This is a genomic window from Epibacterium ulvae (genome assembly GCF_018678075.1).
Lineage (GTDB): Bacteria > Pseudomonadota > Alphaproteobacteria > Rhodobacterales > Rhodobacteraceae > Epibacterium > Epibacterium ulvae_A.
Window position 1 is genome coordinate 1 of record NZ_JAHHIR010000095.1, and the last position, 41,464, is coordinate 41,464.

The 41,464-nt window shown below is 57.9% G+C and carries 41 protein-coding genes and 1 pseudogene; 9 read left to right on the forward strand and 33 right to left on the reverse strand.

Going from position 1 to position 41,464, the window contains the following annotated elements; translation table 11 throughout:
• A partial coding sequence (locus KMP13_RS18505) for a hypothetical protein (RefSeq protein ID WP_215267454.1) occupies window positions 1–181 on the forward strand: 181 nt, incomplete at its 5' end.
• Between the two features lie 173 nt (window positions 182–354).
• On the opposite strand, the gene KMP13_RS18510 is transcribed toward KMP13_RS18505, so the two are convergent.
• Window positions 355–921, reverse strand: coding sequence for a cbb3-type cytochrome c oxidase subunit I (locus KMP13_RS18510; RefSeq protein WP_215267455.1), 567 nt, complete (start codon window positions 919–921; stop codon window positions 355–357).
• Window positions 922–1,210: 289 nt separating this feature from the next.
• Between KMP13_RS18510 and KMP13_RS18515 the strand changes: the two genes are divergently transcribed.
• Window positions 1,211–1,882, forward strand: a complete 672-nt coding sequence (locus KMP13_RS18515) for a helix-turn-helix transcriptional regulator (protein ID WP_215267456.1) — start codon at window positions 1,211–1,213, stop codon at window positions 1,880–1,882.
• Between the two features lie 81 nt (window positions 1,883–1,963).
• Here the strand turns inward: KMP13_RS18515 and KMP13_RS18520 are convergent, their stop codons facing one another.
• From KMP13_RS18520 to KMP13_RS18530, 3 genes are all read right to left on the reverse strand, one after another.
• Window positions 1,964–3,067, reverse strand: a complete 1,104-nt coding sequence (locus tag KMP13_RS18520) for an ABC transporter ATP-binding protein (protein WP_215267457.1) — start codon at window positions 3,065–3,067, stop codon at window positions 1,964–1,966.
• A gap of 168 nt (window positions 3,068–3,235) precedes the next feature.
• A complete protein-coding gene (locus KMP13_RS18525; RefSeq protein ID WP_215267458.1) occupies window positions 3,236–4,354 on the reverse strand; it encodes a hypothetical protein in 1,119 nt (372 codons plus the stop codon).
• Between the two features lie 3 nt (window positions 4,355–4,357).
• The gene (locus tag KMP13_RS18530; protein WP_215267459.1) at window positions 4,358–5,137 is read right to left on the reverse strand and encodes an SDR family oxidoreductase; all 780 of its coding nucleotides are present in this window, start codon (window positions 5,135–5,137) and stop codon (window positions 4,358–4,360) included.
• Between the two features lie 156 nt (window positions 5,138–5,293).
• Here KMP13_RS18530 and KMP13_RS18535 point away from each other — a divergent pair, with 156 nt between their 5' ends.
• From KMP13_RS18535 to KMP13_RS18560, 6 genes are all read left to right on the forward strand, one after another.
• Window positions 5,294–6,346, forward strand: a complete 1,053-nt coding sequence (locus tag KMP13_RS18535) for a Hint domain-containing protein (RefSeq protein WP_251363949.1) — start codon at window positions 5,294–5,296, stop codon at window positions 6,344–6,346.
• A 138-nt stretch (window positions 6,347–6,484) separates the two neighbouring features.
• Window positions 6,485–7,540 (forward strand): extracellular catalytic domain type 2 short-chain-length polyhydroxyalkanoate depolymerase, encoded by a 1,056-nt coding sequence (locus tag KMP13_RS18540; protein WP_215267460.1) that lies wholly within the window; start codon window positions 6,485–6,487, stop codon window positions 7,538–7,540.
• A gap of 20 nt (window positions 7,541–7,560) precedes the next feature.
• Window positions 7,561–7,965 carry a hypothetical protein gene (locus tag KMP13_RS18545; RefSeq protein WP_215267461.1) on the forward strand — a complete coding sequence of 135 codons (405 nt, stop codon included), beginning with the start codon at window positions 7,561–7,563 and terminating at the stop codon, window positions 7,963–7,965.
• Window positions 7,966–8,067: 102 nt separating this feature from the next.
• Window positions 8,068–9,675: a peptide chain release factor 3 gene (locus tag KMP13_RS18550; protein ID WP_215267462.1), complete on the forward strand. Its 1,608-nt coding sequence runs from the start codon at window positions 8,068–8,070 to the stop codon at window positions 9,673–9,675.
• 114 nt (window positions 9,676–9,789) lie between these two features.
• Window positions 9,790–10,740 (forward strand): glycosyltransferase family 2 protein, encoded by a 951-nt coding sequence (locus KMP13_RS18555; RefSeq protein WP_215267463.1) that lies wholly within the window; start codon window positions 9,790–9,792, stop codon window positions 10,738–10,740.
• Between the two features lie 175 nt (window positions 10,741–10,915).
• Entirely contained in the window at window positions 10,916–12,313 is a 1,398-nt protein-coding gene (locus KMP13_RS18560; protein ID WP_215267464.1) for a DEAD/DEAH box helicase, read from the forward strand.
• Between the two features lie 630 nt (window positions 12,314–12,943).
• On the opposite strand, the gene KMP13_RS18565 is transcribed toward KMP13_RS18560, so the two are convergent.
• From KMP13_RS18565 to KMP13_RS18690, 26 genes are all read right to left on the reverse strand, one after another.
• Window positions 12,944–14,611 (reverse strand): ribonuclease J, encoded by a 1,668-nt coding sequence (locus tag KMP13_RS18565; RefSeq protein ID WP_215267465.1) that lies wholly within the window; start codon window positions 14,609–14,611, stop codon window positions 12,944–12,946.
• A complete protein-coding gene (locus tag KMP13_RS18570; protein ID WP_215267466.1) occupies window positions 14,608–15,390 on the reverse strand; it encodes a type III pantothenate kinase in 783 nt (260 codons plus the stop codon). The genes KMP13_RS18565 and KMP13_RS18570 overlap by 4 nt, the downstream gene beginning before the upstream one ends.
• Before the next feature lie 14 nt (window positions 15,391–15,404).
• On the reverse strand, window positions 15,405–16,151 hold the full coding sequence (locus KMP13_RS18575; protein ID WP_215267467.1) for a biotin--[acetyl-CoA-carboxylase] ligase: 747 nt from the start codon (window positions 16,149–16,151) through the stop codon (window positions 15,405–15,407).
• A gap of 66 nt (window positions 16,152–16,217) precedes the next feature.
• A complete protein-coding gene (nuoN, locus tag KMP13_RS18580) occupies window positions 16,218–17,657 on the reverse strand; it encodes an NADH-quinone oxidoreductase subunit NuoN (RefSeq protein ID WP_215267468.1) in 1,440 nt (479 codons plus the stop codon).
• A 15-nt stretch (window positions 17,658–17,672) separates the two neighbouring features.
• Complete coding sequence (locus KMP13_RS18585; RefSeq protein ID WP_215267469.1) at window positions 17,673–19,223, reverse strand: NADH-quinone oxidoreductase subunit M; 1,551 nt, start codon at window positions 19,221–19,223, stop codon at window positions 17,673–17,675.
• Window positions 19,223–21,361: an NADH-quinone oxidoreductase subunit L gene (nuoL, locus tag KMP13_RS18590; protein ID WP_215267470.1), complete on the reverse strand. Its 2,139-nt coding sequence runs from the start codon at window positions 21,359–21,361 to the stop codon at window positions 19,223–19,225. The genes KMP13_RS18585 and nuoL overlap by 1 nt, the downstream gene beginning before the upstream one ends.
• Before the next feature lie 6 nt (window positions 21,362–21,367).
• Window positions 21,368–21,673 (reverse strand): NADH-quinone oxidoreductase subunit NuoK, encoded by a 306-nt coding sequence (gene nuoK / locus KMP13_RS18595; RefSeq protein WP_005624625.1) that lies wholly within the window; start codon window positions 21,671–21,673, stop codon window positions 21,368–21,370.
• A 4-nt stretch (window positions 21,674–21,677) separates the two neighbouring features.
• A complete protein-coding gene (locus tag KMP13_RS18600) occupies window positions 21,678–22,280 on the reverse strand; it encodes an NADH-quinone oxidoreductase subunit J (protein ID WP_215267471.1) in 603 nt (200 codons plus the stop codon).
• A complete protein-coding gene (locus tag KMP13_RS18605) occupies window positions 22,277–22,684 on the reverse strand; it encodes a carboxymuconolactone decarboxylase family protein (RefSeq protein WP_215267472.1) in 408 nt (135 codons plus the stop codon). The genes KMP13_RS18600 and KMP13_RS18605 overlap by 4 nt, the downstream gene beginning before the upstream one ends.
• Complete coding sequence (gene nuoI / locus KMP13_RS18610) at window positions 22,681–23,175, reverse strand: NADH-quinone oxidoreductase subunit NuoI (RefSeq protein ID WP_215267473.1); 495 nt, start codon at window positions 23,173–23,175, stop codon at window positions 22,681–22,683. Before nuoI ends, KMP13_RS18605 begins: the two co-directional genes overlap by 4 nt.
• Window position 23,176: 1 nt before the next feature.
• Entirely contained in the window at window positions 23,177–24,214 is a 1,038-nt protein-coding gene (gene nuoH, locus KMP13_RS18615) for an NADH-quinone oxidoreductase subunit NuoH (protein WP_215267474.1), read from the reverse strand.
• 6 nt (window positions 24,215–24,220) lie between these two features.
• Window positions 24,221–24,601: a hypothetical protein gene (locus KMP13_RS18620; RefSeq protein ID WP_215267475.1), complete on the reverse strand. Its 381-nt coding sequence runs from the start codon at window positions 24,599–24,601 to the stop codon at window positions 24,221–24,223.
• On the reverse strand, window positions 24,598–26,583 hold the full coding sequence (nuoG, locus tag KMP13_RS18625; protein WP_215267476.1) for an NADH-quinone oxidoreductase subunit NuoG: 1,986 nt from the start codon (window positions 26,581–26,583) through the stop codon (window positions 24,598–24,600). The genes KMP13_RS18620 and nuoG overlap by 4 nt, the downstream gene beginning before the upstream one ends.
• 3 nt (window positions 26,584–26,586) lie before the next feature.
• Window positions 26,587–26,994: a DUF5333 domain-containing protein gene (locus KMP13_RS18630; protein ID WP_215267477.1), complete on the reverse strand. Its 408-nt coding sequence runs from the start codon at window positions 26,992–26,994 to the stop codon at window positions 26,587–26,589.
• 98 nt (window positions 26,995–27,092) lie between these two features.
• Window positions 27,093–27,452 carry a hypothetical protein gene (locus KMP13_RS18635; RefSeq protein WP_251363950.1) on the reverse strand — a complete coding sequence of 120 codons (360 nt, stop codon included), beginning with the start codon at window positions 27,450–27,452 and terminating at the stop codon, window positions 27,093–27,095.
• A gap of 59 nt (window positions 27,453–27,511) precedes the next feature.
• The gene (nuoF, locus tag KMP13_RS18640) at window positions 27,512–28,810 is read right to left on the reverse strand and encodes an NADH-quinone oxidoreductase subunit NuoF (protein ID WP_215267478.1); all 1,299 of its coding nucleotides are present in this window, start codon (window positions 28,808–28,810) and stop codon (window positions 27,512–27,514) included.
• A 25-nt stretch (window positions 28,811–28,835) separates the two neighbouring features.
• Window positions 28,836–29,051 (reverse strand): DUF5337 domain-containing protein, encoded by a 216-nt coding sequence (locus tag KMP13_RS18645; protein ID WP_251363951.1) that lies wholly within the window; start codon window positions 29,049–29,051, stop codon window positions 28,836–28,838.
• Between the two features lie 52 nt (window positions 29,052–29,103).
• The gene (locus KMP13_RS18650; RefSeq protein ID WP_215267480.1) at window positions 29,104–30,246 is read right to left on the reverse strand and encodes an NADH-quinone oxidoreductase subunit E; all 1,143 of its coding nucleotides are present in this window, start codon (window positions 30,244–30,246) and stop codon (window positions 29,104–29,106) included.
• Window positions 30,246–31,469: an NADH-quinone oxidoreductase subunit D gene (locus KMP13_RS18655; RefSeq protein ID WP_215267493.1), complete on the reverse strand. Its 1,224-nt coding sequence runs from the start codon at window positions 31,467–31,469 to the stop codon at window positions 30,246–30,248. Before KMP13_RS18655 ends, KMP13_RS18650 begins: the two co-directional genes overlap by 1 nt.
• On the reverse strand, window positions 31,469–32,074 hold the full coding sequence (locus KMP13_RS18660) for an NADH-quinone oxidoreductase subunit C (RefSeq protein ID WP_215267481.1): 606 nt from the start codon (window positions 32,072–32,074) through the stop codon (window positions 31,469–31,471). The genes KMP13_RS18655 and KMP13_RS18660 overlap by 1 nt, the downstream gene beginning before the upstream one ends.
• A gap of 24 nt (window positions 32,075–32,098) precedes the next feature.
• Complete coding sequence (locus tag KMP13_RS18665; protein WP_215267482.1) at window positions 32,099–32,632, reverse strand: NuoB/complex I 20 kDa subunit family protein; 534 nt, start codon at window positions 32,630–32,632, stop codon at window positions 32,099–32,101.
• Entirely contained in the window at window positions 32,623–32,988 is a 366-nt protein-coding gene (locus KMP13_RS18670) for an NADH-quinone oxidoreductase subunit A (protein WP_215267483.1), read from the reverse strand. Before KMP13_RS18670 ends, KMP13_RS18665 begins: the two co-directional genes overlap by 10 nt.
• A 237-nt stretch (window positions 32,989–33,225) precedes the next feature.
• Window positions 33,226–34,008, reverse strand: coding sequence for a crotonase/enoyl-CoA hydratase family protein (locus KMP13_RS18675; protein ID WP_215267484.1), 783 nt, complete (start codon window positions 34,006–34,008; stop codon window positions 33,226–33,228).
• Window positions 34,009–34,023: 15 nt separating this feature from the next.
• Window positions 34,024–34,878 carry a hydroxymethylglutaryl-CoA lyase gene (locus tag KMP13_RS18680; RefSeq protein WP_215267485.1) on the reverse strand — a complete coding sequence of 285 codons (855 nt, stop codon included), beginning with the start codon at window positions 34,876–34,878 and terminating at the stop codon, window positions 34,024–34,026.
• A gap of 9 nt (window positions 34,879–34,887) precedes the next feature.
• Entirely contained in the window at window positions 34,888–36,831 is a 1,944-nt protein-coding gene (locus tag KMP13_RS18685) for an acetyl-CoA carboxylase biotin carboxylase subunit (protein WP_215267486.1), read from the reverse strand.
• A gap of 14 nt (window positions 36,832–36,845) precedes the next feature.
• A complete protein-coding gene (locus tag KMP13_RS18690) occupies window positions 36,846–38,450 on the reverse strand; it encodes a carboxyl transferase domain-containing protein (RefSeq protein ID WP_215267487.1) in 1,605 nt (534 codons plus the stop codon).
• Window positions 38,451–38,620: 170 nt separating this feature from the next.
• Here KMP13_RS18690 and KMP13_RS18695 point away from each other — a divergent pair, with 170 nt between their 5' ends.
• A complete protein-coding gene (locus tag KMP13_RS18695) occupies window positions 38,621–39,226 on the forward strand; it encodes an OmpW/AlkL family protein (RefSeq protein WP_215267488.1) in 606 nt (201 codons plus the stop codon).
• A 56-nt stretch (window positions 39,227–39,282) separates the two neighbouring features.
• Here the strand turns inward: KMP13_RS18695 and KMP13_RS18700 are convergent, their stop codons facing one another.
• The 3 genes and pseudogenes from KMP13_RS18700 to KMP13_RS20725 form a co-directional block, all read right to left on the reverse strand.
• Complete coding sequence (locus KMP13_RS18700; protein WP_215267489.1) at window positions 39,283–40,443, reverse strand: isovaleryl-CoA dehydrogenase; 1,161 nt, start codon at window positions 40,441–40,443, stop codon at window positions 39,283–39,285.
• Window positions 40,444–40,586: 143 nt separating this feature from the next.
• Window positions 40,587–40,871 (reverse strand): hypothetical protein, encoded by a 285-nt coding sequence (locus tag KMP13_RS18705; RefSeq protein ID WP_215267490.1) that lies wholly within the window; start codon window positions 40,869–40,871, stop codon window positions 40,587–40,589.
• Window positions 40,872–41,319: 448 nt separating this feature from the next.
• Window positions 41,320–41,464: pseudogene (locus KMP13_RS20725) on the reverse strand (IS481 family transposase); the annotation flags it as partial.

A 41,464-nucleotide genomic window follows, 5' to 3' on the forward strand; every position in this document is an offset into this window, starting at 1 on the left:
CCGCTGTCCAAACGGCATCGCGTTTTGGGCTGGTATCGGCTTGGGTGAAGGAAAATTGATGGCGTCCAACGCGCCCAAACTGATGCTAAGCCACTCCGGAAAAGACGATCAAGGGCACCAATCCATGAGAAATGAAGCCGAACAATCTCATCTCGCACTATCCTCGGCTGAATCTGACTAGCGCTTTCCCCAAAGCGCGCGCCCAGACCCCACGGCTTCCTCCTAGTCATGTTTCCCAACGCGGGCCACCGTCGCATCAAGCCGAAATGGAGCGCTCAGGCCCGCATCGAAAAACCTTAAACGTTGTTGCCTTTCGCTGCGGATGCTCCAAGGGCTGCTTTCGTCAGGCGAGTTCTATCTTGCCAGCCATCTTGCGATGATTGACCACAGCAGCAGGCCCAGAAGGCCCAGAAGGCCAAGCAAAGCCGTTTGTGATAGAAATCCAGACCACGAGCTGATCAGAATGTAGGTTTCCATAAGCTCAGGGTAGTCGATGTATCTGCGCGGCTTTGGCAGAATGAAAGCAAGCACTCCTTGAAATGAGGTGCTGCCGATCAGCGCGATATGCAGAATCCAAAATAAAAATTTGGTCAGGGCGGGGTTTCGCATCGCCCCAAATCGCGTTTGCACCCATGTTATTACGCCGAAGACCGCCATTGCGATGGCAATGTTCCACAGGAAGTGGCCATGGCTCACAACGTAGTAGGTGTCATGATATGCAGGTTCCGCTTCTCGGACTTGGCTTAGAGCAATTTGGATTTGCGCGAAACTGACAGCGCCGAAAACTGCGTAGACAACTGCAACTGCAAAGAAAAGTGCGGCGGGCTTCCAGCCGCGGAGATGAGCCAGAAGCGGAGCAAGGATCAAACCAAAAAGAAGCGTAACTGAATAGATCAAAATCAATTCCTCGGGAATTTTCATTCCATGTGCCACTGAAGCGGACGTTTATCAATGTCGCAGCATCAGGAACTCTGGGCTCAAAGCCCGAATTCGCCGCGTTCAGTTCGAACGGCTGCTGTTTGTCGCCAAGTTTTATGCGGACCTGCCGCGCCGATCTAACTACAACAAAACAAGTTCTGCATATCGGCGCGGCATAATCCGAACCTCGGCATTATGGCTATTTTGCCGACATCGGCATAATAGCCACTGAACGATGGAGGCCAGCTGATACCCTTGACGGGCGGCAGGTCCATGCGCCAAGGGTAGCCCCATGCGCCGCACCGACCGACTGTTTGAAATCATCCAAATCCTGCGCGCCGGTGGGCTGCATCGCGCGCAGGACATTGCCGATCGGCTGGAAGTTTCGGTGCGCACGGTCTACCGCGATATGGACACGCTCGTGGCCTCGGGCGTGCCGGTTGAGGGCGCGCGCGGCGTGGGCTATCTGGTGCGCGAACAGATCACCCTGCCACCACTGAACCTGACAGCAGCAGAACTGGAAGCGCTGAACCTCGGCATGGCGATTGTGGCCGAGGCCGCCGATCCAGACTTGAAAAACGCAGCCCTGTCACTGGCGGAAAAAATCGATGCGGTGCTGCCCACCCAAACAGTGGCCGAGGCGGACGCCTGGAAATTCGCCGTCTACCCGTTCGCCGATGCGGCGCGGGGATTTTCCCATATGGCGACCCTGCGCGCAGCCATCAAAGCGCGCCAGAAACTCTCGCTGCAGTATTGCCGCATTGATGGCACGCTGACCGAACGGGTTATCCGCCCGCTGCATATGGAATATTGGGGCCGAGTCTGGACGCTAACCGCCTGGTGTGAGACGCGCGCGGCCTTCCGGGTCTTCCGGGTGGATCTGATCGAAGAGGCAACCGCCCTGCCCGAACTGTTTGTGGATGAGCCGGGAAAAACCCTGGCCGAATATGACCCCGAACACTGAGCCACACGAATTTCATCTTTTTTAAAAATACTTCCGCCGGAGGCAGCCGGGCCATGCCCGGCTTCACTTGGCTCTCCCCGATCACTTGGGGAAGATAAAACACCGCCGCCGTGGCACCGTGAGCCACATGGCCCGCCCGGTTTCGGGCAAAAACACATTGGGCACTGTCGCCTTGAGGATGGAGCCGTCAAAATCCATTTTGAACTCCACCAGGCTTTCGTGCCCCAAAAACCGCGCGCGCGCAACCGTGCCACGGGCGGCGACACCATCAGTGGCGGTGGGCAACGGACCAGTGCCGTTGCGGTCAAAATCGATCCGGACATGTTGGGGGCGAAACACCAGCTCGACCTCGGTCCCATCGGGATGACCCGGTGCCAGGAACTGGCCAAACGGCGTGTCCACCAGAGCACCATTCACTGTGCCATCCAATGCGTTGAGATCGCTAAAGAATCCCACAGCCGCCTTATCCGCTGGTCGGGTGTAGACATTGTAGGGCGCGCCCTGTTGGACAATCTTTCCGCCGCGCATCAACGCGATTTCATCGGCCATGCGCATGGCTTCTTCGGGTTCATGGGTGACCAGCAGAACGGCGGTATCCTCTTCTTTCAACAGGCTCAGCGTCTCATCCCGGATGCCATCACGCAGCCGGTTGTCTAGGCCTGAAAACGGTTCATCCATCAACATGATACGCGGACGCGGTGCCAGCGCGCGGGCCAAGGCCACCCGTTGCTGTTCGCCACCCGACAGCTGATGGGGGAATTCGTCGATATATTGGCTGAGGGAGACTTTGGCCAACAGCTCCTCAACCCGGGCGCGTTTCTGATCTTTTGGCCCTTTCAGACCAAAGGCCACATTGTCCGCGACGCACAGATGAGGAAACAGGGCAAAGTCCTGGAACATCAACCCGATTTCGCGCCGCTCCGGGGGAACGCGAAACACCGTGTCGCAAATCAGGTTGCCATCCACATAGATCTCACCCGCGTCCTGCATCTCCACGCCGGCAATGATACGCAGGGTGGTGGATTTGCCGCAGCCGGATGGGCCCAGCAGACAGGTGACCTTGCCGGCTTGGATGGTCAGCGACACGCTATCCACAACGGGACGGCCGTCAAAGAAGCGGCGGATGTTGCGGATCTCAAGCCGTGGCGCGGGTGCGGTTTGCAGGGGCTGGGCAGAGGTGTTCATAGATGCATTGGCCTTTTGCATGTGTCGGGACTGTCACCGGGCACCTGCCGCAGATACCAATCCCGACTAAAACACGCAAGATCGCCCGACAGTGTGGCCTGCGTCACTTTTTTGGAAACAGCGCTCCATTGGGCCGAAACCCCGCAATCAGCCCCACAACCGCAGGCCTTACGCGTACAAATCAAACGCCGCCGTGGCGCGCACCACGCCGTTCACCATCACCTCGATCCGATGTGGTCCGGGATAAAGGGTAAAGGTGGAGGCATTGCCTTTGAGCGGGTGTTTTTTGGCGAGCGTCAATGTGCCATTTTTGAGCTTGGCCTGCTTCAGCTTGAACACCTTGCGCCGCTCGGCCCCGTTGGGTTTGGGAAAGTAGAGGCAGTAGTCCGCCAGCACTGGCAGGTCCTCGGCCGCGCTCAGCGTGCATTCGATTTGCAAGGCACTGCCGATTTGCAAGGTCTCTGCGCCAAGTTTCAAATCGACCTGCACATCGGCATCCGGGTGGTAGCCGAGCAGTTTCATCGCGCCTGGATGACCCTCTTTGACTAACCCGCGCAGGGCGTGGTTGGTCATCCAACGCAGCTCTTTTTCTGCCTGCGTGCCTTGATCGGCCCAGACTTGCAGACGGTCCAGAACCAGATCGGGCTGTTTCTTGGAGATATCGTTCAGGTGATTGGCCACCGAGCGGGTGACATAGCGGGTGGGATCCCGGTGCAGGATGTCGAGGATTGGCATCGGGTCGCCAAGCTCCAGCCCTACGGCCTCCCCCCAGGGAAGACGCGGTCGCGTGCCCTCGCTGGCCAGGCGACGCACGTGGTAATTGTCGTGGCGCGCCCAATCGGTCATCCGCGCCAGTGTCGTGTCGCGCCAGTGGTTCAAAAAGGGACGGATGGCCCACTCCATGGAGAACCGCTGGGTGATGTCCGCGATCAGATCAAGCGACAGATCAGGATGCGCTGCAAGCCCTTTGGCAACCACAAATTCCCCAAGCGGGGCAAAGATGAAATCGCCGAAATCATCATCACTGCGGGTCGGGTCCAGCGGCAGTGGCAGGGCCGCGCGCAACATCGGTGCGACCTCTGGCAGATCGGCGGGCAGATGCTGGCACAGAACATCCGCAATCCATTGGATGCGCTCTTTAAGCTCCAGCTCCAGCAAACGTTCCATGACGTCGCCCTCAAATCGGGTCGCGTCAAAGTCTGTGGAGGCGGAGGAAAAAAGCCCGGCGAGATACCGGACTTTTTCCTGATTAAACAGCTGATCTTTTAACGAAAAACCAGATGCCATGGTCTACAGCGTGGCGTTGGTGGAGCCGCCATCCAGCAGGATGTTCTGACCGACCATAAAGCCCGCGTGCTGGGAGCACATAAACGCGCAGGTCGCACCAAATTCCTGACGGGTGCCATAGCGGCGCGCCGGAATGGTGGCAGAGCGTTTGGCGTGGGCTTCATCCACCGTGATGCCTTCGCGATCCGCCACCGCCTGATCCAGCGAGGACGCGCGATCGGTTGCGTGAATACCGGGGAGCAAGTTGTTGATGTTCACCCCAAATTCCGCCACTTGCCGCGCGGTGCCACCAACATAACCGGTCAGACCAGCGCGGGCCGCATTCGACAGACCCAACTGCGGGATCGGCGCCTTGACCGATTGCGAGGTGATGTTGACCACCCGGCCCCAGCCGCGATCCATCATGCCCGGCAACAGCGCCTTCATCAGCGCGATTGGGGTCAGCATATTGGCGTCCAGCGCCTTGATGAAATCATCACGGTCCCAATCGCTCCACAGACCCGGAGGGGGACCGCCTGCGTTATTGACCAGAATGTCCAACTGACTGGCAGCTTCCAGCACTTTGGCGCGACCGTCCTCAGAGGTGATATCTGCTGCAATTGCAGTCACTTCCACGCCATATGTGTCGCGGATCGCTTGGGCAGAAGCGTCCAGAGCCTCGCTGCCGCGTGCGTTCATCACCAGGTTCACACCGGCTTCGGCAAGCGCCTCGGCGCAGCCCAGACCCAACCCTTTACTACTGGCGCAGACCAGCGCCGTTTTACCAGAAATCCCGAGATCCATGATCTTTCCCTTCTGAACATGTTCTTTGCGCGTGGACATTTGCACAGGCACATCCGAGTGACCAGCCCCGCCGCGCCACGAAATGTTCAGAGCCCGGACCGCAAATGGCCACAATCCTAAATTAATGACTTACTCACTGTCTTGTTTGAGAATTCAATGCGCCTTATCTCCATTCCTTCGCTTTCCCGGGTGACCAACCGCTCCATGTCCGAAACTTCAGCATCCATTCTGGCCATTCCTGCCTATCGCGCGGCGCAATTCCGTGTCGATGCCGGTGCCAATATGGGCGACAATCTGGGCGTGTTTGACGATCTGGTTCTGGATGATGTCTATGAGCTGCGCAATGCAAACGCGCCGCGCCGGTTGAGCGTTGCGGCCTTTCGCGATGGACGGCTGGCGGTGGCGCAGGACACGCAGATGGGCGCGGTAGATGCGGATCTGCATCTGGACTGCAGCCTGACCCTGATGCCGGCGCGTGGCGCAAATGTTGAAGCTTTGGTGGCGGTGGAAGTCGACGCTGAGGGCATGATTGCCGAGATTTACCTGCTGCCGCTGGCACCGCTGAAGGCTGATCAGGGCTATACGCTGGTCAAGGCCGAGCGCGCCGAGACTCGGCGCAAACTGGCGCAGATCGCCTGTGTGTCCTTTAGCCGGGGCACCCATATAACACTGGCCTCCGGGGCCCAACGCCAGATTGAGGATCTGATGGTGGGCGACCGGGTGCTAACGCGCGATGACGGGCCGCAAGCTATCCGCTGGATCGGGCAGACAACATCACGTGCGGTCGGGGCTTTGGCACCGATCCTGATCCGCAAAGGCGCGCTGAACAATGCCGAGGATCTGGTAGTCAGCCCGGATCACAAATTGATGGTCTATCAACGCACCGACGCCATCGGCACCGGCGTGCCGGAGGTTCTGGTGCGCGCCCGTGATCTGGTCAACGGCAGCTCGGTAGTGGTGCAGGACGGCGGCTATATCGACTATTTCCAGATCCTGTTTGACCGCCATCACATCATCTATGCCGAAGGGATCGCTGCCGAGACCCTGTTTCTTGACCCCTTTACCGAACCGGCCCTGCCGGCCGATCTGTTGTCGCAGATGCGCAAGCCGGATGACGCGCGCCAATCGCTGCCCTTTGTGGAAACCGTCAAGGGGCAATTGCCCAAGGGCGACGCGGCTGCAATCCTCAAGGAAGCATCCCGCCGGTAAATCCGGCACCTGCCGCAGTGCAGCGCGTTTTTACGCAGCTTTACCTGTCACGCGATTTACTCACTTGGGTGGCAAACCTATCGTCGATCTATGATTTCAGCTGCGCCGCGTGGCGCCATTTCTAGTTCGGGGATAACGATGTATTTGGAAACCTCTGCTCTTCCCAAGTTCAAGACTCAAGGCCAGCACTCGATTTCGGGCCTGTCGTCAGGCGCCTTTATGACGGTGCAGATGCATGTGGCCCATTCGGCGGATTTCATGGGGGCGGGTGTGATTGCGGGCGGCCCCTATCGCTGTGTCGAATCCTACCTGGGCAGCGTCCAGAAACCTGCGGACGCCTATGTGTTGAACGCGCTTTACATCGCGATGAACCCGCTGACCAAGGACACAGCCCCCAATGGTAAAGATCTGGCAGAGCTGGCGCGTTGCACCGGTGGCATCGACGACATCGCCAATCTGAAGGACGACAAGGTCTATGTGTTCACCGGCTCCAAGGACAAGGTCGTGCGCTCTGTCTCGGTCGCGGCGACGCGGGATTTTTATCTTAACCTTGGTGTCGCGGAAAAGAACATGATGTTTGAGGATGCCGTGCCTGCCGGTCATTCGATCATCACTTTGAACGAGACCGACTCGCCGCTCGGGGCTAATAAACCGCCTTATATTAACAAGGGCGACTTTGTTCAGTCGCATCAGATCCTCAAACACATCTATGGGAGTCTGAAACCCGCAGCCCATGCCACCACCGGGCGCTATGTGCGGTTTGAGCAAAAGCCGTTTGTGGGGGATGAGGACGCCAGGGCCAGCATGTCGCAATATGGCTATGCCTATATCCCATCCGAGGTCGACAAAGGCACCGCCGAGGCCAAGGGCGTCCATATCGTGATGCATGGCTGCAAACAGGGCTATTCCTATGTGAATTATGTCAACGGGCGCGCGGACAAGGAAAACCAGCCGCCCTTTGGCATGCGCTACGTGACCTCAACCGGTTATGTTGAGATGGCCGAAGCCAATAACATCATCATGCTGTTTCCCCAAGCAGTGGGGGCGGACACAAATGCAGCCCAAAACCCAGAAGGATGCTGGGATTGGTGGGGCTATAGCGATACCGAGTCCGACCAGCCGGATTATTACTCCAAAAACGCCATCCAAATTCGTGCCATCCATGGGATGTTGTCCCAGCTTGCCGACCTCTAACGCCCAAAAGGATCAAACAGATGTTCGAAGATCACCTTGTAAAGCCTTGCGAAGTGCAGGCCAGAAACGGCATGCGCGCCATGGGCACGTTGAAAGACACCGCGCAATTGGCGGCCAAGATGGACCGCCCCGGCACCTTGTTCGAAGCGATGGCGCTGTTTTATTCGGCCAGCCAACGCGGTCTGGATCTACAGAAACAATGGCGCGAGGATTGGCAGGCTTGGGCGGAATATGCCAGCAAATTGCCGGGCGCGGATACCACATCGAAACTGGTGGCGCGTCAGAGCAATATCATGTTGCAGGCGCAGGCCCAAATCAGCGAGCAGACCACCGAAGCGCTTGAACTGATGGACAATATCTTTGTGGGGTATTCATTCTGGGTCAGCCAGCAGCTGCAATCGGACAAGGACGACGACACAAGCTAAACGTCGGGTGCCAGATCCATTGCGCGCAAAAAGGATCAAGCCTCCCAGACATTGGGGGGCTTTTTCTTGCTCCGCCCCTGAAAACTCCATATATCCCCGCTCATGTTGGACACCGCTACAAATCGCCCCGAATTGCCGCCAGAAATTGCCCGTCGACGGACCTTTGCGATCATCTCGCACCCGGATGCTGGCAAGACCACTCTGACTGAAAAGTTCCTCCTTTATGGTGGTGCGATCCAGATGGCGGGTCAGGTGCGTGCCAAGGGCGAAGCGCGCCGCACTCGGTCTGACTTTATGCAGATGGAAAAAGACCGTGGCATCTCTGTCTCGGCCTCGGCGATGTCCTTTGATTTTGACAACTTCCGTTTCAACCTAGTGGACACGCCCGGTCACTCGGACTTTTCCGAGGACACTTATCGCACGCTGACAGCGGTGGATGCGGCGGTGATGGTGATCGACGGGGCGAAAGGGGTGGAAAGCCAGACGCAGAAACTGTTTGAGGTCTGCCGCCTGCGCGATCTGCCGATCCTGACGTTTTGTAACAAGATGGACCGCGAAAGCCGTGACACGTTTGAGATCATCGATGAGATCCAAGAAAACCTGGCGATTGATGTGACGCCGGCTTCGTGGCCGATTGGTGTGGGGCGCGAATTTGTCGGCTGTTACGACATGTTGCGCGACCGGTTGGAATTGATGGACCGCGCGGATCGCAACAAAGTGGCCGAAAGCATCCAGATCGACGGGTTGGATGATCCCAAACTGGCGGAGCATGTGCCCGCGCACCTTCTGGAAAAGCTCCTGGAAGAGGTCGAGATGGCCAAGGAGCTGTTGCCGAAACTGGACCCGCAAGCTGTGCTGGAAGGGCATATGACCCCGATCTGGTTTGGCTCCGCGATCAATTCCTTTGGCGTCAAAGAGCTTATGAACGGTATCAGCACCTATGGCCCCGAGCCGCAGGTGCAATCGGCCCTGCCCCGTTCTATCGCTCCGGAAGAGAAAAAAGTCGCAGGCTTTGTGTTCAAGGTGCAGGCCAATATGGACCCGAAACACCGGGACCGCGTGGCCTTTGTGCGGATGGCGTCAGGCCATTTCAAACGGGGTATGAAGCTGACCCATGTGCGCACCAAAAAACCGATGGCAGTGTCCAACCCGGTGCTGTTCTTGGCCTCGGACCGTGAATTGGCCGAAGAGGCCTGGGCCGGCGATATCATCGGTATTCCGAACCACGGCCAGCTGCGCATTGGCGACACGCTGACCGAAGGTGAGGCGCTGCGGGTTGCCGGCATCCCCTCCTTTGCGCCGGAATTGCTGCAAGGGGTACGCGCGGGCGATCCCATGAAGGCCAAGCATCTGGAAAAAGCCCTGATGCAATTTGCCGAAGAAGGTGCCGCCAAAGTGTTCAAACCGGCGATCGGCTCTGGCTTTATTGTCGGGGTTGTCGGCGCGCTGCAATTCGAAGTGCTCGCCAGCCGGATCGAGATGGAATATGGGCTGCCGGTGCGGTTTGAACAGTCCCAGTTCACCTCGGCCCGATGGGTGTCGGGTGACAAGGCGGATGTAGAGAAATTCGCCGACCGCAACAAGCAGCACATGGCTTTTGACCACGATGGCGACCAAGTCTATCTGACCCGTCTGCAGTGGGACATTGACCGGGTGGAACGTGACCATCCGGAGCTAAAGCTCACCTCAACCAAAGAGATGATGGTTTGATCTGACACCAGAAGGAGCCCGCGGGCTCCTTTTTTCGTCTCTCGTCTAGGTCTTGTCATAGAGCGCAACAGGCGACATTCTCAACCCGTTGAGTTCGCCCAAGGATCGTGGTTTATGGCCCCTTCGAATACGCCCCGCTGGGGCACCGTTTCCACCATCAAGGCGCCCGCGCGGGATATCCTGGCCTTTGCCGCCCATCATCTAGACCTTGGCGCGCATCGGGTCTGTATCTATCTGGATGCCCCTTGCCCCGAAGCCTTTGCCCATCTGAAAGCTCATCCCAAGGTGCGGGTGATCGACTGTGACGCCGCCTATTGGAAGCGTCAGCCCAAAGGCCGGCCACAGACCCACCAGGTGCGCCAGACCTATAACGCCAACCGCGCCTACCAAAAGCAGGGCGATGATCTAACATGGCTGACCCATATCGACGCGGATGAGTTCCTATGGTCGACGCGCCCCATCCACGACGTGCTGCGCGACCTGCCGGATGAAGCTCTCTGTGCGCGGCTAAGCCCGATTGAGGCCCTGGCCGATTCTGAAACCCATTTTCGCGCAGCCGTCCCCAAGGGTGAAGATACAGACAGCCTGCTGAAAAAGCTCTACCCGAATTATGGCCTCTACTCGCACCGCGGACTGCTGAGCAATGCGGCCGGTAAATTGTTCGTCCGCACCGGTATGCCGCAGCTCCGCATTCGCATTCACAACGCCTATGTTGAGGATCTGAAAAACCCTTGTCAGGTGCCTTGCGAGGATATCGATTTGTGCCATTTCCACGGGAGCAATTGGGACGGTTGGTTACGCAATTTCAAATACCGCCATACTCATGGTGCCTATCGTAGTTCATTAAAACCGCCGCGCGGCGACAATAACAGCGCCCCCAATATGCATCAGACCCTGTCACAGGTGCTGGAAAATCATGGTGAAGCCGGTCTGCGCGCCTACTACGATGAATTCTGCGCAGATTCGCCCCAACGGCGCGCCGAACTCCAAGAACAAGGCATTCTACGTGTGCGGCATCTGAACATTTCCCGCAGCTTGCAGAAGCATTTCCCCCAGTTTGGCTAAATTGTTGCGCAAATATCCTAAATCTTTTCAAGATTTTGGTTTCAGGCCGCTAAGTTTGACGCTGAGCTTCGTATTTGCTATGCGCTGCGGCAGTACGAGAGGGGTAGCTGCTCACCCGCTCCCTTAACGCGATGGAACGGCGGGCCGAGTGAGTGTCCGCAACAAACGGACACATATGACCAAATTTAGCGATCTAAACCTGAACCCCAAGGTTCTGAAGGCTGTTGACGAAGCCGGATATGAAACTCCCACCCCGATCCAGGCCGGTGCAATCCCGTCCGCGCTCGAAGGGAAGGATGTTCTTGGCATCGCCCAGACTGGCACCGGTAAGACTGCGTCTTTTACCCTGCCGATGATCACGCTTCTGGCGCGTGGCCGTGCCCGCGCCCGTATGCCGCGCAGCCTGGTTCTGTGCCCCACGCGTGAGCTGGCGGCCCAGGTGGCGGAAAACTTCGACACCTACACCAAACACCTGAAACTGACCAAAGCCCTGCTGATCGGCGGCGTCTCCTTTAAGGAGCAAGAAGCCCTGATCGATCGCGGCGTTGACGTTCTGATTGCGACGCCCGGCCGTCTGCTGGACCATTTCGAACGCGGCAAGCTATTGTTGACCGGCGTGCAGATCATGGTTGTCGACGAAGCGGACCGGATGCTGGATATGGGTTTCATCCCCGATATCGAACGCATCTTCTCGCTGACGCCGTTCACCCGTCAGACGCTGTTCTTCTCGGCCACTATGGCGCCAGAGATTGAGCGCATCACCAATACATTCCTGTCCGCCCCCGCACGGGTGGAAATCGCCCGTCAGGCGACCACCTCTGAGAATATCGAGCAGTTCGCTGTGATGTTCAAAGCGTCTCGTCGTGACCGCGAAGGCAGTGAAAAGCGCAAAGTGCTGCGCGCACTTTTGGACCAGGAAGGCGACGGCTGCACCAATGCGATCGTATTCTGCAACCGCAAGACTGATGTGGACATCGTGGCCAAGAGCCTCAAGAAATATGGCTATGACGCCGCCCCGATCCACGGTGATCTGGACCAGTCCCAGCGAATGAAGACGCTTGAGGGTTTCCGCGAAGGATCCCTGCGTATTCTGGTCGCCTCTGATGTGGCGGCGCGCGGCTTGGATGTGCCCAGCGTAAGCCATGTGTTCAACTATGATGTTCCGGGCCACCCCGAAGATTACGTGCACCGGATTGGTCGTACCGGTCGCGCCGGCCGCAAGGGCAAAGCCTTTACCATCTGCTCTCCCAAGGACGAAAAAGCCTTGGACGCGGTTGAGAACCTGGTGAAAAGGCAGATCGCCCGTCACGAAAACCCGGTCAAACCTGCGCCCAAGACAACCAAGGCAAAAACCAAGCCCGAGACCGAAGAGAAGCCTCTGCGCGAGAGCAAACCGCGTGTCTCTTCCAAGTCCAGCGAGACCAGCAAACCCCGCGAGAGCAACAAGCCACGCGAGAGCAGCAAATCGAGCAAACGCTCAAGCGGACGTCGCGATGACCGTAACGTTGTGGGCATGGGCGACCACCTGCCCAGCTTTATCGCGCTCAGCTTTGCGGAACGCCGCGCCGGCTGATTCGCCACCTCCCTAGAAATTCTTAAAAGCCGCCCCTGCTTCGGGCGGCTTTTTGCTACGCTGTAGCAATGTGAATGTGATTTTTGAAAACGCCCAGTAATTGGGCGTAATTTCGGGGTGACTGACTACTTCACGATACATTCATGTCCGCAACGCATAGGTAGATGTCCATTTCACGCAAGACGGGCCTTCCATCTTTGTCGCAGCGAACGGTTTTGCACTGCGCTATACAGATGTCACAGCAACTCGCTACAATGAAGATGGAACAAGACCACGATCAACGAAAACATCGCACCTCTCTCTGCTGCTGAAATCCGCGCGATCGAACTGCGTACGAACCAAATACGCGCCGACGCGCTTGCAGCTTCCCTCAAAGGTCTGGCCCAAGCTGTTTCCAACGCATTCAGCTCGGTCTTTACACGTACCACACAAGCGCACTAAGGGACGATACGTCCTCATTCTCGCCAAAGCGGTTGCCACATGTGCAACCGCGGCGGGTGCCCGACAGGGCAGACGGCGCTCGGCCCAACGGGGATAGTTGCATCTTTGATGCGACGTAGCCCGGGCGGGAGCACCACCCGAACTCTCTCTTTTTCGGACATCAGCGCCTTTGCTGACATCACGTTTTCCTCAGCGCATACGGCTGACGATCACGGTGACTTCTGGCTTTTTGCCAATCTCGGACATTGCCGTCTGACGGGCCACCCGACGCAGGTTTTCCTCCAGTTTATCATCGTCCCGCAATGTCTTGGCGCCCGCCCGCATCAGGAATTGGTTCAGATCCTCTTCCATCAGTTCGATCAGCGCAGCTTTGCTTTCACCGACCTCTGGCAGACCACGGACATCACACCAGGGTTCGCCCAGCGGTTCGTCGTCTTCGTCCAGAATGACAGTGATCACCACCAGACCATTCAACGCAATGCGAATCCGGTCGCGAATGATGCCGTCCATGGCGCCGATTTTGATCGAGCCATCCAGATACTTGCGCCCGGTTTCAACATATTCGACCACATTGGGAGCATCACCACCAAGGTCCAGCATCATGCCATTGACCGCAATGACCGAGGCGATGCCCTTGGCCTCTGCAAGCTTGGCATGGCGGCGCAGGTGGCGGTGTTCGCCGTGCATCGGCACCACGATCTTGGGTTTGATCAGCGTGTGAAACTGCTCCAGGTCCGGACCATTGGCGTGGCCTGACACGTGATAGAGCCCCGAGCTGTCGTCCACCACCTCAACCCCGCGTTCAGAGAACTGGTTGATAATGCGACTGACTTCTTTTTCATTGCCGGGAATGGTTTTGGAGGAGAAGAGGAAGGTGTCGCCCTCTTTCATCTCGATGCCGCGATATTTGCCGCGTGCGAGCTGCGCGGTGGCGGCACGGCGTTCGCCCTGGCTGCCGGTAGTGATCAGCATCACATTGTCACGCGGCATATTCTGCGCGTCTTCTACCGACACCACAGGCGGGAAGTCAGTCAACACACCGGTCTCGGTCGAGGCTTCGACCATGCGCAACATCGCACGTCCCAACAGAACAACCGAGCGCCCTGCCCGTTGACCGGCCTCGGCCAGTGTACGCACCCTCGCCACGTTAGAAGCAAAGGTGGTGGCCGCCACCATGCCGCTGGCGCCTGCGATCATTTTGGTGATCTCGCCTGGCAGCTCGGATTCCGAACGGCCCGGTTTGGGGGAAAAGACATTAGTGGAATCACAGACCAGCGCCTGCACGCCGTCTTTTGCAATCTCAGCCCACATTACGGGGTCAAAGGGTTCGCCCACCAACGGATTGGGGTCCAGTTTAAAATCACCGGTGTGCACCACGCGGCCAGCGGGCGTGTCGATGACCAATGCGCCGCTTTCCGGGATGGAGTGCGACATCGGCGCGACCGAGACCTTGAAGGGCCCGTGTTCCTGCACCTCGGGCCAAGGAGAGACGGTTTCCACCACATCGCCCGACAGCCCCAGATCATCCAGCTTGCGCCGTGCCAGGTTCGCGGTAAACGCGCGGGCATAGATCGGCGTGTCAAGGTCAGCGTAGAGATGCCCCACCGCGCCAATGTGGTCCTCGTGGCCGTGGGTGATGTAGATCGCGTCCAGCTGATCCTTGCGTTCGATCAGCCAGCTGATGTCAGCCATGATCAGGTTGACACCGGGTGTGGTGTCCATATCCGGGAAGGTCACGCCAAGATCGACCAGGATCAACCGTTCGCGTCCCGGTTTCCCATAGCCGTATACATAGGCGTTCATGCCTATTTCGCCTGCCCCACCAAGAGGCAGGTAAATCAATCGTTCTGTGCTCATACCTGTGCGCCAATTTCCTTGTTATAATTATGGATGATCTGCAGGCCATGCATCGTGAGGTCTTCCTCAAAGGCATCAAACAGATCTGCGGATTGCTGGAATAACGGCGCCAGCCCGCCTGTAGAGATAACTTTCATGGCAACGCCACGTTCGGCTTTGATCCGGTCGCAAATCTCGCGCACCAGACCGACATAGCCCCAAAACACGCCGGATTGCATACAGGCAACCGTATTGGTGCCAACAACCCGCTGGGGCTTTGAAATATCAACATGCGGCAGAGCCGCGGCCGCTTGGTGCAGCGCTTCGAGGGAGAGGTTCACCCCCGGCGCAATCACACCGCCCACATAAGCGCCGTCCACATCCACCACATCAAAGGTCGTCGCAGTACCGAAATCCACGATAACCAGATCGCCACCGTGTTTGTCGAAACCGGCAACCGTATTGACCAGACGATCCGGCCCCACGGTGGTTCCGGTATCCACCCGCACATCCACCGGCAACAAACATTCCGGTTTTCCCACCACAAGCGGGCGCGTGTTGAAGTAGCGATCCGACAGAACCCGCAGGTTAAACACGACCCTTGGTACCGTGGACGAGATAATCACATCCGAAATCTGCGCGTCGATGTCGTGAAACTTCATCAGCGTGTTCAGCCAGACATAATATTGGTCCGCCGTACGCTGCCATTCGGTTGAGGTCCGCCACATGCCAAGAAACGCTGTGCCATCCCACAGGGAAAACACAGTGTTGGTGTTGCCGCAATCAACCGCCAGAAGCATCTGTCGTCCTCAGTTCAAAAAAAGATGTCGGCCGCCGCAATCGTCACGCGACCTTTGGCGGTGTTTAGTACCAGATTGCCCTCGCCGTCCACCGTCTCAAACGTGCCTTCTTGTTCTTCTTGGCCGGTACGGGCGGTTATGACCTCTCCCAGACGGGCGGCGCGTTGCAACCAGGCTTGGCGAATGGGTTCAAAGCCAAAGGTCTGGAACTGCTGTTCATAGCGGGCATAAGCTTCGGCCAGGACGTCCATGAACTGTTCGGGCGTCACCTGCACCCCGGTTTCCCCGTGCACCGATACCGGCCAGACCGCCTGTGGCTCCAGCCATTCCTTCATCGGGGTTTCCATCAGGTTGACCCCGATGCCGATAAACAGATGCTCCACCGAAGTCCCCGCCCCACTGCTTTCGAGCAGGATGCCAGCCAGTTTACCACCATTCAGCAAGACGTCGTTGGGCCATTTCAGCGACAGCTTTTCCGACCTCCCCGTCACAGCCTCAACCGCGTCATATAACGCGAGCGCGACCACAAAGCTGCGCAACGCCGATTTCGCCGGATTGCCCTCAGGCCGCATGACCAATGTAGCGGCAAAGTTTCCCTTGGGGTCCTTCCAGTCCCGTCCGCGTCGGCCGCGCCCTTTGGTCTGTTTCAAAGCCAGGATCCACTCTGGCCCGGTCAGATCGCGGGCAATACGCGCCGCCTCATCCAGGGTGCTGTCGACTTCTACAAGAACGCGTTTTCCGTAACCAACCGGCCAAGTCATGTGCCACTCCTCATACAAAAGGCCCGGTCGCGTGACCGGGCCTTTTTAAGTTGCCTTAAGCTGTCATCAGTTGACAAGGGCTGTCGCCGCCGACAATGCCGCACCTTCGATGCCAAATTGGTATATCACGCCCACCACCATCAGAAGTGCCGAAGCAGAGAGCGCCACGCCCAAAATGGGGGAGCCTTTTGCTTCAACCTCGGCGCCTTCGGCCCCGAAGTACATGAAGTAGACGATACGCAGATAGTAGAAAGCACCGATCACGGACGCCACCGCAGAGGCAATCACAAGGCCTGTCAGACCCGCATCAACACCCGCGCGCCATACGCCGTATTTGGCAAAGAACCCAAGCATCGGCGGCACACCGGCCAGCGAGAAGAACAGCACCAGCAGCGCCAGCGCCTTGCCCGGCTCTTTCTTGGAGAAGAGGTTCAGCGCGTTGATGTCGGTGACGGGTTTGCCGTCTTTTTCCATCATCAAGATGAAGGCAAAGGTGCCAACGTTCATGGTGATATAGATCACCATATAGGTCAGCATCGCAGCGACACCAGCCTCGGTCCCGGAGGCCAGGCCGATCAGGGCATAGCCCATATGCGCGATCGAGGAATAAGCCATCAGACGTTTGATATTGCGCTGACCAATTGCGGCAACCGCGCCCAGGAACATCGACAGAACTGACAGCACTGCGATCACCTGCTGCCAGTCACCGATGGCGGCGCCAAAGGCGTCAAACATCAGGCGGGCAAACAGCGACATGGCGGCCACTTTTGGTGCAGTCGCAAAGAAGGCTGTGACCGGCGTGGGTGAGCCTTCGTAGACGTCCGGCGTCCACATGTGGAACGGCGCGGCGGAGACTTTGAATGCCAGACCCGAAATCAAGAACATCAGACCAAAGAGCAGCCCGATGGTAACCTCACCATGTTCGGCAACTTGGATGATGCCTGCGAATTTGGTGGTGCCCGCAAAGCCATAGACCAGCGATGCGCCATACAGCAGCAGACCGGACGACAGCGCGCCGAGCACAAAATACTTCAGACCAGCCTCGGTGGATTTGGCACTGTCACGACGCAGCGAGGCAACCACATAAAGCGCCAACGACTGCAGTTCCAGACCCATGTAGAGCGACATCAGATCGCCGGCCGAGACCATCATCATCATGCCGACAACCGACAGGGCCACCAGCAGCGGATACTCGAACCGCAGCATATCGCGGCGGGTCATATATTCCTGGCCGATCACCAGAACGATGGCCGCCACAATCAGGATCGCTGATTTCGAGAACCGCGCAAAGGCGTCGTCCACGAACATGCCGTTGAATGCAACATTGGTGCCTTCGGGCATGCTGGCGATCACGATGGCCAGAATAACCATCAGCGCGGCGGTGGCCCAGACCAGGACACCCGCCAGTTTGTCTTTGACCGTATAGACAGCGCCCAAAAGCGCGCCCATGGCAAAGAGCGCCAGAATAATCTCTGGCAGGATAACGGAGAGATCAGCTTGGATCATCTGCCTTGCGCTCCTTTAGTGCGAAGCAATCTGGGTCGCGACAGGAGACGTATCCGCAGCGGCCAGAGATTGGTTAACATTGTCGACCAGCGCCGCAGTGGACGGGCTGATGATATCGGTGATCAGCGCAGGATAGACACCCAGGATCAGGGTCATCGCCACCAGCGGTGCAAAGATGAACTTTTCGCGTGCGTTCATGTCGGTGATCGTCTTGAGGCTTTCCTTGATCAGATCGCCAAACACCACCCGGCGGTAAAGCCACAGCGCATAGCCTGCGGACAGGATCACGCCAGAGGTCGCAACAAAGGCCACCCAGGTGTTGGTCTGGAAGATCCCCATCAGGGTTAGGAATTCACCGATGAACCCCGAAGTGCCCGGCAAGCCCACATTGCCCATGGTGAAGAACATAAAGATCAGCGCGAATGCCGGCATCCGGATCACCAGACCGCCATAGGCGTCGATGTCGCGGGTGTGCATCCGGTCGTAGATCACGCCCACACAGAGGAACAGCGCCGCCGAGATGAAGCCGTGGCTCAGCATCTGGAAGATCGCGCCGTCAATGCCCTGCTGGTTCATCGCAAAGATACCCATGGTCACAAACCCCATGTGGGCAACCGATGAGTAAGCGATCAGCTTTTTCATGTCTTCTTGGATCATCGCCACCAGCGAGGTGTAGACAATCGCAATCGCAGACATCCACAGGATCATATTGGTCATCACCTCAGCACCGACGGGGAACATCGGCAGCGAGAAGCGTAGGAAGCCGTAGCCGCCCATTTTCAACATGATCGCCGCCAAAACAACAGAGCCCGCGGTTGGCGCCTGAACGTGCGCATCCGGCAGCCAAGTGTGCACCGGCCACATTGGCATCTTTACCGCAAAGGAGGCAAAGAAGGCCAGGAACATCAGCGTCTGCATGCCGCCGACAACATGAATGCCCAGCACATTAAACGATCCAGCAGAGAAGCTGTGCGCCAAAAGCGCTTCGATATCAGTGGTGCCCGCGTCGGTGTACATCGCCACCATCGCAACCAGCATCAGCACCGAACCGAAGAACGTGTAGAGGAAGAATTTGAATGAGGCGTAGATCCGGTCCTTGCCACCCCAGATGCCCACAATCAGGAACATCGGGATCAGGCTGGCTTCGAAGAACAGGTAGAACAGCACCAGGTCCAGCGCCATGAACACGCCCAGCATCATGGTTTCCAACAGAAGGAAGGCGATCATGTATTCTTTGACACGCGTTTTGACTTCCCAGCTGCACAGGATGGTCAGTGGCATGACGAAAGTGGTCAGAAGGACAAACAGAACCGAGATCCCGTCAACGCCCATCTTATATTTCAGTCCCATCAGCCAGTCGCGCTCTTCCAGGAACTGAAAGCCGGTGTTGGAGGGATCGAATTGGAAGTAAAGGCCAAGGCTCACCAGGAAGGTGATGGTGGTCGCAAACAGCGCCACGTATTTGGCATTGCGTTGAGCCGCCGCATCATCGCCGCGCAGGAACAGGGCCAAGATGACCGCTGCCAGCGCCGGAATGAAGGTGACGATTGAAAGGAGATTGTCCATCAGTGCGATCCTCCGCCGATCGACATCCAGGTGACCAGAGCGACAATGCCCAGCACCATCCAGAAAGCGTAGGTGAAAATGAAGCCCGACTGTGCACGACCGGCGAGGCGGGTGAAGTAGGGGATAACGCCCATGGCCAAACCGTTCAGGAAGCCGTCAATGGTGCCGCCATCGCCGCGTTTCCACAGGAAGCGTCCCAGTGCCAGAGCAGGTTTGACAAAGATCGCGTCATAGAGCTCGTCGAAATACCACTTGTTCTTGAGGAACTGGTACAGCGGCTGCTGCTGCTCTGCCAGACGTTTGGGCAGATCCGGTTTCACGATGTAGAACAGATAGGCAAGCGCGAAGCCCAGAACCATTGCGATGAAGGGCGAGACCTTGACCCATTTGGGCGCGGCATGTGCTTCATCCAGGATGTGGTTGTCCGGTGCCATATAGAGCGCGCCCTCACCCGGTTTGCCCGCAAAGACATAGTGGTGATCGCCACCATGCGCGTCGCCATGGTCGTCCGCTTGTGCGTCGCCGTGATCGTCTGCATGGGTATCCGTGGCGGCGTGATCATCGCCATGCGCTTCACCCTGTGCGGAGGCTTCGGCGACGGGGATACCGTAGAATTTGCCAACTTTATCCGCGTGGCCGAAGAAGCTGCCGTACCAGATCATACCGGCCAAAATCGCACCCACGGCCAGAACACCCAGCGGGATCAACATGACCAACGGGCTTTCATGGGCGTGTTCGTGGGTATGCTTGTTGCCGCGTTCCTCACCGTAGAATGTCAGGAACATCAGACGCCAGGAATAGAACGACGTCATCGCAGCCGCCATCACCAGCAACCAGAAGCCATACATCGACCCACCTGCATAGGCGCTCTCGATGATCGCATCCTTGGACAGGAAGCCCGCAAAGCCGATCGGCAGACCGCCAAGCGTGATCAACGGAATACCGACACCGGTGATCGCCAAGGTGCCGATCATCATCGCCCAGAAGGTATAGGGGATCTTTTTACGCAAGTTGCCATAGTTCATCATGTCCTGCTCGTGGTGCATCGCATGGATGACCGAGCCCGCGCCCAGGAACAACATCGCCTTAAAGAAAGCGTGCGTGAACAGGTGGAACATCGCGGCGGAATACATGCCAACACCAGCGGCCACAAACATATAGCCCAGCTGTGAACAGGTCGAATAAGCGATGACGCGTTTGATGTCGGTCTGGACCAGACCAATGGTCGCGGCAAAGAATGCGGTGGTCGCGCCCAGCACAGTGATAAAGGCAGTCGCTTGCGGCGCCACTTCCATCAGCGGCGACATACGGCAGACCAGGAAGACACCGGCGGTAACCATGGTCGCCGCGTGGATCAGCGCCGAAACAGGGGTCGGACCTTCCATCGCGTCCGGCAGCCAGGTGTGCAGGATCAACTGCGCCGATTTACCCATGGCACCGACAAACAGCAGGAAGGCCAGCAGGTTCGCGGCATTCCACTCGGTCCACAGGAAGGACACGGTGGTTTCGGCCAACATCGGTGTCGCGGCAAAGATGTCGCCAAAGTTGATGCTGTCGGTCAGGAAGAACAGACCAAAGATACCCAGCGCAAAACCAAAGTCACCTACACGGTTGACGATAAACGCTTTCATTGCCGCCGCACCAGCCGATGGCTTGCGGTAGTAAAAGCCGATCAACAGGTAGGAGGCAACGCCCACACCTTCCCAGCCAAAGAACATCTGGACCAGGTTGTCAGAGGTCACCAGCATCAACATCGCAAAGGTAAAGAACGACAGGTAAGCAAAGAAGCGCGGCTTGTAGCTCTCGCCCTCTTTCCACTGTGGATCGTGATCCATGTAGCCAAAGGAATAGAGGTGCACCAGCGACGACACGGTGGTGATCACGATCAGCATGATCGTGGTCAGACGGTCAACGCGGAACTGCCAAGAGGTTGCAAGCGAACCACTTTCGATCCAGCGCAGGATCTCGATGATGCGGGTCTCGCCATCAAACGACAGGAAGGTGATCCAGGACAGCAAAGCGGTCAGGAACAGCAGCGCAGTCGCGGTTACGATCGCCGCTTTTTCGCCAATGAACCGATGGCCAAAGCCGCAGATCAAGGCCCCGACAAGCGGAGTAAAGAGAAGGATGGTTTCCATGACGCCTTAGCCCTTCATCACGTTGATGTCTTCGACAGCGATAGTGCCGCGGTTACGGAAGAAGCAGACCAAGATCGCCAAACCAATCGCAGCTTCGGCAGCCGCAACGGTGAGGACGAACAGGGTAAAGACCTGCCCGACCAGATCGCCCAAGAAAGAAGAGAAGGCAACCAGGTTGATATTCACGGCCAGCAGCATCAATTCGATGCTCATCAGCAGGATGATGACGTTCTTGCGGTTCAGGAAGAGCCCGAAGATGCCGATGACGAACAAAGTCGCCGCGACGGTAAGATAGTGTTCAAGACCGATCATGTTCTCAAAGCCCCTGCCCCGGTTTGATGTCTTTCAGTTCCATCGCTTTGGCCGGGTCGCGGTACATCTGGGCCAGTACATTCTGGCGTTTGACGTCCTGGCGATGGCGCAGGGTCAGAACGATGGCGCCGATCATGGCAACCAACAGGATCAGACCCGCGAGCTGGAACAGAAGGAAATATTGGTCATAAATGATAAGGCCCAAGGCCTCGGTGTTGTGTTTGTCGACCGGTGCAGGCTGGGCCAGCAGGTCGGCAGCCGCGGGTGCGGTCTCCCATGCGCCGTAGGCCATGACGAATTGCATCAGGATCACAAGTCCGATCAGCAGCGCCAGCGGCATGTATTTCGCCATCTCGGCCTTCAGCTCGGCAAAATCCACGTCCAGCATCATCACCACGAAGAGGAACAGCACCGCCACCGCACCGACGTAGACGATGATCAGCAGCATAGCGACAAATTCCGCCCCAAGGAGCACAAACAACCCGGCCGAAGAGAGAAAGGCCAGGATCAGCCACAGCACCGAATGGACCGGCTGGCGGCTGATCACAGTGAACAGCCCGCCGGTAATGGCGCTTATGGCGAAGAGGTAAAAGGCAAATACGCTCATGTCTCATCGTCCCTTTTGTCGTCCATGACCTCTTGCGCCAAATCCAGCGCCCGGTTCATGGCCGGAATGCCGGCAAAAACCGACATCTGTCCGATCGTTTCCACGATCTCTTGTTTCTTCGCGCCCGCTTCGAGCGCATGTTTTACGGTCTGGCGCAGGGCGGCATCCGCCTGTGCGCCTTGGCAAATCAAACCGGCCAGTGTCAGCAGCAGCCGGGTTTTGGCATCCAGCCCGTCTTTGTTGACGGTGTTGCCAAACATCATTTCCATGACTTCTTTGGGCATGGTGGGCCAGAGCCCTTCGAACCCTTTGGGCGAGAAATCCTCAAGCGCTGGGTTCAGCGCTTTGGCCATCTCTTGTGCCTGGGCCATCATGGCCTCAAATGGGTTCTTAGGCTCGGTCATCGGTAAGGCGCATCCAGTTCGAGGTTGCGCGCGATCTCTGCTTCCCAACGTTCCCCGTTCGAGAGCAGTTTTTCTTTGTCGTAAAACAGCTCTTCGCGGGTTTCGGTGGCAAATTCGAAATTCGGACCCTCAACAACCGCATCCACCGGGCAGGCTTCCTGACAGAAACCGCAGTAGATGCATTTGGTCATGTCGATGTCATACCGCGTGGTACGGCGGCTGCCATCTTCGCGGGGTTCCGCGTCAATGGTGATCGCCTGTGCCGGGCAGACCGCTTCGCAGAGTTTACAGGCAATGCAGCGCTCTTCGCCGTTTGGATAACGACGCAGCGCATGCTCACCGCGAAAACGCGGGCTGAGCGGGCCTTTTTCATGCGGGTAGTTCAGCGTCGCCTTGGGGGCGAAGAAATACTTCATCCCCAGTTTGAAGCCGACCCAGAAATCCTGAAGCAGGAAATATTTGACGGCGCGGGTGTAATCGATCTGAGTCATATCAGCCCCCTACGCTCCAGCGGGCATATGCCCCCCAGAACCAGTCGAATTTTGCAGCAAAGGCAACAAACACCACCCAGGCCAGGGAGAACGGAAGGAAGACCTTCCAACCCAGGCGCATCAGTTGGTCGTAGCGGTAGCGCGGGGTGATCGCTTTTACCATTGCAAAGAGGAAGAAGAAGAATGCCATTTTGGCAACCATCCAAAACCAGCCATCCGGCAGGAATGGGATGGGCGACAGCCAGCCACCAAAGAACAGCAGCGAGGTGAGCGCGCACATCAGGAAGATAGCGATATACTCACCGGCCATGAACAGCAGAAACGGAGTCGAGGAGTATTCAACCTGGTAGCCCGCAACCAGTTCGGACTCCGCTTCGGGAAGGTCGAACGGTGGGCGGTTGGTTTCCGCCAGGCAGGAGATGAAGAACAGGAAGACCATCGGGAAGTGCGGCAGCCAGTACCAGTTGAACAGGCCAGCTGAGCCTTCCTGAGCAAGGACCACATCGCCAAAGTTCATCGAACCGGTGGAGATAATCACACCGACGATGATCAGGCCGATGGAGACTTCATAAGAAATCATCTGCGCTGCAGAGCGCAAGCTGCCCAAGAACGGGTATTTGGAGTTTGACGCCCAACCGCCCATGATCACGCCGTAAACTTCCAGCGAAGAGATCGCAAAGACATAGAGGATCGCGACGTTGATGTCTGACAGAACCCAGCCATCGTTGAACGGGATCACCGCCCAAGTGATCATCGCCAGAACAAAGGACGCCAGCGGGGCCAGCATAAAGACGGTGCGATCGGCACCGGCCGGGATCACAACTTCTTTGACCACATATTTCAATGCGTCTGCCACAGTTTGCAGCAGGCCAAAAGCGCCAACTACGTTGGGGCCCCGGCGCATCTGCACCGCCGCCCAGATCTTGCGGTCGCCGTACACCAGAAACAAAAGCGAGATCATGACAAAGGCAACAACGGCAAGTGTTTGTGCCACTATCAGAACAGCAATGCCGCCTGGGGTGTTAAAGAAATCAGCCATAGGTCCTCACACCGTGGGTATTCCGTTAGCCTCGCAATCCGCGACCACGACTTCGGCGTCGATGGTGCGCAAACCGCGCGGGAGAGACGGGGAGATGGTATAGACCGCATCTGCGCTCCAGATACCACCTTGTTGTTTCAAATTTGTGCGCAGGTGACGGGCAAAGCCGTAGCCACGGATCAACGCATATTGCGCCGCTGCACATTCCGCATACATGTCGACATCGTCAGACCCGCGTGCGCCGGTCATCTCGACATTGAACTGCACCAGATCCCCATTCAGCAGACGTGTTTCCACACCCCGGTAGCCGGGCTTGAACTCCGCCTGACGGCCTGCTTCTGCACAGCCCGCCAAAGCGATCAGAGATATGATGCCCGCGCGGATCACTCTGCTGCGATCTGCTCGTTTGTCAGGGCTTTGGCTTGCGCCGACAGCTCTGCCATCAATTGCGATGCGCGCGCGATTGGGTTGGTCAGGTAGAAGTCCCGAACCGCAGGCATAAAGTCTGCTTTGCCCAGTTTTTCGACCGCCAGCGCCGCGCCTTCGTTTGCAACCACTTCGTCGATCTTGGCGAGATGCGGCACTTCGGCGATCAGTGCGTTGCGCAGTTGGGCCAGACTGTCAAACGGCAGTTTGGCGTCCAGCTCCGCAGACAGCGCGCGCAGGATGGCCCAGTTTTCCTTGGCCTCACCAGGGGCAAACCCGGCTCGCATCGCCAGCTGCGGGCGACCTTCGGTGTTCACGAACAGGCCGTTTTCTTCGGTATAGGCGGCACCCGGCAGGATCACATCGGCGCGGTGGGCGCCCAGATCACCGTGGCTGCCCTGATAAATCACAAAGGCTCCGGAATCGATTTCGACTTCATCCGCACCAAGGTTATAGATGACCTCGGCACCCTCAACCGCAGCGGCAACGCCGCCTTCGGTTGCGGCACCAATGTCCATCGCACCTACACGGCTTGCGGCAGTGTGCAGAACCAGCATCTTGCCACTCAGACTTTGGGCTTTGGCGAGAACCGCCAGACCGTCCGCTTCGCGCAGCGCGCCCTGGCCAACGATCACAATCGCCTCGTCCGACACCTCAAGCGTCTCCAATGCGGCGCGGTCGCTGCCCAGATGCTCATAGTCAAACGTCAGATCAACCGCAGGGCCGACCAGTTTAACGTCCGTGCCGTTCAGCCAAGCCTTACGGATACGTGCGTTCAGAACCGGTGCTTCGACGCGAGGATCGGTGCCGATCAGGATGATTTCCTTGGCGGTATCCACGTCCTCGATGGCGACATTGCCGACATAACCCAGACGATTGCCAAGCGGCAGACGCGCGTTATCTGTGCGACATTCAACCTTGCCACCCAGACCTTCGACCAGTTGTTTAAGCGCATATGCGGCCTCTACCGAGACCAGATCGCCGATCAGACCGGCAATTTTCTTGCCTTTGGTCGCGGCGGCAACCGCGGCCAGCGCTTCGGGCCAGGATGCGGGCTTCAGCTTGCCATCAACACGCACGTAAGGGCGGTCCAAACGTTGGCGACGCAGGCCATCCCAGACAAAACGGGTTTTGTCCGAGATCCATTCTTCGTTCACGCCATCATGGTTGCGCGGCAGGATACGCATCACTTCGCGCCCTTTGGTGTCCACCCGGATGTTGGAGCCAAGCGCGTCCATCACGTCGATGGTTTCGGTCTTGCTCAACTCCCAAGGACGCGCAGTAAAGGCGTAAGGCTTGGAGGTCAGAGCGCCAACCGGGCAGAGATCAATGATATTGCCCTGCAGGTTCGACTGCAACGTCTGGTTCAGATAGGACGTGATCTCGGCGTCTTCGCCGCGACCGGTCTGGCCCATTTGGGTGATGCCTGCGACCTCGGTCGTGAAACGCACACAGCGGGTGCAGCTGATGCAGCGGGTCATGGTTGTGGCAACCAATGGCCCCAGATCCAGATCGTCGCTGGCGCGTTTGCCTTCTTTGAAGCGCGAACCTGCTATACCATAGGCCATTGCCTGGTCTTGCAGGTCACATTCACCGCCCTGGTCACAGATCGGGCAATCCAGCGGGTGGTTGATCAGGAGAAACTCCATCACGCCTTCACGCGCCTTTTTGACCATGGGCGAGTTGGTTTTCACCTTTGGCGCTTGGCCTTCGGGACCGGGGCGCAGATCCTTTACCTGCATCGCGCAAGAGGCGGCAGGCTTTGGTGGACCGCCGACGACTTCAACCAGACACATGCGGCAGTTGCCGGCAATCGACAGGCGCTCATGGTAGCAGAAGCGCGGGATTTCAATGCCCGCCTCTTCGCATGCCTGGATAAGGGTCATCGCCCCATCCACCTCAATCTCGTTTCCGTCAATGTTGATCTTGCGGAGGTCAGACATGGTCTATTTCGCCCTCAGTAAAACGCCGATCGCGCTGTTGTTCTTAATTTCTGCGCGACCGTACGCACAGAACGTTTCCGGTTGGTCAAAAGACACGCCATTTTGCGTCAAAAGCCGTTCGCCCTTGGCACGCATGCGCGCTTTCTCGGCCTTGGAGTCCACATGGGCGCGGATCTCCTTGTCCGAGTAACCCAATTCATTCGCCCGTGCCTTGAGCCGGTGCAATTCGCCAAGCCCTTTCATGTAACGGGCTCCGATGCTGTCGCAGTGGTCGGCCACTTCTTTGGCCACAGCGACAGCAAACAGCGGGTTCTCAATCTCTGCCACATCCCGCAGAGGGGGCTTTGCAGCCGCCCATTGCGGTGCAATCACCGCAACAACAGAGGCCAAACATACAGTCGCAACACGCATCACTTTCTCCTTCATATCGGAGACATGAGCAGGCAGCGATCCGCGATCCGTATTCAATAACGACACGCCCAAAGCGTCGGGATATGACGTAAATCCGCTCACGCGTCGCAGGTCCCGGTGTAGACCGCATCATCACCTTCCAGAAGCAGCGCCTGTTCGGGATCCATCGGATCAACCGGCCAGGCGATGTCCGACAGGCCGTAGTTTTCGATGCAATAGGTTGTCGCTTCGTGAAGAACCGCCTGACGCGCACCTTCTGTGGATTGCAGCGCGTTTTTCACCACAACTTCGAACCGCGCTAGGGAGTCCTTTTTGTCGATTGCTTTGGAGGAGGTTCGAAACGGCACACCGTCAAAGCGCAGGCGTTTGTCACGCGCGGTCACGCTGCCACAGCTTGCCAGTCCAAATCCTGCACAGAGCATCGCTGTTGCGATCCGATATGCCTGCTGTCGTGCCATTCTGACTCTCGTCCTCAATTCCTGACCCTAGGCCCGTTCTGGACCAGATCGCCTTCTTATTACTCAGCCGCCATCGCGCCCATACGGCCCGACTTTTGTGCTTTGATACGGTCTTCGATTTCCTCGCGGAAGTTTTTGATCAGACCCTGGATCGGCCATGCAGCCGCATCACCCAACGCACAGATGGTGTGGCCTTCGACCTGTTTGGTCACATCCCACAACATGTCGATCTCTTCCAGTTCCGCCTCGCCTTTGACCAGACGATCCATCACGCGATACATCCAGCCGGTGCCTTCGCGGCACGGCGTACACTGGCCGCAGCTTTCGTGTTTGTAGAAATAGCTCAGACGCGAGATGGCTTTGATGATGTCGGTGGATTTATCCATGACGATCACCGCCGCCGTGCCAAGGCCCGAGCCCAGCTCACCGCGCAGGTAGTCAAAATCCATGATCGCATCGCGCATGTTTTCACCGCGCACACAAGGCACCGAGGATCCGCCAGGGATCACCGCCAGCAGATTGTCCCAACCGCCGCGAATACCGCCGCAATGTTTCTCGATCAGCTCTTCGAACGAAATCGACATCGCCTCTTCAACCACACAAGGGTTGTCGACGTGGCCAGAGATCGCAAACAGTTTGGTGCCCGCATTGTTGGGACGGCCAAAGCCTGCGAACCATTCGGCGCCGCGACGCAAGATGGTTGGCACAACAGCGATGGATTCCACGTTGTTCACCGTAGTCGGGCAACCATACAGACCCGCACCCGCCGGGAACGGCGGCTTCATGCGTGGCATGCCTTTCTTGCCTTCAAGGCTTTCGATCAACGCGGTTTCTTCACCGCAGATATAAGCACCGGCACCGTGGTGCAGGAAGACGTCAAAGTCCCAGCCAGAGCCCGCCGCGTTCTTGCCCAGAAGGCCCTTGTCATAGGCTTCATCGATGGCCGCCTGCAGCGCCTCGCGCTCGCGGATGTATTCGCCGCGCAGGTAGATGTAGCAAGTGTGGGCATTCATCGCAAAAGAGGCGATCAGCGCACCTTCGATCAGCGTATGCGGATCGTGGCGCATGATTTCGCGGTCTTTACAGGTGCCCGGCTCGGATTCATCGGCGTTGATGACCAGATAGGACGGGCGACCGTCGCTCTCTTTGGGCATGAATGACCATTTCAGACCGGTTGGGAAACCCGCACCACCGCGACCACGCAGACCGGAGTCCTTCATGGTCTGGATGATCCAGTCGCGCCCCTTCTCGATCAGGCCAGCGGTGCCGTCCCAATGGCCACGGGCCTGCGCGCCTTGGAGCGTGCGTTCGTGCATACCGTACAGGTTGGTAAAGATCCGGTCCTGGTCCTTCAGCATGTCTGCCTACCTTTGGTTCTTTCGTTCACTGGCCCTGACGCATGCGCCAGAGTTGAAAAATATTGACCATTGCATAAATCAATCCCGCAAGCGCTGCGAAATCAAAGAGCAAGGCGTATCGCCCCGGCAGCCCCAGCGCGGGGCCAACAAAGAGCGACAGGATCAGCCAGATGCAGATGGTGGCCGCGATCACGATCGCGATGTGCCGCCCTTTTGCTGCGATGGCTGCGTCCTTATCCAAGCTCACATGGTCCTATCTGTCGTGCCCTGCCCCGTTGATGGAGCAAAGCGGTTCATTCGTCGTAAATGCCGTCTTTTTTGGCTTTTTTGGCAAATTCAGTCTCTTCGCCGACGGCCAGTTTCTTGGCTTGCTCAATCCAACCGTCGCGTTCGATGCGACCTTTGAATTTCAGACGGCTATCAACCCAAGCAACCTCAGCCTCGGTCCAGGCGGCAACCTGATCAAAATGGAAAAAGCCCAGCTCGTTCAGGGTCTCTTCCAATTTGGGGCCAACCCCTTTCAGAAGCTTCAGATCATCTGCCTTGCCACCGCGCGCCTCTTTCAACGTCTCGGGGGCCGCTTCGGCAACTTCAGCTTCGACCTTCTTGGGCTCAGCTTTCTTGACCTCGGCCTTTTTGGCTTCCGCCGCTTGCTTCACCGCAGGTTTCGGTGCATCGGGGGCTTTGGGCGTGGGCTCAGCCGCAGCGCGACCGGCAACAACGCCATCCTTGCCGACCCAAGGGGTCAACAGCGGAACTTCGTCACCCTGGATGCGCTTGACACCTTCCTTGATGTCCATCTGCAATTGAACCGATGCGTTATACTGCGTCTTGCCGCTGTCGTATTCGGTCAAAGAGGTCAGGCCAGATTTCGGCTCAGCCGCGTAACGGCCGTTTTGGGGACCCGGTGTGACCAGCTTGCCCGCCGCCAGATCGTCCAGCATCTTGCCAAAGCCATCCGCGGTCAGATCTTCGTAGTAGTCTTTGCCGATCTGCGCCATCGGAGCATTGGTACAAGCACCCAGACACTCCACCTCTTCCCAGGTAAACTTACCATCTTCGGACAAAGTATATGGCTTGGGTGCGATCTTTTCCTTGCATACCGCAATCAGATCTTCAGCGCCACAAATCATGCAGGACGTGGTGCCACAGATCTGAACATGTGCAACAGAACCCGTGGGTTGCAGTTGGAACATGAAGTAGAAAGAGGTCACTTCGAGAACGCGGATATAGGCCATGCCCAGCATATCAGCAATCGCTTCGATTGCGGGTTTGCTGATCCAGCCTTCCTGTTCCTGCGCGCGCCACAGTAGAGGGATCACAGCAGAGGCCTGACGCCCCTCGGGGTATTTGGTCACTTGCGCCTCAGCCCAGGCCTGGTTGGCGGGCGTGAAAGCAAAGCTTTCGGGTTGTTCAGAGTGCAGACGGCGCAGCATTAGCGGTCGATCTCCCCAAATACGATATCCATGGTGCCGATGATGGCAGCGACGTCAGCCAGCTGGTGTCCGGTTGCCATGTGATCCATGGCTTGAAGATGCGGGAAGCCCGGTGCGCGCAGCTTGGCGCGGTAAGGTTTGTTAGAGCCATCTGCGACCAGATAAACGCCAAACTCGCCCTTGGGGGCTTCGACTGCTGCGTAGATCTCACCCGCAGGGACGTGGAAACCTTCGGTGTAGAGTTTGAAGTGGTGGATCAGGCTTTCCATCGAGGTTTTCATGTCACCACGTTTCGGCGGAGACAGTTTACCACGCGTCATCACGTCGCCAGTGGCTTCGCGCAGCTTATGGATCGCTTGACGGATGATCGACAGGGACTGGCGCATCTCTTCCATACGGCAGAGGTAGCGGTCATAGCAGTCGCCGTTTTTGCCAACCGGGATCTGGAAGTCGAATTCATCGTAGCATTCATAGGGCTGCGCACGACGCAAATCCCAAGCCAGACCAGAACCGCGCACCATCACGCCAGAGAAGGCATATTTCTGGATGTCGTCTTCGGTGACAACACCGATGTCGCAGTTACGTTGTTTGAAAATCCGGTTTTCTGTCAGCAGCCCGTCGATATCTTCCAGAACATTGGGGAATTCGATCGCCCATTCTTCGATATCGTCCAGCAGATCATCTGGCAGATCCTGGTGCACACCACCGGGACGGAAATAAGCTGCGTGCAGACGCGCGCCACAGGCCCGCTCATAGAACACCATGAGCTTTTCACGTTCCTCAAAGCCCCACAGCGGCGGGGTCAGCGCGCCCACGTCCATCGCCTGGGTGGTCACGTTCAGGATGTGGTTCAAGATACGACCGATTTCGGAATACAGCACCCGGATCAGCGAGCCGCGACGGGGCACTTCCACGCCGCAGAGTTTTTCAATCGCCAGACACCATGCATGTTCCTGGTTCATCGGCGCCACATAGTCGAGGCGGTCGAAATACGGCAGGTTCTGCAGGTAGGTGCGGCTTTCCATCAGCTTTTCGGTGCCACGGTGCAGCAGGCCAACGTGCGGATCGCAGCGTTCGACAATCTCACCGTCCAGTTCAAGCACCAGACGCAGCACGCCGTGTGCCGCCGGGTGCTGAGGACCGAAGTTGATGTTAAAGTTACGGATTTTCTGCTCGCCGCTCAGGGCGTCGACGCTACCGTCGTCAAACTTGGAGCCGTCCATCATTTCGCGCCCTCTTTCTCGTCACCGGGGAGGATGTATTCGGCACCTTCCCATGGGCTCATGAAATCAAACTGACGATATTCCTGAACCAGTTTCACCGGCTCATAGACCACGCGTTTTTGCGCTTCGTCATAGCGTACTTCGGTGTAACCGGTGGTCGGGAAATCCTTGCGCAGCGGGTGGCCACGGAAACCATAGTCCGTCAGCAGGCGGCGTAGGTCCGGGTGGCCTGTGAACAGGATACCGAACATGTCAAAGACTTCGCGTTCAAACCAATTGGCCGATGGGTGCACATCCACAATGGAGGCCAGCATCTCATCCTCGCGCAGGCACACCCGCAGGCGGACGCGCTGGTTCGTGTACATCGACAGGAAGTGGTAGACCACGTCGAACCGTTTGGTCCGCTCGGGGTAGTCCACCGCCGTGATGTCCACCAGGGTCGAGAATTTGCATGCCGCATCGGACAGCAGAAATTCCACAAGCCCCACAATATTGCTGGGCTTGACGTTGATCGTCAGCTCACCATGGGTCACATCCCAGGCCAGAACGCATTCGGGGCGTTTGGCTTCGATCTGTGCGCCAAGCTCGTTTAGTGCTTCAGTCATTTCAATCACTCCAACCCAAGCCGATCAACGCACCAAAGTGCCGGTGCGGCGGATCTTACGTTGCAGCTGCATCAGACCATAGAGCAGCGCTTCGGCTGTCGGAGGACAACCTGGCACATAAATATCCACGGGAACCACACGGTCACAGCCACGCACAACCGAGTAGGAATAGTGATAGTAACCACCGCCATTGGCGCAGGATCCCATCGAGATCACATAGCGCGGCTCTGGCATTTGGTCGTAGACCTTGCGCAGCGCCGGGGCCATTTTATTGGTCAGCGTGCCCGCAACGATCATCACGTCCGACTGGCGCGGGGAGGCGCGCGGTGCGATTCCAAACCGTTCACAGTCGTACCGCGGCATCGCCACGTGCATCATTTCAACCGCGCAGCACGCCAGACCAAAGGTCATCCAGTGCAGCGAGCCGGTGCGGGCCCAGTTGATGATATCTTCCGAGGAGGTCAGCAGAAAACCTTTGTCCTGCAACTCGGTATTGAGGGCCTGGGTGACAACTTCCTTGTCGACGCCTGCGCTGTTGGCTCCGGTCATCACTCCCATTCCAGGGCTCCCTTCTTCCACTCATAGGCAAAGCCGATGGTCAAAACGCCCAGGAACACCATCATCGACCAAAAGCCGACGTCGCTGATATCCTTGAACCCAACGGCCCAGGGAAACAGGAATGCAATTTCCAAGTCAAAAATGATGAACAGGATCGACACCAGATAAAATCGTACGTCGAATTTCATCCGGGCGTCATCGAATGCGTTGAAACCACATTCATAAGCACTGACCTTCTCCGGGTCTGGATTGCGTACAGCGAGCACAACCGCTGCAAGAATTAGCACAATTCCAAGCCCGACCGCGATGGCCAGAAACACGAGGATCGGGAGGTACTCCCGCAACATCTCTTCCACGAGTGGCTCCTTTCCGCGCACGCAGATTCTTGCGCGCCGTCAATTGGCGTGTTGACTTGGCCTGTGTCTACCCCCGTGCCACATGAGCGTCAACCAACGCATGGTTAATAGCTAACCGTTATTTAAGCGAAGCGGCCACTAAGCCTCGCATTGATATTTCAGAGTGTTTTCATAGGATTAGTCACAGCCGTTAATTTCGCCCAAGAGCGCAGAAAAAAGGCGCGACTTTTCAATAATTTACCTCCTCCAAGGGGGTGCAGCCTTGTTAAAGAATGCGGCAATACCCGCCTCAGCTTCGCCGCTTTCCCAACACTGGGTCAATGCGTCAATTGTGCGCAATATTACCGTTTCATCGACGGTAACGCCCAGCTCACGGATCATTTTTTTTGCAGCGGCGATGGCTTGAGGGGCACAAGCAAGGCAGTGAGTCACTTCTTGCTCGATTTCGGCAGTCAAAGAGTCGCGCGAAACCACGCGAGTCAGCAGATTGAAGCTAAGCGCTTCCTCTGCCTCAAATATTCGTGCGGACAAAATGACCTGCCGCGCGCGGGCCTCGCCAATTTTGGCAATAACATAGGGCCCAATCGTCGCCGGGATCAGGCCAAGGCGGGTTTCGGTCAGGGCCAATTTTGCGCCCTCCACCCCGATGGCGACGTCACAGATAGCAATCAGCCCGACGCCGCCGCCAAAAGCATTGCCCTGCACCGCGCCAATCACCGGTTTGGGCAGTGTGTTCCATCCCAGCAGCATCATCGCTAAAGCGCGCGCCTCGCGGTGCCGCGTAGCGGCATCAGACGCAACCTGCGCCTGCATCCAGCCCAGATCCGCGCCGGCGCAAAAACTTTTGCCAGCCGCTGCCAACACAACCACACGCACATTTTGGTCATCGGTCAGATCCGCCGCGACCTGTGTCAGCTCTGCGATCATCTGCGCCGACATGGCATTGTGTTTTTCGGGACGGTTCAAGGTCACCGTCGCCACGCCGCGCGCGTCGATTTCGATCGTCAAAGTCTCTGGCATCTCTTGCTTCCTTAGTTACGCGGCGCGCAGCCCTTTGGCAAAGCTGGCCACCTGATCCAGAACGTCCTGATCCAGCCCGGTTTCAAAGCCAAGCCGTACCAGATGGGCGTTCAAATCCTCGGTCGCGACATTGCCGGTGGCCCCCAGCGCATAGGGACAGCCGCCCAACCCGCCAATCGCCCCGTCAAACACGCGCACTCCCAGCGCCAGGGCGCAGTCGACATTGTCCAGCGCATGGCCATTGGTGTCGTGGAAATGCCCTGCCATACGCCCCACCGGCACATAGTCGCGCACCGCCAGGATCATCCGCGACACGCTGTCGGGCGTGCCCCGCCCCAATGTGTCGCCCAGTGAAATTTCATAGCAGCCCATGGCAAACAGCTGATCGGCGACCCGCGCCACGTCACCGGGATCCACCGTTCCGTCATGGGGGCAGTCGGTCACACAAGAGACATAACCGCGCACGGGCAGATCAATATGGCGCGCGTCGTCCAGGATCGGGCGGAACCGCGCCATGCTTTCGGCAATCGTGGCGTTCACATTGGCTTTGGAAAACCCTTCGCTGGCTGAGGCAAAGACCGCGATCTCATCCACGCGGGCCGTAACCGCAACGCCATATCCTATCATATTCGGCACAAGAGCGGCGTAGCGTGTTTTGGAGGTGCGGGTGATGGTCGCCAGCACCTTGTCGGTCTCTGCCATTTGTGGCACCCATTTCGGAGAGACAAAGCTGCCCACTTCGATCCGGCGAAACCCGGCGTCCGACAGCTGATCGACCAGCGCAATTTTCTGTGCCACCTCAATTGGCTGCGGTTCGTTTTGCAAGCCATCGCGCGGGCCTACCTCAAAAATCTCGACGCGCTCTCCCATGCCACCCTCCTATGGTGTCTCCTCTGCCGCGACCAATTGGATCAACGGTGCTCCAACTGTAACCTGATCCTGCGCTTTGACTAGAACCTCTTTGACAACCCCGTCGCGGGCAGCCAGCAGGGCGTGTTCCATCTTCATCGCTTCCAAGATCGCAAGTCGCTCGCCCTCCTTCACTGCCTGGCCCGGCTTCGCAAACAACGCCTTGACCAGACCGGGCATTGGCGCGGCGATCACCGCGTCATCGCCGCCTGCGCGGGAGTGCCGGTCAAGTGGATCAGTCACATCAAACACGACCACGGTCGCACCAAAGACGGTGATTTGCGTGGCGCTCTTGACCGCATCAGGCAAGGGCTGCCCGTTCGCCAACCACTGCCCGCCAGACCGCTGCACCGTGATCTGCGCACCGTCGACACGCCATATCTGCCGCTCGGGTGAGATGACCGAGACCCAGGCATCATATTCCTGATCGCCCGAGGACAAATGCACGCGCCGCTCCAACGGTGCCCAGAGGGTGAAGCCCGTGTGGTGTCCTTCATTGGTGAGCCCCAACAAAGCCTGTCCAGCGGCGATGATCTGCGGGGCAGTGATAATCGGTTCAGGGACCAACTGCGCCCGGTCCCGTTCGATCAGGCCTGTGTCCACCTGACCGGCGGCAAATCCCGGATGCGCACATAGCGCGGACAGAAAGGGCAGATTGGTGGTCACCCCGGCGATCTGTGTCTTGGCCAGGGCCTGTCGCATCCGCGACAGCGCGATGGCGCGGGTCTCGCCATGTACCGTCAGTTTGGCAATCATCGGGTCATACCAGGGGCTGATCTCATCCCCGCCGCGCACCCCGCTGTCTACCCGCGCGCCTTTGGCAAAAGCCACATGGGTCAGCTGCCCGGTGGCTGGCAGGAAGCCGGCGGGCACATCCTCGGCATAAATACGCGCTTCAAACGCATGGCCCGTGATGGACAGGTCATCCTGTGTCACCGGCAGCGGCTCCCCGGCGGCGACACGCAGTTGCCAGGCAACCAGATCGACGCCGGTGATCGCTTCGGTCACGGGATGTTCGACCTGTAGGCGGGTGTTCATCTCCATAAACCAGAACCGATCCGGGCGCAGACCGTCAGAGGCGTCGACGATAAACTCCACCGTCCCTGCGCCCGCGTATCCGATACTCTCAGCCGCGCGCACCGCTGCTTGCCCCATCGCCTGGCGCATCTCATCGGTCATGCCAGGGGCTGGCGCTTCCTCGACCACTTTCTGATGGCGCCGTTGCAGCGAACAGTCGCGTTCAAACAGATGCACCGCACGTGTGCCATCGCCAAAGATCTGCACCTCAATATGGCGCGGTTGTTGCACGAATTTCTCGATCAACACCGCCGGGTTGCCAAAGGCTGTCTGCGCCTCACTGCGCGCTGAATGCAAAGCGTCACTGAATGCGGCCACATCTTCGACCAAACGCATGCCTTTGCCGCCGCCGCCCGCAACCGCCTTGATCAATACGGGATAGCCGATGTCCGCTGCCGCCTGTGCTAGATGGTCGGGGTCCTGATTTTCACCGTGGTATCCCGGCACAACCAGCACGCCGGCGGCTTCCATCTTGACCTTAGCGGCGTCTTTCAGACCCATCGCGCGGATCGCCGTGGCAGAGGGCCCGATAAAGACCAGCCCCGCAGCTTCCACCGCGTCCACAAAATCCGGGTTCTCTGACAGGAAGCCATAGCCCGGGTGGATGGCCTGCGCACCGCTGGCCCGCGCGGCCCCGATGATCCGCTCGCCCAGCAGGTAGCTGTCTGCAGGGGCCGCGCCACCGATGTGATAGGCTTCATCGGCCATCTGAACATGCAACGCACCCTTGTCCGCGTCCGAATACACCGCGACGCAGGTCACCCCCATGGGCTGCGCGGTCTGCATGATCCTGCAGGCGATCTCTCCCCGGTTGGCGATCAGGATTTTGTCAAACATTACTTCTCCTCCCATCACATCCGGAACAGGCCAAAGCGTGTCTCTTCGATCGGCGCATTCAGCGCCGCGCGCAGCGACATTGCCAGAACCGTGCGGGATGCACGCGGATCAATCACCCCGTCATCCCAAAGCCGCGCTGAGGCGTAAAGCGGGTGACTTTGCCGCTCAAACATCTCTAACGTCGGCTGTTTGAACGCGGCCTCTTCCTCAGTGCTCCATGTCTCCCCTGCCCGCTCCAATGCGTCGCGTTTGACGGTGGCCAAAACGCCCGCCGCCTGCGCGCCGCCCATGACCGAGATCCGACTGTTCGGCCAGCTCCACAAAAACCGCGGTGAATAGGCACGACCGGCCATACCATAATTGCCGGCCCCAAAGGAGCCACCGATCAATAGCGTGATTTTGGGCACTGACGTTGTGGCCACTGCTGTGACCAATTTGGCGCCATGGCGCGCGATGCCCTCATTTTCATAGGCTTGCCCAACCATAAAACCGGTCACATTTTGCAGAAACAGCAGAGGGATGCGCCGCTGCGCGCACAACTCGACAAAATGCGCGCCCTTCTGCGCCGCCTCGGAAAAGATCACCCCGTTGTTAGCCAGAATGCCCACTGGACAGCCATCGATATGGGCAAAACCTGTGACCAGCGTTTCGCCAAACCGTGCCTTGAACTCATCAAAGCGGGAGCCATCGACCAGCCGCGCAATCACTTCGCGCGCATCATAGGGCGTACGCAGATCGGCAGGCACCACGCCAAGGATCTCTTCGGGATCATAAGCCGGCGGTTCCGGGTTCTGCCAGGCCACGGTTTCGGGTCGTGTCCGGTTTAGGGATTTCACCGCGCGGCGCGCCAGTGCCAGCGCATGGGCGTCGTCTTCCGCTAGGTAGTCCGCCACGCCAGACAGGCGCGTATGCACATCACCGCCGCCCAGATCCTCGGCCGAGACGACCTCCCCCGTGGCGGCCTTGACCAAGGGGGGGCCGGCCAGAAAGATCGTGCCTTGATCGCGCACAATGATCGACACATCGGACATGGCCGGCACATAGGCGCCGCCCGCAGTGCAAGAACCCATAACAACGGCGATCTGGGCTATGCCCTTGGCGCTCATCCGGGCTTGGTTGTAGAAGATCCGGCCAAAATGGTCGCGATCGGGAAAGACCTCATCTTGATTGGGCAGATTAGCCCCACCACTGTCGACCAGATAGACGCAGGGCAGATGGTTCTCCTCGGCTATTTCCTGGGCGCGCAGGTGTTTCTTGACCGTCATCGGATAATAGGTGCCGCCTTTGACGGTAGCATCATTGCAGACCACCATCACATCTTGCCCGTGGATCTGACCAATCCCGGCAATCACCCCAGCGCAGGGGGCAGCGCCGTCATACATACCATGGGCCGCTGTGGCTCCGATCTCAAGGAAGGGCGCGCCGGGGTCGAGCAGTTCTGCCACCCGGTGGCGGGGCAGCATTTTGCCCCGTGCGGTGTGACGTTTGCGGGATTTTTCGCCGCCACCAATCTGTGCGTGGTCTGCAGCCGATGCGATTTCCTCTAGCATCGAAAGATGCGCTTGCCGGTTGTCCTGAAAGATTCGGGATCGGGGTTGCGCCTGTGATTGCAACTTCATGTCTCGCTCCCCTCGCCCAATGCCCCTTGCGCGCATTCATGCATTGTCGCCGCAGGTTTTTTATTTCCAAAACAAATGGTTAAAGCGCGTTTTGGTTGATCTAAATCAGTGTCGCGCCCCGATTTCGGAACCATGTTCTCGGCATCACAAGAACAAGAGGGATTAGATCCATGACTCGTATGATGACCGCGCTGTGCCTTGGTGTTGCCAGCTTGGCCGTTGCTGCCCCGGCGTTCGCCCAATCCAAAGGCGACTGGACCCTTGGTGTTGGTCTGGTCAACGTGAACCCGAAATCCGGCAATGGCACGTTGGCCGGGTTGGAGGCCGATATTGACGACGCAACCGCGCTGCAGTTCACCGCCGAATATTTCGTCGCCGACAATATCGGGATCGAGCTTTTGGCCGCATCGCCGTTTGAGCATGACGTCCATCTGGCGGGTCTTGGCTTTGCCGGATCGGTGAAACAACTGCCACCCACCCTCTCGGTCAAATACCACTTCCCGACGCAGAGCAATTTCAAACCCTTTGTCGGCCTTGGCCTGAACTATACCACTTTCTTTGAGGAAGAATCTCCGCTTGGCACCTTGGAGCTGGATGACAGCTTTGGGCTTGCCGCAACCGTGGGCGCTGAATGGCTGGTAGGAGACAGGGGCGCGATCCGTCTGGACCTGCGCTATATCAATATCGAATCCGATGTCAGCCTGAACGGCAGTGAAATCGGCACCGCCGAGATTGATCCGGTCACCATCGGCGTCGCCTATGTGCATCGCTTCTGATCTTTGCTGATCGGGAACGGGCGCGTCTGTCAGGCGAGCCCGTTTTTGCAGCACACTCATTGCTGCGCCATCAGTTCGCGCCCGATCAGCATGCGCCGGATCTCACTGGTGCCTGCTCCGATCTCCATCAGCTTGGCATCGCGAAACAGACGGCCCACCGGGTTGTCATTCAGATAACCCGCACCGCCGAACGCCTGCACCGCCTGATGCGCCTGCGTCATCGCAACCTCGGACGCATAGAGACAGCATCCTGCCGCGTCCTGCCGTGTGACCGTGCCCGCATCGCAGGCCTTTGCGACCTCATAGGTATACGCGCGCGCTGTGTTCAGCGCGGTATACATATCCGCGATCTTGGCCTGCATCAGTTGGAAGTTTCCGATCGGTTCGCCGAACTGTTTGCGCTCCTTCACGTACGGCATGACCTCATCCAGACAGGCAGCCAGAATGCCGGTGCCAATGCCCGCCAGCACCACCCGTTCGTAATCCAAGCCCGACATCAGAACTGCAACGCCGTGCCCTTCCTCGCCGAGGATGTTTTCAAACGGCACTTCCACATCGTCAAAGATCAGCTCAGCCGTGTTGGAGCCGCGCATGCCCAGCTTGTCAAAATGCGGCGAGGTTGAAAATCCTGTCATCGACTTTTCAACAAGGAAGGCGGTGATGCCACGCTTGCCTGCGTCCGGATCCGTTTTGGCATAGACCACCAGCGTGTCAGCATCCGGGCCATTGGTGATCCAGTATTTGTTGCCGTTCAGCACAAAGCGGTCATTGCGCTTTTCAGCCCGCAGGGACATCGAAACGACATCTGACCCAGCTCCAGCCTCGGACATGGCAAGCGCCCCGACATGGGAGCCATCGCAAAGACTGGGCAGGTATTTCGCCTTTTGCGCGGGAGACCCGTTGCGCTTGATCTGATTGACGCAAAGGTTGGAATGCGCCCCATACGACAACGAGACCGAGGCGCTGGCCCGCGCGATCTCCTCCACCGCAACCACATGCGCCAGATAGCTCATGTCGGAGCCGCCAAATTCCTCGGGCACCGTAACCCCCAACAGGCCAAGCGCGCCCATCTCGGACCACAGGTCAGCAGGAAACTGATTGCTGCGGTCTATCTCAGCCGCTTTCGGTTTTACCCGCTCCTGCGCCCAGCGATGCACCACCTCGCGCAGAGCATTCACATCCTCACCAAGATCAAATCGCATGCTTGCGGTAAACATTGACCTCTCCTCCAAACCAAAGGGCACACCGCCGCCATTATTGAACGACTGTTCATTTATCCGCGAAGGCCGGCACACTCGTCAAGCCCGAGTGAATATGACGTTAGGTCACAGGCAAGGTGTCATAGGTTTAGCGCGTCGCTTTAGTTTGTTGTAATGGACACTAAAAGTTGCAGCAAATGTATCGGTGTAAAGGCAGGATACTCCAAAGTGCATGCGGCGTCATAACCTTCTGGACCAGCCAAAGTTCCAAAGCCATCGTATTGACCCAGCGACCACATTGCCCCGACAACCTGATGGTCAGGTCCAAGCGCTTCCAGAGCGGTTCTCATAGCGATCATTTCGTTCCACATGGGTGACGGGGTATTATCATTGCCGTAAGGCCCGCCAGACTGACGATCAGGACGCCGCCAGTCCTGCGTATTCATCAGACCCGATCCGACGTCACCTAGCGCCAGGATTACCAAGGGGCGGCCGCGCGCGGCTGACCATTCCACCAGTCAGGACCCAACCGCACGCACAGGCGACATCCGTGCTGCGCCGTCAGCGCCAATTACCGATTCGATCATCGGGAAAGGCACGTGGCGCTCTGCACCGACCGTGGAGGAAGAGGCCCTGAGGCAAGCCAAATACCAAAAGCGCAGATCATATGGAATTTCGCGATTGGCAGCGGTCACAAATTCCGAGGTTGCGCAGGTTGAATTGCTATCGCCTCCGAAAATGAACACGTCACTGCCCATTAGTTTTATTGCGCACTGATTATCCGGCCTCGCCTTCGATTGCGCAACCGGCAATGCCTTGGATCGCTGCCTCCAAACCAGATGACCCGTTCACGGAAGCGGGCGATCGCCCACTTTGAACACAGTACCGGCGCAACTAGTTGTTCAGTCCCGGCATCTGGTGGATCGGGTCGATGATGAATTGATCTGGCTGTGAAGTCCAGATTTTGCAGATGTTTTCGCAGGGCGTGAGGCTGCTGCGCGTTTTGTGTCTGCGGGAAAAGGTGTCGGCAGCCATGAAG

Bases quoted from the DNA above. Each gene is read 5' to 3' on its own strand.
- KMP13_RS18510 (WP_215267455.1), bottom strand. From the start codon at position 921: ATGAAAATTCCCGAGGAATTGATTTTGATCTATTCAGTTACGCTTCTT.
- KMP13_RS18515 (WP_215267456.1), top strand. From the start codon at position 1,211: ATGCGCCGCACCGACCGACTGTTTGAAATCATCCAAATCCTGCGCGCC.
- KMP13_RS18520 (WP_215267457.1), bottom strand. From the start codon at position 3,067: ATGAACACCTCTGCCCAGCCCCTGCAAACCGCACCCGCGCCACGGCTT.
- KMP13_RS18525 (WP_215267458.1), bottom strand. From the start codon at position 4,354: ATGGCATCTGGTTTTTCGTTAAAAGATCAGCTGTTTAATCAGGAAAAA.
- KMP13_RS18530 (WP_215267459.1), bottom strand. From the start codon at position 5,137: ATGGATCTCGGGATTTCTGGTAAAACGGCGCTGGTCTGCGCCAGTAGT.
- KMP13_RS18535 (WP_251363949.1), top strand. From the start codon at position 5,294: ATGCGCCTTATCTCCATTCCTTCGCTTTCCCGGGTGACCAACCGCTCC.
- KMP13_RS18540 (WP_215267460.1), top strand. From the start codon at position 6,485: ATGTATTTGGAAACCTCTGCTCTTCCCAAGTTCAAGACTCAAGGCCAG.
- KMP13_RS18545 (WP_215267461.1), top strand. From the start codon at position 7,561: ATGTTCGAAGATCACCTTGTAAAGCCTTGCGAAGTGCAGGCCAGAAAC.
- KMP13_RS18550 (WP_215267462.1), top strand. From the start codon at position 8,068: ATGTTGGACACCGCTACAAATCGCCCCGAATTGCCGCCAGAAATTGCC.
- KMP13_RS18555 (WP_215267463.1), top strand. From the start codon at position 9,790: ATGGCCCCTTCGAATACGCCCCGCTGGGGCACCGTTTCCACCATCAAG.
- KMP13_RS18560 (WP_215267464.1), top strand. From the start codon at position 10,916: ATGACCAAATTTAGCGATCTAAACCTGAACCCCAAGGTTCTGAAGGCT.
- KMP13_RS18565 (WP_215267465.1), bottom strand. From the start codon at position 14,611: ATGAGCACAGAACGATTGATTTACCTGCCTCTTGGTGGGGCAGGCGAA.
- KMP13_RS18570 (WP_215267466.1), bottom strand. From the start codon at position 15,390: ATGCTTCTGGCGGTTGATTGCGGCAACACCAACACTGTGTTTTCCCTG.
- KMP13_RS18575 (WP_215267467.1), bottom strand. From the start codon at position 16,151: ATGACTTGGCCGGTTGGTTACGGAAAACGCGTTCTTGTAGAAGTCGAC.
- nuoN (WP_215267468.1), bottom strand. From the start codon at position 17,657: ATGATCCAAGCTGATCTCTCCGTTATCCTGCCAGAGATTATTCTGGCG.
- KMP13_RS18585 (WP_215267469.1), bottom strand. From the start codon at position 19,223: ATGGACAATCTCCTTTCAATCGTCACCTTCATTCCGGCGCTGGCAGCG.
- nuoL (WP_215267470.1), bottom strand. From the start codon at position 21,361: ATGGAAACCATCCTTCTCTTTACTCCGCTTGTCGGGGCCTTGATCTGC.
- nuoK (WP_005624625.1), bottom strand. From the start codon at position 21,673: ATGATCGGTCTTGAACACTATCTTACCGTCGCGGCGACTTTGTTCGTC.
- KMP13_RS18600 (WP_215267471.1), bottom strand. From the start codon at position 22,280: ATGAGCGTATTTGCCTTTTACCTCTTCGCCATAAGCGCCATTACCGGC.
- KMP13_RS18605 (WP_215267472.1), bottom strand. From the start codon at position 22,684: ATGACCGAGCCTAAGAACCCATTTGAGGCCATGATGGCCCAGGCACAA.
- nuoI (WP_215267473.1), bottom strand. From the start codon at position 23,175: ATGACTCAGATCGATTACACCCGCGCCGTCAAATATTTCCTGCTTCAG.
- nuoH (WP_215267474.1), bottom strand. From the start codon at position 24,214: ATGGCTGATTTCTTTAACACCCCAGGCGGCATTGCTGTTCTGATAGTG.
- nuoG (WP_215267476.1), bottom strand. From the start codon at position 26,583: ATGTCTGACCTCCGCAAGATCAACATTGACGGAAACGAGATTGAGGTG.
- KMP13_RS18630 (WP_215267477.1), bottom strand. From the start codon at position 26,994: ATGCGTGTTGCGACTGTATGTTTGGCCTCTGTTGTTGCGGTGATTGCA.
- KMP13_RS18635 (WP_251363950.1), bottom strand. From the start codon at position 27,452: ATGGCACGACAGCAGGCATATCGGATCGCAACAGCGATGCTCTGTGCA.
- nuoF (WP_215267478.1), bottom strand. From the start codon at position 28,810: ATGCTGAAGGACCAGGACCGGATCTTTACCAACCTGTACGGTATGCAC.
- KMP13_RS18650 (WP_215267480.1), bottom strand. From the start codon at position 30,246: ATGCTGCGCCGTCTGCACTCTGAACAACCCGAAAGCTTTGCTTTCACG.
- KMP13_RS18655 (WP_215267493.1), bottom strand. From the start codon at position 31,469: ATGGACGGCTCCAAGTTTGACGACGGTAGCGTCGACGCCCTGAGCGGC.
- KMP13_RS18660 (WP_215267481.1), bottom strand. From the start codon at position 32,074: ATGACTGAAGCACTAAACGAGCTTGGCGCACAGATCGAAGCCAAACGC.
- KMP13_RS18665 (WP_215267482.1), bottom strand. From the start codon at position 32,632: ATGGGAGTGATGACCGGAGCCAACAGCGCAGGCGTCGACAAGGAAGTT.
- KMP13_RS18675 (WP_215267484.1), bottom strand. From the start codon at position 34,008: ATGCCAGAGACTTTGACGATCGAAATCGACGCGCGCGGCGTGGCGACG.
- KMP13_RS18680 (WP_215267485.1), bottom strand. From the start codon at position 34,878: ATGGGAGAGCGCGTCGAGATTTTTGAGGTAGGCCCGCGCGATGGCTTG.
- KMP13_RS18685 (WP_215267486.1), bottom strand. From the start codon at position 36,831: ATGTTTGACAAAATCCTGATCGCCAACCGGGGAGAGATCGCCTGCAGG.
- KMP13_RS18690 (WP_215267487.1), bottom strand. From the start codon at position 38,450: ATGAAGTTGCAATCACAGGCGCAACCCCGATCCCGAATCTTTCAGGAC.
- KMP13_RS18695 (WP_215267488.1), top strand. From the start codon at position 38,621: ATGACTCGTATGATGACCGCGCTGTGCCTTGGTGTTGCCAGCTTGGCC.
- KMP13_RS18700 (WP_215267489.1), bottom strand. From the start codon at position 40,443: ATGTTTACCGCAAGCATGCGATTTGATCTTGGTGAGGATGTGAATGCT.
- KMP13_RS18705 (WP_215267490.1), bottom strand. From the start codon at position 40,871: ATGAATACGCAGGACTGGCGGCGTCCTGATCGTCAGTCTGGCGGGCCT.